Annotated in this window: 58 protein-coding genes and 2 pseudogenes (1 of these 60 cut by a window edge); 21 read left to right on the forward strand and 39 right to left on the reverse strand. The window is 70.3% G+C overall.

The genetic code is table 11. The features are described from left to right. Positions 1-114: 114 nt before the first annotated feature. Complete coding sequence (locus ADK36_RS37470) at positions 115-573, reverse strand: DUF4190 domain-containing protein (protein ID WP_234330031.1); 459 nt, start codon at positions 571-573, stop codon at positions 115-117. A 455-nt stretch (positions 574-1028) separates the two neighbouring features. Between ADK36_RS37470 and ADK36_RS37475 the strand changes: the two genes are divergently transcribed. Beyond that, a complete protein-coding gene (locus tag ADK36_RS37475) occupies positions 1029-2090 on the forward strand; it encodes an adenosine deaminase (protein ID WP_048580702.1) in 1062 nt (353 codons plus the stop codon). A 58-nt stretch (positions 2091-2148) separates the two neighbouring features. After that, the gene (locus ADK36_RS37480) at positions 2149-2844 is read left to right on the forward strand and encodes a glycerophosphodiester phosphodiesterase (RefSeq protein ID WP_048580701.1); all 696 of its coding nucleotides are present in this window, start codon (positions 2149-2151) and stop codon (positions 2842-2844) included. Here the strand turns inward: ADK36_RS37480 and ADK36_RS37485 are convergent. Next, the gene (locus ADK36_RS37485; RefSeq protein WP_053200793.1) at positions 2816-4516 is read right to left on the reverse strand and encodes a sigma-70 family RNA polymerase sigma factor; all 1701 of its coding nucleotides are present in this window, start codon (positions 4514-4516) and stop codon (positions 2816-2818) included. The two genes, ADK36_RS37480 and ADK36_RS37485, sit on opposite strands and share 29 nt — an antisense overlap. Before the next feature lie 275 nt (positions 4517-4791). Between ADK36_RS37485 and ADK36_RS37490 the strand changes: the two genes are divergently transcribed. Beyond that, positions 4792-5958: a serine hydrolase domain-containing protein gene (locus ADK36_RS37490; RefSeq protein ID WP_053200795.1), complete on the forward strand. Its 1167-nt coding sequence runs from the start codon at positions 4792-4794 to the stop codon at positions 5956-5958. Here the strand turns inward: ADK36_RS37490 and ADK36_RS37495 are convergent. Further along, positions 5948-6481 carry a hypothetical protein gene (locus ADK36_RS37495; RefSeq protein WP_048580699.1) on the reverse strand — a complete coding sequence of 178 codons (534 nt, stop codon included), beginning with the start codon at positions 6479-6481 and terminating at the stop codon, positions 5948-5950. The two genes, ADK36_RS37490 and ADK36_RS37495, sit on opposite strands and share 11 nt — an antisense overlap. 90 nt (positions 6482-6571) lie before the next feature. Between ADK36_RS37495 and ADK36_RS37500 the strand changes: the two genes are divergently transcribed. The 3 genes and pseudogenes from ADK36_RS37500 to ADK36_RS50745 all read left to right on the forward strand — a co-directional run. Next, positions 6572-7924, forward strand: coding sequence for a diacylglycerol/lipid kinase family protein (locus ADK36_RS37500; protein ID WP_048580698.1), 1353 nt, complete (start codon positions 6572-6574; stop codon positions 7922-7924). A 385-nt stretch (positions 7925-8309) separates the two neighbouring features. Further along, a pseudogene (locus ADK36_RS47195) lies at positions 8310-8516 on the forward strand (RICIN domain-containing protein); the annotation flags it as partial. Between the two features lie 69 nt (positions 8517-8585). Continuing rightward, positions 8586-8690, forward strand: a pseudogene (locus ADK36_RS50745) (PIN domain nuclease); the annotation flags it as partial. A 400-nt stretch (positions 8691-9090) separates the two neighbouring features. On the opposite strand, the gene ADK36_RS37510 reads toward ADK36_RS50745, so the two are convergent. Together ADK36_RS37510 and ADK36_RS37515 are read right to left on the reverse strand one after the other, a co-directional pair. Continuing rightward, on the reverse strand, positions 9091-10281 hold the full coding sequence (locus ADK36_RS37510; protein WP_048580696.1) for an ABC transporter substrate-binding protein: 1191 nt from the start codon (positions 10279-10281) through the stop codon (positions 9091-9093). A 163-nt stretch (positions 10282-10444) separates the two neighbouring features. Continuing rightward, positions 10445-11884: a gamma-aminobutyraldehyde dehydrogenase gene (locus ADK36_RS37515; protein WP_048580695.1), complete on the reverse strand. Its 1440-nt coding sequence runs from the start codon at positions 11882-11884 to the stop codon at positions 10445-10447. A gap of 191 nt (positions 11885-12075) precedes the next feature. Between ADK36_RS37515 and ADK36_RS37520 the strand changes: the two genes are divergently transcribed. From ADK36_RS37520 to ADK36_RS37550, 7 genes are all read left to right on the forward strand, one after another. Then, a complete protein-coding gene (locus ADK36_RS37520) occupies positions 12076-12594 on the forward strand; it encodes an Lrp/AsnC family transcriptional regulator (protein WP_048580694.1) in 519 nt (172 codons plus the stop codon). A 19-nt stretch (positions 12595-12613) separates the two neighbouring features. Next, the gene (locus tag ADK36_RS37525; protein WP_048580693.1) at positions 12614-13987 is read left to right on the forward strand and encodes an aspartate aminotransferase family protein; all 1374 of its coding nucleotides are present in this window, start codon (positions 12614-12616) and stop codon (positions 13985-13987) included. A 207-nt stretch (positions 13988-14194) separates the two neighbouring features. Then, positions 14195-14935: an ABC transporter ATP-binding protein gene (locus ADK36_RS37530; RefSeq protein ID WP_048580692.1), complete on the forward strand. Its 741-nt coding sequence runs from the start codon at positions 14195-14197 to the stop codon at positions 14933-14935. Then, the gene (locus ADK36_RS37535) at positions 14917-16290 is read left to right on the forward strand and encodes a hypothetical protein (protein ID WP_053200799.1); all 1374 of its coding nucleotides are present in this window, start codon (positions 14917-14919) and stop codon (positions 16288-16290) included. The genes ADK36_RS37530 and ADK36_RS37535 overlap by 19 nt, the downstream gene beginning before the upstream one ends. A gap of 120 nt (positions 16291-16410) precedes the next feature. Beyond that, positions 16411-16830: a VOC family protein gene (locus ADK36_RS37540; RefSeq protein WP_048580690.1), complete on the forward strand. Its 420-nt coding sequence runs from the start codon at positions 16411-16413 to the stop codon at positions 16828-16830. Between the two features lie 37 nt (positions 16831-16867). Next, the gene (locus tag ADK36_RS37545) at positions 16868-18001 is read left to right on the forward strand and encodes an LOG family protein (RefSeq protein WP_048580689.1); all 1134 of its coding nucleotides are present in this window, start codon (positions 16868-16870) and stop codon (positions 17999-18001) included. Between the two features lie 177 nt (positions 18002-18178). Next, positions 18179-18841, forward strand: coding sequence for an LAETG motif-containing sortase-dependent surface protein (locus ADK36_RS37550; RefSeq protein WP_234330032.1), 663 nt, complete (start codon positions 18179-18181; stop codon positions 18839-18841). A 115-nt stretch (positions 18842-18956) separates the two neighbouring features. On the opposite strand, the gene ADK36_RS37555 is transcribed toward ADK36_RS37550, so the two are convergent. From ADK36_RS37555 to ADK36_RS37585, 8 genes are all read right to left on the reverse strand, one after another. Further along, on the reverse strand, positions 18957-19754 hold the full coding sequence (locus ADK36_RS37555; protein ID WP_048580687.1) for a maleylpyruvate isomerase family mycothiol-dependent enzyme: 798 nt from the start codon (positions 19752-19754) through the stop codon (positions 18957-18959). 25 nt (positions 19755-19779) lie between these two features. After that, positions 19780-20799, reverse strand: coding sequence for an ABC transporter ATP-binding protein (locus ADK36_RS37560; RefSeq protein WP_048580686.1), 1020 nt, complete (start codon positions 20797-20799; stop codon positions 19780-19782). Beyond that, on the reverse strand, positions 20800-22485 hold the full coding sequence (locus ADK36_RS37565; RefSeq protein ID WP_048580685.1) for an ABC transporter permease: 1686 nt from the start codon (positions 22483-22485) through the stop codon (positions 20800-20802). Beyond that, on the reverse strand, positions 22461-23513 hold the full coding sequence (locus ADK36_RS37570; protein ID WP_425315290.1) for a thiamine ABC transporter substrate-binding protein: 1053 nt from the start codon (positions 23511-23513) through the stop codon (positions 22461-22463). Before ADK36_RS37570 ends, ADK36_RS37565 begins: the two co-directional genes overlap by 25 nt. Before the next feature lie 266 nt (positions 23514-23779). Next, positions 23780-24886 (reverse strand): 23S rRNA (adenine(2503)-C(2))-methyltransferase RlmN, encoded by a 1107-nt coding sequence (rlmN, locus tag ADK36_RS37575; RefSeq protein WP_048580684.1) that lies wholly within the window; start codon positions 24884-24886, stop codon positions 23780-23782. 125 nt (positions 24887-25011) lie between these two features. Next, positions 25012-25263, reverse strand: coding sequence for a hypothetical protein (locus tag ADK36_RS49240; RefSeq protein WP_159391249.1), 252 nt, complete (start codon positions 25261-25263; stop codon positions 25012-25014). A 372-nt stretch (positions 25264-25635) separates the two neighbouring features. After that, a complete protein-coding gene (locus ADK36_RS37580) occupies positions 25636-26055 on the reverse strand; it encodes an arsenate reductase ArsC (protein WP_048580683.1) in 420 nt (139 codons plus the stop codon). Positions 26056-26103: 48 nt separating this feature from the next. Next, positions 26104-26748, reverse strand: coding sequence for a three-helix bundle dimerization domain-containing protein (locus ADK36_RS37585; RefSeq protein WP_053200801.1), 645 nt, complete (start codon positions 26746-26748; stop codon positions 26104-26106). A gap of 103 nt (positions 26749-26851) precedes the next feature. Here ADK36_RS37585 and ADK36_RS37590 point away from each other — a divergent pair, with 103 nt between their 5' ends. Genes ADK36_RS37590 through ADK36_RS37600 form a run of 3 tightly spaced genes read left to right on the forward strand, consistent with a single transcriptional unit; the run spans position 26852 to position 28318 of the window. Then, the gene (locus ADK36_RS37590; protein ID WP_048580681.1) at positions 26852-27166 is read left to right on the forward strand and encodes an ArsR/SmtB family transcription factor; all 315 of its coding nucleotides are present in this window, start codon (positions 26852-26854) and stop codon (positions 27164-27166) included. A gap of 37 nt (positions 27167-27203) precedes the next feature. Next, positions 27204-28001 (forward strand): aquaporin, encoded by a 798-nt coding sequence (locus ADK36_RS37595; protein WP_048580680.1) that lies wholly within the window; start codon positions 27204-27206, stop codon positions 27999-28001. Between the two features lie 59 nt (positions 28002-28060). Beyond that, positions 28061-28318 carry a hypothetical protein gene (locus tag ADK36_RS37600; RefSeq protein ID WP_053200803.1) on the forward strand — a complete coding sequence of 86 codons (258 nt, stop codon included), beginning with the start codon at positions 28061-28063 and terminating at the stop codon, positions 28316-28318. A 147-nt stretch (positions 28319-28465) separates the two neighbouring features. Here the strand turns inward: ADK36_RS37600 and ADK36_RS37605 are convergent, their stop codons facing one another. Further along, positions 28466-28846: an ArsR/SmtB family transcription factor gene (locus ADK36_RS37605; protein WP_048580678.1), complete on the reverse strand. Its 381-nt coding sequence runs from the start codon at positions 28844-28846 to the stop codon at positions 28466-28468. Between the two features lie 206 nt (positions 28847-29052). Between ADK36_RS37605 and ADK36_RS37610 the strand changes: the two genes are divergently transcribed. The 3 genes from ADK36_RS37610 (at position 29053) to ADK36_RS37625 (ending at position 32096) form a co-directional block, all read left to right on the forward strand. After that, complete coding sequence (locus ADK36_RS37610) at positions 29053-30417, forward strand: NAD(P)-binding domain-containing protein (RefSeq protein ID WP_053200805.1); 1365 nt, start codon at positions 29053-29055, stop codon at positions 30415-30417. Between the two features lie 27 nt (positions 30418-30444). Further along, positions 30445-30906 carry an ArsI/CadI family heavy metal resistance metalloenzyme gene (locus ADK36_RS37615; RefSeq protein ID WP_048580676.1) on the forward strand — a complete coding sequence of 154 codons (462 nt, stop codon included), beginning with the start codon at positions 30445-30447 and terminating at the stop codon, positions 30904-30906. Between the two features lie 875 nt (positions 30907-31781). Beyond that, entirely contained in the window at positions 31782-32096 is a 315-nt protein-coding gene (locus tag ADK36_RS37625) for a hypothetical protein (protein ID WP_048580674.1), read from the forward strand. A gap of 224 nt (positions 32097-32320) precedes the next feature. Here the strand turns inward: ADK36_RS37625 and ADK36_RS37630 are convergent, their stop codons facing one another. The 7 genes from ADK36_RS37630 to rpsB form a co-directional block, all read right to left on the reverse strand. Continuing rightward, positions 32321-32548: a hypothetical protein gene (locus ADK36_RS37630; RefSeq protein WP_048580673.1), complete on the reverse strand. Its 228-nt coding sequence runs from the start codon at positions 32546-32548 to the stop codon at positions 32321-32323. A gap of 593 nt (positions 32549-33141) precedes the next feature. Next, positions 33142-33591: an SRPBCC family protein gene (locus ADK36_RS37635; protein ID WP_048580672.1), complete on the reverse strand. Its 450-nt coding sequence runs from the start codon at positions 33589-33591 to the stop codon at positions 33142-33144. 216 nt (positions 33592-33807) lie between these two features. After that, positions 33808-34965, reverse strand: coding sequence for a phosphatidate cytidylyltransferase (locus ADK36_RS37640; protein ID WP_048580671.1), 1158 nt, complete (start codon positions 34963-34965; stop codon positions 33808-33810). After that, positions 34965-35522, reverse strand: coding sequence for a ribosome recycling factor (frr, locus tag ADK36_RS37645; protein WP_030048938.1), 558 nt, complete (start codon positions 35520-35522; stop codon positions 34965-34967). The genes ADK36_RS37640 and frr overlap by 1 nt, the downstream gene beginning before the upstream one ends. A 179-nt stretch (positions 35523-35701) precedes the next feature. Then, the gene (gene pyrH, locus ADK36_RS37650; protein WP_030048937.1) at positions 35702-36460 is read right to left on the reverse strand and encodes a UMP kinase; all 759 of its coding nucleotides are present in this window, start codon (positions 36458-36460) and stop codon (positions 35702-35704) included. A gap of 195 nt (positions 36461-36655) precedes the next feature. Continuing rightward, positions 36656-37492: a translation elongation factor Ts gene (gene tsf / locus ADK36_RS37655; RefSeq protein ID WP_053200806.1), complete on the reverse strand. Its 837-nt coding sequence runs from the start codon at positions 37490-37492 to the stop codon at positions 36656-36658. A gap of 153 nt (positions 37493-37645) precedes the next feature. Beyond that, positions 37646-38554 carry a 30S ribosomal protein S2 gene (rpsB, locus tag ADK36_RS37660; protein ID WP_030048935.1) on the reverse strand — a complete coding sequence of 303 codons (909 nt, stop codon included), beginning with the start codon at positions 38552-38554 and terminating at the stop codon, positions 37646-37648. A gap of 273 nt (positions 38555-38827) precedes the next feature. Here rpsB and ADK36_RS37665 point away from each other — a divergent pair, with 273 nt between their 5' ends. Continuing rightward, the gene (locus ADK36_RS37665) at positions 38828-39460 is read left to right on the forward strand and encodes a murein hydrolase activator EnvC family protein (protein WP_199830340.1); all 633 of its coding nucleotides are present in this window, start codon (positions 38828-38830) and stop codon (positions 39458-39460) included. A gap of 335 nt (positions 39461-39795) precedes the next feature. On the opposite strand, the gene ADK36_RS37670 is transcribed toward ADK36_RS37665, so the two are convergent. The 18 genes from ADK36_RS37670 to proS all read right to left on the reverse strand — a co-directional run bounded on the left by ADK36_RS37670 (position 39796) and on the right by proS (position 54643). After that, positions 39796-40353 carry a TetR/AcrR family transcriptional regulator gene (locus ADK36_RS37670; RefSeq protein ID WP_030048933.1) on the reverse strand — a complete coding sequence of 186 codons (558 nt, stop codon included), beginning with the start codon at positions 40351-40353 and terminating at the stop codon, positions 39796-39798. Between the two features lie 95 nt (positions 40354-40448). Continuing rightward, the gene (gene whiG, locus ADK36_RS37675) at positions 40449-41291 is read right to left on the reverse strand and encodes an RNA polymerase sigma factor WhiG (protein WP_003997555.1); all 843 of its coding nucleotides are present in this window, start codon (positions 41289-41291) and stop codon (positions 40449-40451) included. A 304-nt stretch (positions 41292-41595) separates the two neighbouring features. Beyond that, positions 41596-42756, reverse strand: coding sequence for a DNA-processing protein DprA (gene dprA, locus ADK36_RS37680; RefSeq protein WP_048580669.1), 1161 nt, complete (start codon positions 42754-42756; stop codon positions 41596-41598). Continuing rightward, entirely contained in the window at positions 42753-44378 is a 1626-nt protein-coding gene (locus ADK36_RS37685; protein ID WP_053200808.1) for a YifB family Mg chelatase-like AAA ATPase, read from the reverse strand. Before ADK36_RS37685 ends, dprA begins: the two co-directional genes overlap by 4 nt. A 1-nt stretch (position 44379) precedes the next feature. Then, positions 44380-44742: a YraN family protein gene (locus tag ADK36_RS37690; RefSeq protein WP_048580667.1), complete on the reverse strand. Its 363-nt coding sequence runs from the start codon at positions 44740-44742 to the stop codon at positions 44380-44382. Between the two features lie 118 nt (positions 44743-44860). Then, a complete protein-coding gene (locus tag ADK36_RS37695) occupies positions 44861-45169 on the reverse strand; it encodes a DUF2469 domain-containing protein (protein WP_003965949.1) in 309 nt (102 codons plus the stop codon). A 56-nt stretch (positions 45170-45225) separates the two neighbouring features. Beyond that, entirely contained in the window at positions 45226-45762 is a 537-nt protein-coding gene (locus ADK36_RS37700; protein WP_053200810.1) for an NUDIX hydrolase, read from the reverse strand. Continuing rightward, positions 45752-46525: a signal peptidase I gene (lepB, locus tag ADK36_RS37705; protein WP_048580665.1), complete on the reverse strand. Its 774-nt coding sequence runs from the start codon at positions 46523-46525 to the stop codon at positions 45752-45754. Before lepB (ADK36_RS37705) ends, ADK36_RS37700 begins: the two co-directional genes overlap by 11 nt. Before the next feature lie 157 nt (positions 46526-46682). Further along, complete coding sequence (gene lepB / locus ADK36_RS37710; protein WP_048580664.1) at positions 46683-47645, reverse strand: signal peptidase I; 963 nt, start codon at positions 47643-47645, stop codon at positions 46683-46685. After that, positions 47533-48624, reverse strand: coding sequence for a signal peptidase I (gene lepB, locus ADK36_RS37715; RefSeq protein WP_048580663.1), 1092 nt, complete (start codon positions 48622-48624; stop codon positions 47533-47535). The genes lepB (ADK36_RS37710) and lepB (ADK36_RS37715) overlap by 113 nt, the downstream gene beginning before the upstream one ends. Further along, on the reverse strand, positions 48617-49339 hold the full coding sequence (gene lepB, locus ADK36_RS37720) for a signal peptidase I (RefSeq protein WP_053200812.1): 723 nt from the start codon (positions 49337-49339) through the stop codon (positions 48617-48619). Before lepB (ADK36_RS37720) ends, lepB (ADK36_RS37715) begins: the two co-directional genes overlap by 8 nt. Before the next feature lie 60 nt (positions 49340-49399). After that, positions 49400-49750 (reverse strand): 50S ribosomal protein L19, encoded by a 351-nt coding sequence (gene rplS / locus ADK36_RS37725; protein WP_030048922.1) that lies wholly within the window; start codon positions 49748-49750, stop codon positions 49400-49402. A 133-nt stretch (positions 49751-49883) separates the two neighbouring features. Next, the gene (gene trmD, locus ADK36_RS37730) at positions 49884-50717 is read right to left on the reverse strand and encodes a tRNA (guanosine(37)-N1)-methyltransferase TrmD (RefSeq protein ID WP_053200814.1); all 834 of its coding nucleotides are present in this window, start codon (positions 50715-50717) and stop codon (positions 49884-49886) included. After that, a complete protein-coding gene (rimM, locus tag ADK36_RS37735) occupies positions 50717-51268 on the reverse strand; it encodes a ribosome maturation factor RimM (RefSeq protein ID WP_048580660.1) in 552 nt (183 codons plus the stop codon). The genes trmD and rimM overlap by 1 nt, the downstream gene beginning before the upstream one ends. Before the next feature lie 84 nt (positions 51269-51352). Beyond that, complete coding sequence (locus ADK36_RS37740; RefSeq protein ID WP_003973401.1) at positions 51353-51592, reverse strand: RNA-binding protein; 240 nt, start codon at positions 51590-51592, stop codon at positions 51353-51355. 2 nt (positions 51593-51594) lie between these two features. After that, complete coding sequence (gene rpsP / locus ADK36_RS37745) at positions 51595-52014, reverse strand: 30S ribosomal protein S16 (RefSeq protein ID WP_030048919.1); 420 nt, start codon at positions 52012-52014, stop codon at positions 51595-51597. A 355-nt stretch (positions 52015-52369) separates the two neighbouring features. Next, on the reverse strand, positions 52370-52966 hold the full coding sequence (locus tag ADK36_RS37750) for a hypothetical protein (RefSeq protein WP_048580659.1): 597 nt from the start codon (positions 52964-52966) through the stop codon (positions 52370-52372). Between the two features lie 261 nt (positions 52967-53227). Further along, positions 53228-54643 (reverse strand): proline--tRNA ligase, encoded by a 1416-nt coding sequence (proS, locus tag ADK36_RS37755; RefSeq protein WP_053200816.1) that lies wholly within the window; start codon positions 54641-54643, stop codon positions 53228-53230. Between the two features lie 194 nt (positions 54644-54837). Here proS and ADK36_RS37760 point away from each other — a divergent pair, with 194 nt between their 5' ends. Next, positions 54838-55447, forward strand: the 5' portion of a protein-coding gene (locus tag ADK36_RS37760; RefSeq protein ID WP_053200818.1) for a methyltransferase type 11. 248 nt of this gene lie beyond the right edge of the window; only the first 610 of its 858 coding nucleotides appear in the window; its start codon is at positions 54838-54840; the stop codon falls past the right edge of the window.

The following is a 55447-nucleotide window of genomic DNA, read 5'->3' on the forward strand; positions in this document are numbered from 1 at the left end:
CGAACGCCGGGTGGGTAAATCCAGCCCCTCCGGCGTTTGAGGAGCGGGGTCTGGGGCGGAGCCCCAGGAGGATGGGACGGGTAGGGGCGGCGGGGGCGAGGGGAGTCGGTCGTTCTACGGCGCCACTATCAGCAACGCCGCCATCCCCAACCCCAGGACCACACCCGCCGCCCCACAGATGATCCCGGCAAGAGCCTGACCCGCGTTCGTCGCCTCGCCCCGCCGCGCCTTGCCCCGCCCGATCGCACCGAAGATCACGGCAAGCACCCCCACGACGATGGCCACCGGCCACAGACAGAAGACGACCGCGGAGATGATCCCGAGCACCAGCCCGGCGGTGCCCATCCCGTTGCTCGGCATGGCCTGCATCCCGGGCCACCCGTAGTAACCCGCGGCCCCCGGCCCCGGCGGATAGCCATAGCCACCGGGCCCGGGATAGCCGTACGGCACCTGCCCCGGCCCGTCGGGCGCGATGGGCGGCGGCGGAACGGGCTCACCGTGGGCGCCGTAGGGCATCGACGCCGCGGGCCCCGGTGGGGCGAACGGGTTGGCCGGCGGCCCCGAGGACGGCATGGAGGTGACTGTCTGCTGATCGTGCACGGACGGCGCCGGCCAGGACGGCGGAACGTTCGGGGCGAGGGTGTGCCCAGGTCCCCCTGGGGCGGAGGGGGCGGAGGGAGCCCCCCGCGCACCCGCGACCGGAGGAGCCCACGGATCCGGCTCGGGTCGGGCGTCGGAGCCACCCGGTACCACGCCGTCCCGCCGGTCCCCCTTGTCCAAGGACGTCGTCGCCCTCTTGTCCAACGAAACGCCCGGCTCCCCAGCCGGCGCCTCCCCCGTCGCTTCCGGCCCATGCGCGTCGTCGGACATACGCGGCCCCCCTCTGTCGTACGTGCCGTCATGTTATGGCCCGGGCCTCACCGGCGCGGCTCCGGCATACGATGACCCCGAGTCACCGATCAGCCGATCACCCGCGTCCCGCCGCCGCCCACAGTGCCGGCCGCAGACGCCGTTCCCGGGGAGGAACCTTGACCGACCGTCTCGTCGACGCCCGCGTCCCGCGCGACCTGCACGCCTTCATCGCCGGACTGCCCAAGGCCGAACTGCACGTCCACCACGTCGGCTCCGCCTCCCCCCGTATCGTCGCGGAACTCGCCGCCCGCCACCCCGACTCCAAGGTCCCCACGGACCCCGAGGCCCTGGTCGACTACTTCACGTTCACGGACTTCGCCCACTTCATCGACGTGTACCTGTCCGTCGTGGATCTGATCCGCACCCCGGAGGACGTACGGCTGCTGACGTACGAGGTGGCTCGCGACCTGGCCCGCCAGCAGGTGCGCTACGCCGAGCTGACCATCACCCCGTTCTCCTCCACGCGCCGCGGCATCGAGGCGGGCGCCTTCATGGCGGCGATCGAGGATGCCCGCAAGACGGCCGAGGCCGAGTTCGGGACCGTGCTGCGCTGGTGCTTCGACATCCCGGGCGAGGCCGGCCTGGAGGCCGCCGAGGAGACCACGCGGCTCGCCACGGACGATCGGCTGCGCCCGGAGGGCCTGGTCTCCTTCGGGCTCGGCGGGCCCGAGATCGGCGTACCGAGGCCGCAGTTCAAGCCGTACTTCGACCGCGCGCTCGCCGCCGGACTGCACTCCGTGCCGCACGCCGGCGAGACCACCGGACCGGAGACGGTCTGGGACGCCCTCATCCACCTGGGCGCCGAGCGCATCGGGCACGGCACCAGCTCTGCGCGGGACCCGAAGCTGCTCGCGCACCTCGCCGAGCACCGGATCCCGCTGGAGGTGTGCCCGACCTCCAACATCGCCACGCGCGCGGTCCGCACGATCGACGAGCACCCGATCAAGGAGTTCGTGAAGGCCGGCGTCGTCGTCACCATCAACTCCGACGACCCGCCGATGTTCGGCACCGACCTCAACAACGAGTACGCGGTCGCCGCCCGTCTCCTCGACCTCGACGAGCGTGGCCTGGCCGACCTCGCCAAGAACGCCGTCGACGCGTCCTTCCTCGACGAGACCGGCAAGGCCCGGATCACGGCCGAGATCGACACGTACACCGCCGACTGGCTCGCCCCCTGAGCCCACCGGCCACCGCCATCGCCCCTGTCCTCGCCCCCGTTCCCAGCAGAATGGCCTCATGCAGAACGTGACCGCCGTCGCCCACCGCGGCGACCCCTACCGCGTCCGCGAGAACACGCTCGCCTCCCTGCGCTCCGCGCTCGAACGGGGCGCGGACGCGGTCGAGATCGACGTACGCCTCACCAAGGACGGCGTGCCGGTGCTGCTGCACGACGAGACGCTGAAGCGGCTGTGGGAGCAGGATCGGCCGCTGCTCGCGCTGTCGGCGGCCGAGGTGCGGGGGCTGACGGCGGGCGGGGTGCCGACGCTGGCGGAGGCGCTCGCGGCGTGCGACGGGAGCCGGGTGATGCTCGACCTGCCGGGCACGCCCGATGTGCGGGCGGCGCGCCGGGTGGTGGACGTGGTCCGCGAGTGCGGGGCGCAGGATCGCGTGTACTACTGCGCGGGCGCCCCGGCCATGCTCGCCGTCCGCGCCGCCGACCCGGCCGCCGAGATCGCCCTGACCTGGACGACGTCGGCCCCGCCGCGTGCCGGCCTGCTGGCGGCGGTGCGCCCGCGCTGGCTGAACTACCGCTTCAGTCTGGTCGACCACGCCCTCGCCGAGCGCGTCCACCGCGACGGCTGCCTGCTGTCCGTCTGGACCCCGGACACCCGCCGCTCCCTGCGCCGCCTGCTGGACTGCGGCGTCGACTCGATCACGACGAACCGGATCGACCTCCTGCTCGCTACACGCGGGACTGCTGAGGCACGGTAGCCGCGTCCGCAGGGGTCTCGCGCGTGACGTACTGCGGTACCGGTGTGTCGTCCTTGCCGGTGTCGCGGACGAGACCGTAGCGGACCGCGCCGTCGGGCGGCCCCTGGTTGATGTCTTTGTCGGCCGCGGCCCAGTCCGACGGGAAGACAGCGAGGCCGTAGTCGGCACCGCGTTCGTTCTGGGTGAGGGTGACGCTGCCGTCGAGGTAGAAGTACTCGTTCTGCCACATCTGCTGGGTGCCGTCCGGCAGGACCGTGTAGCCGATGTCCGGGCCGCCCATGCCGGTGACGTAGCCCCGGTCGGAACCGTCGCCGTAGACGTCGTCCATGCGACGGCCGCCGCCGGAGGCGACGTGGAAGAGCTTGCCCTTCAAGCCGGTCCAGGCCGGCATGACCAGGGCGCCGGGCCGTGAGTGCGGCGAGAGCTGCCAGCGCACGAGGACATAGCCCTGGCCGCTGAGCGTCACGCTGTCGCCGCGGTGCTGCATCACGGCCCGCCGGCCGCCCGTGCTGGTGATCCCGGACTCGGGGCGACGCGGGAGGGCCGCGGGCCGGGCGTCGGGGTCGGGGGCCCGGTCGACGGCGTCGACGACCGTGCCGTACAGGTCGGCCCTCTTCGTCGCGGACGGCGATGGTGACGGGGAAGGCGTGGCTGTCGGCGTCGCGGACGGCGGGGGCGACTGCGGGCGGGCCGTGCTCGCGTCCGTGGGCGCGACCGCGTGCGGCGGGGCGTCCGGGGTCTGGGTGACGACGTACGCGCCGCCCGCGACGATCGTCGCACCGGCGGTCACCGCCACGGCGGGCTGGGTGAGCGCGGCCATCACCTTCGCCGTCCAGCCGACGGAGGTCGCCGTGGCCGTGGCCGCGGCCGCCGTCTTGCCGCCGAGGGCCAGGGAGAGGGTGAAGCCGACGGGGATGGGGACGAGCGCGATACCGACGAGGAGGCGTTCCGCCGGCACGACGGCCTCGCGGGTGTCCCCGCAGTAGCCGCAGCCCCTGATGTGCCGGGCCAGCCGCTTGCGCCAGACCGAGTCGGGGCGGCCGTTCCAGCGGGCGGCGAGTTCGCGCAGGCCGGGGCAGGCGCCGTCCAGCGCGCGTACGATGCCGCGCGCGGTTTCCAGCCGTTCCTTCACCCGCTGGACCCGCACGGCGGCGTGCTGCCGGCTGATCCCGGCCGCGGCGGCCAGTTCGCGCCGGGTCAGCTCGCCCGCGACCTCCAGCCACCACAGCGACAGCAGCTGCCGGTCCTCGTCGTCCAGCCAGCGCACCGCCTCGGCGACCTCGCGCCGCTGCCCCTCCAACTGGAGCCGCAGCACCGTGAGTTCGGCGAAGTCGGTGGCCTCGCGCGCGGCCGACTCGTCCAGTTGGGCGGTCTGCCTGCGGCGCGCCCGGTCCCGGATCTGCCGCATGGCGATCGCGACGAGCCAGGAGCGGAAGCTGTCCGGGTCCCGCAGCGAGCCGAGGTTGTCGACGGCGCGCAGCATGGTCTCCTGGACGACGTCGTCGACGTCGGCATGGCCGTTCAGGGCCCGCCCGACCACGTTGTAGACCAGCGGCAGCCACCCCTCGACCAGCTCGTCCAGCGCCTGCCGGTCACCGGCCTGCGCCGCCGCGATGGTGGAGCGCCACTGCCTGCGGGCTCCCTCGTCCACGTGCGTCCTCTCCCAGGTCATCTGCTGCCCGTACGCACCTTCCTGCCTGACCAGCACCGGTGGCTATATCGGAGATCACATTCCGCTTGCGGGGTGGAGACGCGGTGAAGGCGACGGCGATAACACTTTTTTGGACAGTCGGCGTCCCGTAAGGGCGATCCCTTACAACTCGCTTGTTCTGTACAGCACTTGCTCCGGGCTCCCCAAGGGTCGAGCCCCTCCTCGCCGACGATTCGGCCGGGGCCCTGCCACCGCGACGATGATCACAGACATCCCGTCGACCTCAGGAGCAGCAGATGCCCGTACGCCCGCTTCCCGCCCTCCTCACCTCGGCGCTCGCGCTGACCCTGACCGCACTGCCGCTGGCCGGGACGGCCTCCGCGCGGCCCGCGTCGTCATCGTCGTCGTGCTCCGCGCAGGCGATCGAGGCGGCCAGCCCGGACGGGCCGGACGTGAAGGCCCTGTGTGCCGCGCTCGCCGGACTGCCCGACCGGGACGCGACGGCCGCGCTGATCCGCGTGGGCGGCAAGGGGAGCTGGCACGGGGTGGCCGGAGTGCGGGACATACGAACCGGTGCGCCCGCGCTGGAGAACGCCCGCTTCCGGGCCGGTTCCACGACCAAGATCGTGACCTCGGCGATCGTGCTCCAGCTCGCCGCCGAGGGGCGGATCTCCCTCGACGGGACCGTGCAGCAGTACCTGCCCGGCCTGCTCACGAAGGACTTCGCGCCCATCACCGTCCGGCAGCTGCTGAACTTCACCAGCGGACTTCAGCCGGGCGCCTCCCTCGGCGAGGACGTCGACGACGGCTACGAGCACCGCTTCGAGACGCTGACCCCCGAGGAGGTGGTGGCCGCGTCGGTCGCCAAGGGCCCGGACCCCGACCACGCGCCGGGCGAGCACCAGCGGTACGGCAACATCCACTACACCGTGCTGGGCATGCTGATCGAGAAGGTCACCGGCGACTCGTACGCCCACCAGGCGGCCGTACGGATCTTCCGCCCGCTCGGCATGCGGCACACCTCGTTCCCGGCCGGCCCGGACCCGCGCGTCCATGGGGCGCACAACCGCGGATACGACTGGATCGACGGAAAGCTCGTCGACGTGACCGAGTGGAACATGTCCGACCGGTTCGCGGCCGGCGACATGATCTCGACGACGAAGGACCTGGAGCGGCTGCTGTTCGCCCTGTTCCGCGGCCGGATCGTGCCCGAGCCGCAGCTGAAGGAGATGTTCACGGTCCCGGACGTCGAGGGGGCCACCATGAGTGCCGGGCTCCAGCGCTTCGAGCTGAACGGCAAGGTCATCTGGGCCAAGACGGGCGCCCGTCCCGGCTATCACACCGTCGTCGCCGCCACCCGTGACCTGTCCCGCACGGTGGTCTACTCGGCCAACTCGACCGACGCGAAGGGCGACGGCCTGGCCATCGCCCAGCGTTTCGCCTTCCCGGCGTTCAACCGCTGACGGCGACCGCGGCCGGGGGCGCCGGTGACGATGTCAGCGCCTCCAGCCGCTTGATCCTCCTCCGTACGACGTACAGGGGGATCACTCCGAAGACGCCGAAGGACATGTCGATCACCGACCACCAGAAGGGGATGTCGCGGATCGGCCCGCAGACGAGAGCGAGCGGGACGATGCCCGCGCAGGCGATCATCCCGAACTCGACGACCCAGATGTTGCGGACCGGGTCGCGGTAGGGGCCGTAGAAGGCGACGGCGATCACGAGATGCGCGAAGGCCAGCCAGTCCGTGCCGTAGAGGAGGAAGGGGTAGTCGGCGTCGGCGGCGTCCAGACCGCGCCGGACACGCTCGATCCAGTCCATCAGGCCGGGCAGGTGCTCCGGCACGGACAGGGCGCGCAACAGATCCTCGGTCCAGCGCAGTTCATGGACGAGGGGGAAGGCCGTGGCGCCGCTGAGCACCAGGCAGACGACGAAGAAGACCAGCCAGACGCGGATGCCCTTGAGCAGGGCGGCTCTGTCGCTCATGGGGCCAGCGTACGCCTAAGATTGAACACGTTCAAAAACACCTTCCACCTCAGGCCCGGTCCTACGATGTCCGCGGTGAACGGAGGAATCATGGCCCTGGACTTGAGCGGGCGGGCCTACCGCGCCCAGCGGTGGGCGGCGCGGACGGCGTTGGCCGCCGCGGGGCTCGCGGTGCTGGTGCCGCTCGCGTACGGCGGCGTCGGCGGCGCCCTGCTGCTGGTGGCCGGGGCGGCGGGCCTGGGCCTCAGCGCGATCGCGGTGTGGTGGACGCTGACCCTGCGCGGCCCGCTGCGCTGGGCCGCGGCCGTGGTGGCCCTGGCATTGCCCGCCGCCCTCGTCGCCCTGTTCGCGGCCACCCTGTTCTGGGCGCTGCTGGCATCCGTGGCGCTGTGGGCGGTGGCCGTCTGGAGCGGCCGGTACGCGCTGCGGGGGACGGGCAGTTCCCGGGTACGGGTGATGAGGGAGCGCAAGGCATCGCCGCCGCGACGGCCGTACCTGATCATGAACCCGCGCTCGGGCGGCGGGAAGGTGGTCCGCTTCGCGCTCCAGGAGAAGGCCGAGCGCCTCGGCGCCCGCGTCATCCTGCTCGACCCCGACGAGCACCAGGACGTCACCGCCCTGGCCCGCAAGGCCGTGGACGAGGGCGCGGACCTGCTGGGCGTGGCGGGCGGTGACGGCACCCAGGCGCTGGTCGCGGCCGTCGCCGCCGCGTACGACATCCCGTTCCTGGTGATCAGCGCCGGCACCCGCAACCACTTCGCCATGGACCTCGGCCTCGACCGTGAGGATCCCTCCGCCTGCCTCGACGCGCTCACCGACGGCGTGGAACTCCGTGTCGACCTCGGCTACGCGGGCGGCCGGGCCTTCGTCAACAACGCGTCCTTCGGGGCGTACGCGGCCATCGTCCAGAGCCCCGGCTACCGCGACGACAAGATCGGCACCAGCCTGGAGCTGCTGCCCGGCCTGCTCACCCGTCAGCAGGGCCCGCGGCTCACCGCCCGCGCGGCCGACAAGACCCTCGACGCCCCGCATGCCGTGCTGGTCAGCAACAACCCTTACCGCACGGACGACCCCTTCGGCCTCGGCCGCCGCGACCGCCTCGACGCCGCGGTCCTCGGCGTACTCGGCATCAGGGTGGACAACGCGGCCGAGGCCGCCGGACTGCTCCTCGACCCCGCACCGGGCGGCCTCACCATCCTGACCGCGCCCGAGGTGGTCATCGAAGCCGACCGCGCGGAGATCGAGGCCGGCATCGACGGCGAGGCCCTCGTCCTCCCGGCCCCGGTCCACTGCCGCATCGCCCCCGGCGCCCTACGCGTCCGCGTCCCCCGCAAGCGCCCGGGCACCCCGCAGCCCGTACCCCGCCTGGACTGGCGCCGACTGCGCAAACTCGCGGCGACGGTAGGGCGGACGGCGGTGCATCACCGGAGCCGGACTGTGTGACCAGGCTTCTCCGCCGGTCGGGCCAGGATGGTCCTGGCAGACACCGCAGGCATGGCCTCCGCGGCTCCGGCACTGAAAGTGATCCAGAACCACTGTTCAGCCGCCGCCGACAGGCATCAACCGCCTGAAGCAGTCCCGGGCAGTCGCCACCCGCCAACGACAAGCGCGGGTACGCCTTCCTCGGCACCGCCACAGCAGCAGCCCTGATCATCTGGCTGCGAACTTGATCGCCCGGACAAGTCCTGCGGTGGTCGGCACGTCCGGCTCTTCGCGCGGCAAGTGCCTCACGGGCATCGCATGCCCCCAGAGCCGCGTACGCAGCACTCGCTGCTGTCGACTTCACCCTCACCCGTGGGCATCCGCGCGCGCCTCGGTCGAACGGTCCGGGTCACCCAACGGCACGCGGGTCATCATCTGGCCCTGCAACGGCCAGAACAACCAGAAATGGACCAGGCAAGCCGACGGGTCGATCCGCAACGTCCACGCCGGGCTGTGCCTCGACGCCGAACAGGCAGGAACCACCAACGGGACCCCTCTCATCCTGTGGACCTGCAACGGCCAGAACAACCAGAAGTGGTCCTCGCTGTCGTAACCCGCCTTGTCTCCCCCTACCCGCGCAAGGAGATGCCCGGTGCGGAACAGGGCAGTCCCACGACAACAGGCCAAGCTGTCGGGACCGCCCCTCCCGCACCGGGACCGCGACTTCGAACCCATCGCCGCAGTCACCGGCCAGGCGCTCCAGTGGTACGGCCCGGACTTCGGCAGACCAGACACGCTGTCTCGGCAGCTCGTCGCCTGCATGCCGCTCAAGGCGCGGTCGGAAGCTGTACCGCCGTCGCCCTCACGGCTCGTCGTGTGTGACCCACGAGGTGCCGCGGTGGGTCTGTGCCACCATGAGCACTCCACGCAGCCGACGTCGGCCGCGGCGAACGATTCCGCCTGCGCCAACGCCTCAGCCTCTACGCGACGCGACGTGCGGCAGCCTGCGACCAGAATCAGCCCCTGTGCGTCTCCGTACGCGCGATCGTCGCGGAAGAGGCCCGTACTCGCCCACGGCCCAGTTGCGCTGGCCCTGAGGAATTAGCAGCTCAGCGGGCCTAGGACGCCAACCAAGCCAAGCCCATCGCGCGTCAGGCAAAGCCGAGTCACACGGACGTAGCGACCCCTTACAACCCCGCGATCGCGTTCCACCGCTTCGCGAACCCCACCCGCTCCTCCGACGTGATGTCCCGCGCGATGGCCAGCCGTTGGCGCATCGCCGCGTCCGGGAAGATCAGCGGGTCCTCGGCCAGCGCGGCCGTCTCCGCGTCCTTGGCGGAGGCGAGTACGTCCCGAGCGGCCGGGACCGGGCAGACGTAGTTGACCCATGCGGCCAGTTCGGCGGCGACCTCGGGCTCGTAGTAGTAGTCGACCAGCCGCTCGGCGTTGGTCTTGTGCATGGCCAGGTTGGGGATCATCAGGGACTCCGACCACAGCTCGGCGCCCTCCTCGGGGACGACGAAGCGGATGTCGGGGTCGTCCGCCTGGAGCTGGATGACGTCGCCCGAGTAGGCCTGACAGGCCAGGACGTCGCCGCTCGACAGGTCCTTGATGTAGTCGTTGCCGGTGAAGCGGCGGATCTGGCCCTTGCGGACCTGCTCCTCGACCTGGTCGCAGATCCGGTGGAAGTCGTCCGCCGTCCACCGGGTGATGTCGACACCGTTGCCCTGCATGAGCAGCGCGAAGGCCTCGTCCAGACCGGAGAGGAGCGTCACCCGGCCCTTCAGGTCGCTCGCCCACAGCTCGGACACGCCGCGTATGTCACGACCCAGCCTGCGGCGGTTGTACGCGATGCCGGTGATGCCGGACTGCCACGGCACGGTGAACTTCCGCCCGGGGTCGAAGGCCGGTGAACGCAGCAGCGGGTCCAGGTACTCGGTCACGTTCGGCTGCCGGGCCCGGTCCATCTCCTGCACCCAGCCCAGCCGTACGAACCGGGCGCACATCCAGTCGCTGATGACGATGAGGTCGCGGCCGGTGCGCTGATGGTTCATCAGGGCGGGGCTGATCTTGCCGAAGAACTCGTCGTTGTCGTTGATCTCCTCGACGTACTCGACGGAGATGCCGGTGCGCTTCCGGAAGCCCTCCAGCGTCGGCCGACGCGTCGCGTCCTCGTCGTCCGTGTCGATGTACAGCGGCCAGTTCGCCCAGGTGAGCCGCTTGTCGGTGGCGGAGAGATCGGCGGCGGCCCGGTCGGCGGGCGGAACGTAAGCGGCGGGCACACCGCAACCGGCGAGCCCGCCCGACAGCACCCCCGCACCGAGGGTGCGCAGCAGGGTCCGGCGGGACAGCGGGGAGTCGCTCGGGGGGAGGGCCATTGCGGCAGCATGCCGCCGCGGCCCAGGCCCGGGCAATCGACTCCTCGTCGAGTAGGACGCGGCACGCCGGACACGTTGTCAACCGGCCGGGACCGCAACGCCCTTGGGGGCGCGGGGAACTGCGCGACCAGCCCCCACGCACCCGCAGCCGAAGGACAACCCCTTACGCGTCCAGCGACGTCATCACGTGCTTGATCCGCGTGTAGTCATCGAACCCGTAAGCCGAGAGGTCCTTGCCGTACCCCGACTTCTTGAACCCACCGTGCGGCATCTCCGCGACCAGCGGAATGTGCGTGTTGATCCACACGCACCCGAAGTCCAGCTTCTTCGACATCCGCATCGCCCGCCCGTGGTCCTTCGTCCACACGGACGAAGCCAGCGCGTACTCCACGCCGTTGGCCCACTCGACGGCCTGGTCCTCGTCCGAGAAGGACTGGACGGTGATGACCGGCCCGAAGACCTCCTTCTGGATGATCTCGTCGTCCTGCTTCAGCCCCGACACCACGGTCGGCGCGTAGAAGTACCCCTTCTCGCCGACCTGGTGGCCACCGGCCTCGACCTTGGCGTGGGCGGGCAGCCGGTCGATGAACCCGGAGACCTGCTTGAGCTGGTTGGGGTTGTTGAGCGGGCCGAACAGCACGTCCTCGTCGTCCGGCTGGCCGGTCTTCGTGTCGGCGGCCGCCTTCGCGAGCGCCTGCACGAACTCGTCGTGGATGGCCTCCTGTACGAGCACGCGCGTGGCGGCCGTACAGTCCTGCCCGGCGTTGAAGAAGCCCGCGACGGAGATGTCCTCGACGGCCTTGGCGATGTCGGTGTCGTCGAAGACGACGACCGGCGCCTTGCCGCCCAGCTCCAGGTGGACCCGCTTGAGGTCCTTGGACGCCGACTCGGCGACCGACATGCCGGCGCGCACGGAGCCGGTGATGGAGGCCATCGCCGGGGTCGGGTGCTCGACCATGAGGCGGCCGGTGTCACGGTCGCCCGTGATGACGTTGAAGACACCCTTCGGCAGGATCGACCCGATGATCTCGGCGATCAGAACCGTCGAGGCCGGAGTCGTGTCCGACGGCTTCAGCACCACGGTGTTGCCCGCCGCGATCGCCGGCGCGAACTTCCATACGGCCATCATCATCGGGTAGTTCCAGGGCGCGACCTGCGCGCACACCCCGACCGGCTCACGGCGGACGATGGAGGTCAGACCCTCCATGTACTCACCGGCCGAGCGGCCCTCCAGCATCCGCGCCGCACCCGCGAAGAAGCGGATCTGGTCCACCATCGGCGGGATCTCCTCGGACCGCGTGAGCCCGATCGGCTTGCCGGTGTTCTCCACCTCGGCCGCGATGAGTTCCTCGGCCCGCTCCTCGAACGCGTCCGCGATCTTCAGCAGGGCCTTCTGCCGCTCGGCGGGGGTCGTGTCCCGCCAGCCCGGGAAGGCCCTGGCGGCGGCCTCCATCGCGGCGTCGACGTCCGCCTGCCCGGACAGCGGCGCGGTCGCGTACGCCTCGCCCGTCGCGGGGTTGACCACGTCGGTGGTCCGTCCGTCGGCGGCGTCCCGGAACTCACCGTCGATGTAGTTGCGCAGACGACGCAGCTCGGTGCTCACTGCCGGCCTCCTGTCAGGTGTCACTGCTACTGGCTGTCAGTTCTGGTTGTCCAGTTACTGAGACACCCACCCTAGTCGGCCGAGCCACGTTTTCAACACCCCCGATCGCGCCAGGGCTGCGAAATCCGCAGGTCTCAGTCGCGTAAACAACGAATTTCATCACTTCGGCCTTGCGGAACTGTCGAGACGTCGTGCACAGTGACGTCGTGGCCAGTCGAAGCGCAGAGCACAGGGACTCCCGCGAGTCCAGGAACGGCGGCGGTCCCCAGCTGGACGCCGTCTCCCTCGCCATCATCGAACAACTTCAGGAGGACGGCCGCCGGCCGTACGCCGCCATCGGCAAGGCCGTGGGCCTGTCCGAGGCGGCCGTGCGCCAGCGCGTCCAGAAACTGCTCGACCAGGGCGTGATGCAGATCGTCGCCGTCACGGACCCGCTCACGGTGGGCTTCCGCCGGCAGGCGATGGTCGGCGTCCACGTCGAGGGCGACGTGGAGTCGGTCGCCGACGCGCTGACCGCCATGTCCGAATGCGAGTACGTGGTGATGACGGCCGGGTCGTTCGACCTGATGGTGGAGATCGTCTGCGAGGACGACGACCACCTCCTGGACGTCATCAACCGACGCATCCGGGCCGTCCCCGGCGTGCGCTCGACCGAGAGCTTCGTCTACCTCAAGCTCAAGAAGCAGACCTACATGTGGGGAACCCGATAACCGTGAGGACCCGATAACCGTGAGCAGCAACAGCCCTCAGGACCTCAGCAGGACCGCGTACGACCACTTGTGGATGCACTTCACGCGTATGTCCTCGTACGAGAAGTCCCCCGTCCCGACCATCGTCCGGGGCGAGGGCACCTACATCTACGACGACAAGGGCAAGCGCTACCTCGACGGGCTCGCCGGCCTGTTCGTGGTGCAGGCCGGGCACGGCCGGGTCGAGCTGGCCGAGACCGCGTTCAAGCAGGCGCAGGAGCTGGCGTTCTTCCCGGTGTGGTCCTACGCCCACCCGAAGGCCGTGGAGCTGGCGGAGCGGCTGGCCCACGAGGCGCCGGGCGACCTCAACAAGGTCTTCTTCACCACCGGCGGCGGCGAGGCGGTCGAGACCGCCTGGAAGCTCGCCAAGCAGTACTTCAAGCTGATCGGCAAGCCCACCAAGTACAAGGTGATCTCCCGCGCGGTGGCGTATCACGGCACCCCGCAGGGCGCCCTGTCCATCACCGGCCTGCCCGGCCTGAAGGCCCCCTTCGAGCCGCTCGTCCCGGGCGCGCACAAGGTCCCGAACACCAACATCTACCGCGCCCCGCTCTTCGGCGACGACCCGGAGGCCTTCGGCCGCTGGGCCGCCGACCAGATCGAGCAGCAGATCCTCTTCGAGGGCCCGGACACGGTCGCCGCGGTCTTCCTGGAGCCGGTGCAGAACGCGGGCGGCTGCTTCCCGCCCCCGCCCGGGTACTTCCAGCGGGTCCGCGAGATCTGCGACCAGTACGACGTTCTGCTGGTGTCGGACGAGGTCATCTGCGCCTTCGGCCGCCTGGGCACGACGTTCGCCTGCGACAAGTTCGGCTACGTCCCGGACATGATCACCTGCGCCAAGGGCATGACCTCGGGCTACTCCCCGATCGGCGCGTGCATCATCTCCGACCGCCTGGCCGAGCCGTTCTACAAGGGCGACAACACCTTCCTGCACGGCTACACCTTCGGCGGCCACCCCGTGTCGGCCGCGGTGGGCATCGCCAACCTCGACCTCTTCGAGCGCGAGGGCCTCAACCAGCACGTGCTCGACAACGAGGGCGCCTTCCGCGCGACCCTGGAGAAGCTCCACGACCTGCCGATCGTCGGCGACGTCCGCGGCAACGGCTTCTTCTACGGCATCGAACTCGTCAAGGACAAGGCGACGAAGGAGTCCTTCAACGACGAGGAGACCGAGCGGGTCCTGTACGGCTTCCTCTCCAAGGCACTGTACGACAACGGCCTGTACTGCCGTGCGGATGACAGGGGCGACCCGGTCGTCCAGCTCGCGCCGCCGCTGATCTCCAACCAGGAGACGTTCGACGAGATCGAGCAGATCCTGCGGGCGACCCTGTCGGAGGCCTGGACGAAGCTCTAGACCTCCGGCGGTTCGACGGAGGACCGGCCTTCGGCGGTACGACGGCGGGGGTGCACCCGTAGGAGTGAGAAGGGTGCACCCCCGCCGCGTGCTGTCCGGCGTTCCGGTCCCGGATCCTTAGCGTGCCTGGTAACCGATCGGCCCTGTCTTCGTTCCCCCGCACGGGGGAACGGCACGGGAACTACGGATCTGACGAGGTGTACGCCCATGGAGGCTCCGCCGGACAACGACGTGCTCTGGGCACGCGCGCTGCACTTCACGCACCGCGACGGCTCCCCCGCGCTCGGCGGGGTCTCGCTCGGCGTGCGTGAAAGCGAGATCCTCGCCGTCACGGGCCCGCGCGGCAGCGGCAAGACGGCTCTCCTGCGGTGTCTGTCCGGCCTCCTTCCGGCGCGGGGCGGCGAGGTCTGGTTCAACAGCATCCCGGTGCACACCCTGGGCGCGCCGGCCCGCGAACGGCTCCGCCGCGACCGCTTCACCTGGATCGACCCGACCCCGACACTCGTCCCCGAGCTGAACGTCTGGGAGAACGCCGCCCTCCCCCTGATGCTGCGCGGCACCAGCCGCCGCCGTGCCAAGACGGCCGCGCTGGAGTGGCTGAACCGCCTGGACGTCGGCGAGTCGGCCCGCAAGCGCCCACACCAGCTGGTCCAGGCCGAACGGCAGCGCGTGTGCATCGCCCGGGCGCTGGCCCCCTCACCCACGGTCCTGTTCGCCGACGAACCGACGGCCCCCTTGCACCGCGCCGACCGCGCGCACGTCCTGCGCGCCCTGACGACGGCGGCCCGCTCGCACGGCATCACGGTCGTCCTGGCCACGTACGACGTGGAGAACGCGGCCTTCGCCGACCGCACCATCGCCCTCCTCGACGGCCGGCGCGTCAACACGGTGCACCTGCCTCCGGTCACCGCGACGGAAGGCCGGGCCGCGTGCTCGCTCTCCGTCTGACCCGAAGCGCCCAGCCGGCCGTACAACTGCGCCGCCTGCTCGTGGCGGCGGCCTCGGCGGGCACGGGCTTCCTGCTGCTCTGCGCCCTGGGCTACGCCATGTCCCACGCCGACGCCGGGGCGTCGCTCCTGCGCCTGGCCTGGTGCGTGCCCCCACTCGCGGCGACGGTCCACCTCGCGGTGGCGGTGGCCCGCACCGACCCCGGCAGCAAGCCCCGCCCCGGCCTCGCGGCGATCGGCCTGGGCCCGACCCGCCTGATGCTGGTCTCGGCCACCACCACGGCCCTGTCCTGCACCCTGGGCTCGATGCTCGCCCTGCTGGTCTTCCTCCACCTGCGCGGCGACCTGACGGGCATGCCCTTCGACGGCGCGGCCGCGGAGTTCCTGGCAGCGCACCGCCCCCTTCCTCTGCCGGCCGCCCTGACCCTGCTGACCCTGGTACCGGCGATCGCGTCGACGACGGTGGCCTTCGTCCTCCGGCCGAAGGAACCCGGCCACGCCGCGGCACGGGGCGCCGAGGGACGGTCGTACCGCCGCTTCGGGGCGTACGGCAGGGCGGTGGCCCGGGAGACGTTCGGGGCGTACGGGCGGTTCGGGGCGCGCCGGGGAGGGGCCCAGGAGAAGGGCGACCCGCCGCCGGAGGGGTCGAGCACGTCGGCAGAAGAACCTCAGGAATCCCCGGAGCCCCAAGAACCCCTGGAACCCCTGGAACCCCTGGACCACGTGGCCCACCTTCCGGCCCCCCGCAAACCCCCCGTCGGCCTCCCCTGGGGCATCGCCATCGTCGCCGCGGGCCTGGCCGTGGAGGCTTACGCCGCCCGCGCGGCAAGCGGCGCCCTCGCCCTTCCTTCCGCACTCCCCAGCGGCCCGGCCGGAGTACTGGTCGGCTGGCTCCTGACCGCCGTCGGGCTGGCCCTGGCCGCCCCCGGCCTCACCCACCTCTGCGGCCGCCTCCTCCAAGCCGTACGCCCGGGCGCCGTCCGCCTCCTGGCGGGCCGCGTCCTCATGGCGGAGGCCACCCGCATCGGCCGCCCCCTCGGCGTCGTCTGCGCCGTGGCCTCCGCGGCGTACGCCATGGCTCCCCTCTCCGCCGCCGCGACCACCGCCACCGTCGGCCCACTCAGCACCCTCGGCGCCACCGTGGTCACCGGCTGCGCCGTGGCCACCCTCCTCACGGCCGCCGTGGAGGCCAAACAGGCCCGCGCCGACACCACGGCCGCGCTGGTCCGCCTCGGCGCCCCCACCACGCTCCTCCGCAGTGCGGCAGCCCTGCGCGCCGGTGCCCTGCTCGCCTTCTTCTGCCCGCTCACCCTGATCGTGGCGGAGCTGGCCGCACTGCCCCTGGCAGCCCGCTGAAGCCGACGTCCGAAGACGTGGGAAGACGTACGAAAAAAAGATGTCCGCCGGGCGATGAGTTCCGCTCGGACCCCCGGTCTACCCCATCGAACAGCAGACACCCCGATGGGAGAGACCACGATGACCGCCCCCGCGTACCAGCAGATGATCTTCCTGAACCTGCCCGTGAACGACCTCGACGCCTCGAAGAAGTTCTTCACGGAGCTCGGTTACTCGATCAACGAGCAGTTCAGCGACGACACGACCGCGTCGGTCGTGATCAGCGAGACCATCGTCGCGATGGTGCACACCCACGAGAAGTACGCCCAGTTCACGAAGAAGCAGATCGCCGACGCGGCGAAGACCAGCGAGGTGCTGATCGCGCTGAGTTCCGAGAGCCGCGAGAAGGTCGACGAGCTGGTCGACAAGGCGGTCGCCGCGGGCGGTTCCGTCTCCGGCGAGACCCAGGACCACGGCTTCATGTACGGCCGCGCCTTCGACGACCTCGACGGCCACACCTGGGAGGTCGTCTGGATGGACCCGTCGGCCATCGAGGGCTGACGCGAGGCGTCCCATCCACGGTGCCTAGCATGGGCGGGTGCAGACGATGCCCGCCCATGCGGCCCACCACAACGACCGTGAGATAGAGACGCTGGAGGAGTTCGACGCGACCGTGTCGGCGCGCGGCTCCCTCGCCGGATTCCGCGTCCAGGCCGTCGACCTGACGGACCGTACGCGCGAGCTGCTCACCACCGACACGGCTGGCGCCCTCTTCCTCGGCTGCCCGATGCGCGAGGAGGCGGCGGCCAAGATCCGCGCGGACGGCGCCCTGGTCTTCCCGCCGGTCCCGGGCCTGCCCTTCGACCCGTACCGTGGCCTGGTCTACTCCCCCGACGAACTCTTCGCCTCCCTGACGGACGGCCCGGACGGCTACGAGAACACGCCGGACGCCCTCGCCTACGCCTGGTTCCAGCGGACCAAGGCCGACGGCGACATCTACGCCTCGATGCTCCGCGCGGTCCACGACGACTCGGTCTCGGACGCGCTCGACGAACTGCTCTCCGGCGCACGGGTGGTGGGCGTCATGGGCGGCCACGCGATGCGGCGCGGTACGGAGGAGTACGAGGATGCCGCGCGACTCGGCCGGGAGCTGGCCCGCGCCGGTCTCACGGTCGCCACCGGCGGCGGCCCGGGCGCGATGGAGGCGGCCAACCTCGGTGCGTACGGCGCCCCGTACGACGACGAGATGCTCACCGACGCGCTCCGGCTGCTGGCGAAGGCACCGCTGTTCACTCCCTCGGTCACCGAGTGGGCGACGGCCGCCTTCGAGGTCCGTGCGCGCTGGCCGAAGGGCGGCCGCTCCGTCGGGATCCCGACGTGGTTCTACGGCCACGAGCCGCCGAACCCGTTCGCCTCCCACATCGCCAAGTACTTCGCCAACGCCACCCGCGAGGACGGCCTCCTGGCCCGCTCCAACGCGGGCGTCGTCTTCCTGCCGGGTGCCGCCGGCACCGTTCAGGAGATCTTCGACAACGCGACGCCGAACTACTACGAGTCGCGCGGCGGGCCGACCCCGATGGTGCTCGTGAACCGGGCCCACTGGACGGAGAAGTTGCCTGCCTGGCCGCTGTTGAAGGCCCTTGCCCGGGAGCGGTCGATGGAGTCCCGTATCGCCCTCGTCGACCGAATCGAGGAGGCTCCGGAGGCTCTGAAACGTCTCAGCGAGCAATAAGCGGGCAAAGCCAACGGCTGTGGGCCGCATACGCGTTGACACTGCTTATGCCACGCTTATAAACCTGTGAGACTCCTGGGGACGGTGATGTCACATCGCCGCCTCGTTCAACCCCCCTCAGTGGTGCAACTCGTAAGGACAAAAGTGTCCATAAACCGCCGTACTGTCGCGCGTTCCGTGCGCGCTCTTGGTGTTGCCTCCGCCTCGGCCGCGCTCGCGCTCGGCCTCGCGGGCAACGCGCTCGCATGCGACATCAGTGAATTCTCCGCCGAAGCCAAGTGCGACGGCGACAAGGGTGTCATCGCGGTCACCGACGTGGACCCCAGCGGTGTCCCGGCGACCGTCAGCGTGTACCTGCAGAACAACGGCGCCGACCTGAAGAAGGTCGGCGAGCAGGTGGTCAAGGGCTCGCGCGAGGGTGTCACCATCACCTTCGCCGAGGACTGGAAGCCGGACGCCGAGTACCGCGTCCACGTCAAGGCCGCCGGCTATGTCGACGAGGACATCAAGCCGAACCTGACGACGCCGTCCACGGCCTGCAAGAAGGACGAGGAGGAGCCGCCGGCTCCGTCGGACACCCCGACCCCGTCGGACTCCGCCTCCACCCCGGCCGAGGAGACCGACTCCCCGACCCCGACGCCCTCGGAGAGCGAGAGCACCGCCCCCGCGGACACGGTCAGCAGCGCCCCGTCCCCGGCGGCCGGTGACTCCAACCTCGCCGAGACCGGTGCGAACTCCAACACCGGCCTGATCGCCGGCATCGCGGTCGCCCTGGTCGCGATCGGTGGCGGCGCGGTCTTCCTCGGCCTGCGCCGTCGCGGGGCGAGCAGCGACCGCTGACACCCCGCACAGCAACACCCTCGTGGCCCGTCCCCTTCCCGGGGGCGGGCCATTCGCCTGTCGCACGGGGGGGCGTACGGCTGGCGTACGGCTGGCGTACGGCTGTCCGCTCCTGTCAGCCGAAGGTCGCCCGCTCCAGCCAGAACTCCAGCAACTCCCGCTCGCCGAGGACCTCCAACTCCGGGCTGTCCAGCGGCAGTCGACGGTAGAAGCCGAGCAGTACGGCGGTGAGGGGACCGCGCAGCGCGACCGTCGCCTTCTCATGGCCGCGCCGCCAGGCGATGACGTCCTCGGCGAGGTCGATGAACCACTCCGCGTCGACGTCAGGGGTGTTGTCGGTGGCGTGCAGATGGATGCTGCCGCCCGGTCGGCGCAGTTCCCGCGCCGGATCGTCCGGCAGCGTCCGCTGGGCCCACTCCACGATCTCCAACCACTCGTCGATCGCGTCGGCGGCGATGTCCGGGGCGACCTCGTAGGGCAGCCCCGCGGCGAGGGTCGCGTCCGCACGGTGGATCGTGATCTCGTGGGTCATACGGCGGGCCCAGAACCCTGCGTTGAACACCCCGGCCCAGCCCCACACCTTGGCGTCGGGACCGGCTTCTCGCAGCGTGGCGACGACCATCTCACCGGTCTCGGCGAGCCAGTTGTCGAGCGCCACGGGGTCGCCCTCGCCCTCGGGCCCGTCCGCCCCCGGCACCTTCTCCTCCGGGATCTCCTCCTGCGCCCGCGTCCGCACCATCAGCTCCACCCAGCGCAGGGCGCCGCCGGTGTGCCGTAGGAGCTGTTCCAGGGACCAGTCCGGGCAGGTCGGCACGGTGACCGACAGGTCGGCACCGGAGGTCACCAGGGCCCTCAACAGGCCGACCTGGTGGGCGATTTCGTCGCAGTAACGATCGTGCGGGAGTGACGTCATGCCCCGCACCCTATGTGCCGGTCGATCAGTCCAGCACGACAATTTCCGCGGCGTCGAACTCCACACCGACCTCGTCCCCGACCTCGGGCGCGTGCCGCAGCGCACAGGCCGCTTCGAGGCGCGGCGCGCCCTGTGGCTGGAGGTGCACGGCGACGTGTGTGCCCTTGAACGTGCGTGCCGTGACCGTGCAGCGCAGCCCCGCCTCGGCGGCGACGAGCCGCACGCCGGCCGGCCGTACGAGCAGCGTCCGCGCCCCCTGTGCGGCGCCCTCGCCCACCGGCAGCTTGCCCCAGGGCGTGTCCGCGGCCTCGCCTGCGACGGTGCCCTCGACCACGTTGTCGAACCCGAGGAAACGCGCCACGAACTCGTCCACGGGCCGCTGCCACACCTCCAGCGGCGTCCCGGCCTGGGCGATCCGCCCGTCCCGCATCACCACGACCCGGTCGGCGAGCGCGAAGGCCTCGCCCTGGTCGTGCGTCACGGCCAGCACCGTGGTGCCCAACCGTCCGAACAGCTCCCGGAGTTCGACCACAAGGCGCTCCCGCAGCGAGCGGTCGAGCTGCCCCAGCGGCTCGTCCAGCATCAGCAGCCGCGGCCGGGGCGCGAGCGCACGGGCCAGCGCCACGCGTTGCTGTTCCCCGCCGGAGAGGGCGGCGACGGCCCGGCGGGCGGCACCCGGCAGTCCGACCAGGTCGAGCAACTCCCGTACCCGCTCGGCCTGTTCACCCTTCGAGGCACCGTGCATGCGCGCCCCGAAGGCCACGTTGCCGCCGACGTCCCGCTGCGGGAACAGCTGATGGTCCTGGAACATCAGCCCCACGCCCCGCTTGTGCGCGGGCACCCCCGCCTGGTCCCGGCCGTCGAGCGACACCCGTCCGGCATCGAGGGGTTGCAGCCCCGCCACCGCCCGCAGCAGCGTCGACTTGCCGCTGCCGCTCGGCCCGAGCACGCACACGATCTCGTGCTCGGCGACATCGAGGTCGACGCGGTCCAGCACGGGCCGCCCGTCGAACCGTACGGTCGCACCCGCCAGCCTCAACAGCATCTAGAACTCCCCCGTCCGATCCGTGCGGAGCCGCTCCAGGACCAGCAGCGCCACCGCGCACACCACCATCAGTACCGTCGAAAGGGCCATCGCCTGGCCGTAGTTGAGTTCACCGGCCCGCCCCAGCAGCCGCGCCACGGCGACCGGCAGCGTCGGGTTGTCGGGCCGCGCGATGAACACGGTCGCCCCGAACTCCCCGAGCGACACAGCGAAGGCGAACCCGGCGGCGATCAGCAGGGCCCGCCGCACCATCGGCAGATCCACCTCACGCCAGACCCGCCAGGGCGAGGCCCCCAGCACCGAGGCCGCCTCGCGCAGCCGCTGGTCCACGGCCCGCAGCACGGGCAGCATGGTGCGTACGACGAAGGGCACCCCGACCAGCGCCTGGGCCAGCGGCACGAGGATCCACGAGCTGCGGAGATCGAGCGGCGGCTCGTCCAGGGCGATCAGGAACCCGAACCCGACCGTCACCGCCGACACCCCGAGCGGCAGCATCAACAGCGCGTCGAAGCCCCGTACGAACCGGCCCGCGTCCCGTCGGGTCAGCGCGGCCGCGGCCAGCCCGCCGATCAGCACGGCGATGAGGGTGGCGACGACGGCGTACTGGAGCGAATTGCCGATCGCCTCGATCGGGGCCACCAGGAAGACCCCACCATCAGCGCTGGTCAGCGCCCGGTAGTAGCCGAAGTCGGGCGCGTCCAGGGAGCGCTGCACCAGCACGGCCAGCGGCAGCAGCAGGAGTACGACGATGACGGCCAGGACGCCGGCCAGCAGCGCCCACTGCCCCGCCCCGCGCGGCCGACGCGCGGTCACCGACGCGTCCACCAGGCGCAGGGCGCTCTCCCGCCGCCGTACCGTCCAGGCGTGCACGGCGAGGATCGCGCCCACCGCCAGGAACTGGATGATCGTCAGGACGGCGGCCGTGGACAGGTCGAAGATCTCGGACGTCTGCCGGTAGATCTCCACTTCGAGGGTCGAGAAGGTCGGCCCGCCGAGGATCTGGACGACACCGAAGGAGGTGAAGGTGAACAGGAAGACCATGAGCGCGGCGGCGGCCACGGCGGGCCCGAGGGCCGGGAGGGTGACGGTCCGCCATGCGGTGAGCCGGGACGCCCCGAGCATCCGCGCGGCCTCCTCCTGCCGCGGGTCGAGCTGCGACCAGAGCCCGCCGACGGTCCGTACGACGACGGCGTAGTTGAAGAAGACGTGCGCGAGCAGGATGGCCCACACGGTGGTGTCGAGCCGTACGCCCCACAGCTCGTCGAGGAGCCCGCCGCGGCCGAGGAGCGCGAGGAACGCCGTACCGACGACGACCGTCGGCAGCACGAAGGGGACGGTGACGACGGCCCGCAGGATCTGCTTGCCGGGGAAGTCGAAGCGGGCGAAGACGTAGGCGCCCGGCAGCGCGATCAGCAGGGTCAGCGCGGTGGACGCGAGCGCCTGCCAGGTGGTGAACCACAGGACGTGCCGGATGTCGGACTGCCCGAGCACGTCCGTGATACGCCCGAGCTGCCAGGCCCCGTCGACGTTCAGACCGCGCGCGACGATCGCGGCGACGGGGTAGGCGAAGAAGACCGCGAAGAACGCGACGGGCACGGCGACGAGGCCGAGCCGCACCGCCGCGCTCCGCGCGCGTCCCTTACCCGCCGGGACCGCTTCGGCTACTTCAGTACGAGCGAGGTCCACGACTTGACCCAGTCGTCACGGTTGTCGGCGATCTTCTCGGGGGCCATGGTCTCGGGATCCTTGGCCTGGGGACCGTACTTCGTGAACTCCGGCGGCACCTGGGCGCCCTTCCGTACCGGGTAGACGAACATGTTGAGCGGCATGTCGTCCTGGAACGTCTTGGTGAGCAGGAAGTCGAGAAGCGCCTTGCCGCCCTCGGCGTTCCCGGCGTTGCTGAGCAGGCCCGCGTACTCGACCTGGCGGAAGCAGGTGCCGGTCGCGACACCGGTGGGCGCGGTGGTCGGCTTCGGGTCGGCGTAGATCACCTCGGCGGGCGGCGAGGAGGCGTACGACACGACGAGCGGCCGGTCGGCCTTGGCCTTCCTGCCGCCGGCGGAGCCGGAGAACTCCTCGTTGTACGCCTGCTCCCAGCCGTCGACGACCTTGACGCCGTTGGCCTTCAGCTTCTCCCAGTAGTCCGCCCAGCCGTCGTCGCCGTACCTCGCGGCGGTGCCGAGCAGGAAGCCGAGGCCGGGCGAGGACGTGGAGGCGTTCTCGGTGACGAGGAGGTTCTTGTACGCGGGCTTGACCAGATCGTCGAAGGAGCTGGGCGGGGCCAGCTTGTGCTCGGTGAAGTACGCCTTGTCGTAGTTGACGCAGATGTCGCCGGTGTCGATCGGCGTGACCCGGTGCTGGTCCTGGTCGACCCGGTACTCGGGCAGCACGAGATCCGAGCCCTTCGGCTCGTACGACTGGAACAGCCCGTTGTCGAGCGCCCGCGAGAGCAGGGTGTTGTCGACGCCGAAGAAGACGTCGCCCTGGGGGTTGTCCTTGGTGAGGATGGCCTTGTTGACGGCCTGCCCGGCGTCGCCGTCCTCCAGGACCCTGACCTTGTACCCGGACTGCTTCTCGAAGGCGGCGAGGACGTTCTTCGACACGGCCCACGAGTCGTGGGCGACGAGCGTGACGGTCTTGGAGCCGGAACCGGAACCGCCGGACTCGGAACCTTTGGAGCCGGACGACGACCCGCACGCGGACAGACCGACCATGCCGAGGCCCACGACGACAGCCGCGAACCGCTTGTGGGTGATGCTCACTGAATTCCTCCTGGGTGACCAGGAAGAGACGCGGCCCTGCCCAGGACCTCCGGGGTCCCGGGCAGGGCGCAACAGCTTGAGTAGTGACCGAACTTCCTACCCAGAATGACCTGGGCAAGGTTCAGAGGGTCTGCGGCCCGATTGCCGCACTCTCAGCGCTGTGGCGCTCCCCTGTCGGAATATGAAGATGTACTTACGGCGGTCTTACGGTGGCCAGACTACCGCTCGGTCGCGGCGAGCTGCCCGCACGCTCCGTCGATCTCCTGACCACGGGTGTCCCGGATCGTCACCGGCACACCATGGGCGGCGATGGCCTCGACGAACGCCTTCTCGTCCTCGGGCCGGGAGGCGGTCCACTTCGACCCGGGCGTCGGGTTCAGCGGAATCAGGTTCACATGCACCGGCTTGCCCTTGAGCAGCCGCCCGAGCCGGTCACCACGCCATGCCTGGTCGTTGATGTCCCGGATGAGGGCGTACTCGATCGACAGCCGCCGTCCGCTCTTCCCGACGTACTCGAACCCGGCGTCGAGCACCTCACGCACCTTCCAGCGCGTGTTCACGGGCACCAGGGTGTCGCGCAGCTCGTCGTCGGGCGCGTGCAGCGAGATCGCGAGCCGGCACTTGAAGCCCTCGTCGGCGAACCGGTGGATGGCCGGGACGAGCCCGACGGTGGAGACGGTGATGCCGCGCTGGGAAAGCCCGAGCCCGTCCGGCTCCGGATCGGTGAGCCGCCGGATGGCCCCCACGACCCGGTTGTAGTTGGCGAGCGGCTCCCCCATGCCCATGAAGACGATGTTGGAAAGCCGGGCGGGCCCGCCCGGGACCTCGCCATCCCGGAGCGCCCGCATCCCGTCCACGATCTGATGGACGATCTCGGCGGTCGACAGATTCCGGTCCAGCCCCGCCTGCCCGGTCGCACAGAACGGGCAGTTCATCCCGCACCCCGCCTGCGAGCTGATGCACATGGTCACCCGGTCCGGGTACCGCATCAGCACCGACTCGACGAGCGTCCCGTCGAACAGCCGCCACAGCGTCTTGCGCGTGTCGCCCTGGTCCGTCGACAGATGCCGTACGACGGTCATCAGCTCGGGGAAGAGCTCCTCCCGCAGCTTGGCACGGGCCCCGGCGGGGATGTCGGTCCACTGCTCCGGGTCGTGCGTGTACCGCGCGAAGTAGTGCTGCGAGAGCTGCTTGGCACGAAACGGCTTCTCGCCGATCGCGGCGACGATGTCCTTGCGCTCACCGGGGGTGAGATCGGCAAGGTGCCGCGGCGGCTTCTTGGCTCCGCGGGGGGCTGCGAATGTGAGTTCTCCGGGTGCAGGCATAACTCTCCCAGTGTCGCAGATCCACTTGGGTGACCTGCGGGTGCGGCTGGCTACGGCTGTCGTTAGTAGCCGTCACCGGTCGCCGCTGACCACCCTCGGACGGCCCAGAGACGGCCCAGGTTCGATCACGCGTCGGCTCCCTGCCACTCGTCGAGCCGGACCCTGACCTGGTGGTTGCGGTCGTCGTGCCAGTAGACCTCACCGCTGGCCAAGGCCCCGAGGGCCGGAAGCTCCACCCCCAGCGGCATGCGCGTGATCTCCGCCGGCGCGATGGCGTCCGGCACGCCGTCCATACGCATCAAGACCCCGAAAGGCCGGCGACCGACGACCTCTCCGGTGATCTTGCTCCCCGCGGACTGGGCCGTGACAGTTGCCACCCAGCGAGCCTGAAAGCGGACGGCTGCGTTTAGTGGCCAGCAACGATTTTCCAGCGTGTGGCACGTAGTCGACACGGAGCAGGGCTCAGGGCCGGCGGTGTCAGGCGATGCAGGCGCACGCGGGTCAGTACGTCGGGAGCGCTCCTCGGTGCACGCTTTCCAACTGTGCTGGTGGGCTCAGGGACCGCGTACGGAGGCGTTCACCTGCGTTCATGGGCGGCTGGCCGGTGAGCAGCAGTGGGCCTCTGGCCCCGGCTGGAGGTCCGTGAACGGCGCTGGATGAGACGGAAACCGCGACCGGCGTCGGCCGGGTCGTCCGGCGGGGCCGGAGCTGATGATGACGGCGTATGCCGTCTCCGGCCGAGTCCGGACTCACGCCTCCTGCGTGGCGTCGATCTCGGCGATCAGGGCCTCGATGCGCTTGTGGATCTCGTCGCGGATGGGGCGGACGGCCTCGACGCCCTTGCCCGCGGGGTCTTCCAGGGCCCAGTCGAGGTACTTCTTGCCGGGGAAGATCGGGCAGGCGTCGCCGCAGCCCATGGTGATGACGTAGTCGGAGGCCTGGACGGCCTCGGTGGTGAGGACCTTCGGCTGGGCCGCGGAGATGTCGATGCCGACCTCGTGCATGGCCTCGACGGCGGAAGGGTTGACCTGGTCGCCGGGGATGGAGCCGGCGGAGCGGACCTCGATCCGGTCGCCCGCGAGGTGGCTGAGGAATCCGGCGGCCATCTGGGAGCGCCCTGCGTTGTGGACGCAGACGAACAGCACGGAGGCGAGCGGGCTGGAGGACATCGGTTCTTCCTTCGTGAATGGATCAAGCGGGTTGTGCAGGGGGTGGGTTCAGGTGCTCGGCAGGGAGGCGAGGAGTTCGGTGATGTGGGCGTCGATCTCGTCGCGGATGTGGCGGATGTGGCGGACGACGGCGATCGGGGCGCCCTCGGGGTCGGTGACCGGCCAGTCCAGGTATCGACGGCCCGGCAGCACGGGGCAGGCGTCCCCGCATCCCACCGTGATGACGATGTCGGCCGCCTGCACGACCTCGTCGGTCAGCGGCTTGGGGAACGCGTCCGCAAAGTCCGCACCGGCCTCGGTGAGCGCCTGGGCGACGACCGGTTCGACCTCGGCCGCAGGGTCTGTGCCCGCGGAGGAGACGACCACGTGTCCGCCCGCGCGGTGGGCGAGGAGGGCGGCGGCCATTTGAGAGCGGCCGGCGTTGTGGCTGCACACGAACGGCACCCGGGGCAGGCCGCACCCCGGTGCGCCCTCGATGTGGGCGAGGGCGTCCAAGCGCTCGGTTGCCAGGTGCTCGGCCAGCACCACCAGGTGAGTACGGACCCGGGCGTGCTCGGCCAGCCGCTCGTAGGAGTCGATGACCAGGCGCTGGATCGTCTCGGCGGAGAAGCGTCCGCGGTAGTGCAGGGCGAGGCGGGCTATGCCGGACGCTAGGCGGTCGTCGGGCAGGACGGGGGGCGGGGATGCGGTCATGGGAACCCCCTTCGCGGCATGGGTCCCCACGGGCGTGGGGAGACGGGTCCCAAAGATCAGCCCAGGCTGGTATCAGTCCGGAGTGATGTGAGATTATCAGCCCATGCTGACGTCAGTCGACACTGATCTGTTGCGGGTTCTCGCGGACCCGCTCCGCCTCCAGATCGTCACCCTGCTCGCCAAGGAGACGCTCTGCACCACGCACCTGATCGAGGAGACGGGGGCCAGACAGACCAACCTCTCCAACCACCTGAAGGTGCTGCGCGAGGCCGGGGTCGTGGAGACCGAGCCGTGCGGCCGGTTCACCTACTACCGGCTCAAGCCCGACGTCATCGCCTCCCTCGCGGGCCAGTTCGCCGACTTGGCGGAGACCGCGCGCACCACCGCCGAGAACAACGTCAAGCGGTCCTGCCCCTGATCCCCGCCCCTGCGGCGACCTGCACCGAGGAGTCCAGTTGACCGCCACCGAGGCTGCCGAGCACGACAGAGCCGAGGAATCCCCGATAGCCCCCGACGTGGTCGCGACCGACCCGCAGCCCGCTCCGGGCGCCACCCCGCCCCAGGCACCGCCACTGCTCGCCCGGGCCGCGGCCGAACTGGTCGGCACCGCGGCACTCGTGGCGGTGGTGGTCGGCTCCGGCATCCAGGCAACCGAACTCACCGAGGATGTCGGCCTGCAACTGCTCGCGAACTCCACGGCCACCGTCTTCGGCCTGGGCGTGCTGATCCTGCTGCTCGGCCCGGTGTCCGGCGCGCACTTCAATCCCGCCGTCACCCTCGCCGAGTGGTGGAACGCTCGCCGCGGCGGCCCCGGTGTGACGTTGCGGGAGGCCGCTGTCTACGTCCCGACCCAGATCGTCGGTGCCATCGCGGGCGCGATCCTGGCCGACGCGATGTTCGGCGAACCGCTGGTGAAGTGGTCCACCCACGACCGCTCGGCCGGGCACCTGCTGCTGGGCGAGGTCGTCGCGACGGCCGGGCTGATCCTGCTGATCTTCGGCCTGGCCCGCACCGACCGCCTCCGCTTCGCCCCCGTCGCGGTCGCCTCCTACATCGGCGCCGCGTACTGGTTCACCTCGTCCACGTCCTTCGCCAACCCGGCCGTGACGATCGGCCGTGCGTTCACCGACACGTTCGCCGGCATCGCCCCGGGCTCGGTCGTGGGCTTCATCGGCATGCAACTCGTCGGCGCCGTGGTCGGCTTGGCGCTCGTGGCCCTAATCTTCCTTCCCGGCCGGACAGCCGCCGAGTGACGCGTACGTCGCAGCGGTAACTGGCGGCGCATCCTTCATGATCGCGAGGAGATGACGACATGGACTCGGGGCTGATCGCACCAGTCGTCTTCGCCGCCGCCCTGGCGATCGGCACCGCGGTCACCGAACTCCGGTCTCCGGGCTCCGCCCGCGTCACATGGGGCGTCGCCCGCGACCGGACGGCGGTCGCCGCGGGTGCCGTAGTGATGATGGTCGTCACGGTGACGGGCGGGAGTTGGTCGGGCCTGGCCTGGGGCGTGCTGGCCGGGACGCTGACCGGGCACCTCGTTCACCGGGCACGCCCCCGCGACCGGTAGCCCTGGGCGCCGGTTGCCTTCAGATGGCTGAACGCTGTGGGGCCCGCTGTCCCGAACCGCAACCACCACCGGCGGTACTGATGTACGCGCCGCGCGGCAATTGAGCCACCCCGACACTGCGAGCGTGGCAGCCCACGGCTATGGCGATCAGGCCGCGGTCGGCCCGGCCTTGATCAGCAGCTGCCCCATCGCCGCGAGGACTGTCGGCTCGACTCGGTAGTAGACCCAGGTGCCGCGCCGCTCGGACGTGAGCAGCCCGGCTTCCTTGAGCTTCTTCAGGTGGTGGGAGACGGTCGGCTGGGAGACGCCTACGTCGGAGATGTCGCACACACAAGCCTCGCCGCCCTCGTGCGAGGCCACAGCCGAGAACAGCCGAAGCCGCACCGGGTCGCCGAGCGCCTTGAACATCCGCGCGGCCGTCTCGGCCTCCTCCGCGGTGAAAGGCCGCTCGGTGACCGGTGGGCAGCACGGCGCCGCAGCCTCGCCGGGGGCGGGTTCCAGCAGCGGTAGCACCTTCGTATTCGACATACATCTATGTTGACACATGTCGAACTAACGATGCGAGGGTCCGTCGGCCCCAGGCCCTGGAGAGGTGGCGTGTCCGAGCGCCGCTACGCCTGCCCACCCCATGCCGAGCTACAGATTCGATGAATGTCTATGTTGACGCTTGTCGATACAGGTGTAATGCTTGGCAGCGCAAGAGATCGACGGATGTCGAAGCAAAGGGGAATCTCGTGAACGCGCTCACCGCCGACCAGCTGCCCGTCGTGGTCATCGGCGCCGGACCTATCGGCCTGGCTGCCGCTGCCCATCTCGTCGAGCGCGGCATTGAACCCCTGGTCCTGGAGACCGGCCCAACGGCTGGCAGCGCTGTGCGCGAGTGGTCGCACGTTCGGTTGTTCTCGACCTGGGGCGAGCTCATCGACCCGGCCGCCGAGAAACTCCTGGCCCCGACTGGCTGGGTCCGCCCCGACGCGTCCACCTACCCGACCGGCGGCGACTGGGCCGAGCGCCACCTCCAGCCGCTCGCCGACGTCCTCGGCGACAAGGTCCGCTACGGCGCCACGGTGACCGGCGTCGCCCGCGCCGGCCGCGACCGCATCGTCGACTCCGGCCGCGACGAGCAGCCCTTCACCGTGCATGTCGAGACCTCGGACGGGCGCGAGGAGCGGATCACCGCACGCGCCGTCATCGATGCCTCCGGCACCTGGTCCGTCCCGAGCCCGATGGGCGCCGACGGCCTGCCCGCCCTCGGCGAGAAGACCGCTGCCGACCGCATCGCCTACCGCGTTCCCAACCTGAGTGACCCGGCTGTTCGCGCCCGGTACGCGGGCAAGCGCACCGCCGTCGTCGGCTCGGGCGCCTCCGCCTTCACCGCCCTCGCCCTCCTCGCCGACCTCGCGAAGGAGAACGACGGCACACACGCGGTGTGGATCCTGCGCCGCGGAATCAGCGACAACACGTACGGCGGCGGCGAGGCCGACCAGCTCCCCGCCCGCGGCGCACTCGGCCTGCGCGCCAAGGCAGCCGTCGAAGCCGGCCACGCGAGCGCCGTCACCGGCTTCCGTTCACAGGCCGTGGAACGCGACGGCGACCGGCTCGTCATCGTCGCGGAGGACGGCCGCCGCCTCGACCCGGTCGACGAGGTCATCGTCCTCACCGGCTTCCGCCCCGACCTGTCCTTCCTCTCAGAGCTCCGACTCGGCCTCGACGAGCGCCTCCAGGCCCCGACTGCACTCGCGCCGCTCATCGACCCCAACCTCCACTCCTGCGGCACGGTCTACCCGCACGGCGTCAACGAACTCTCCCACCCGGAACAGGGCGTCTACCTGGTCGGCATGAAGTCCTACGGCCGCGCCCCGACGTTCCTCGCCATGACCGGCTACGAGCAGGTGCGCTCCATCACCGCCTCGCTCGCAGGCGACCAAGAGGCCGCCGAGCGCGTCGAACTCACCCTCCCGGAAACGGGCGTGTGCGGCGGCGCGGGTCTGTTCGACGAGCCGGAGAACGCCGAGGAGTCCGGCGGTGGATGCTGCGCCGCCCCCACCACTCTCCAGATCGGAGTTGGCGCCCCGGCATCCACGTCGGGCGGCTGCTGACCCCACACCTGCACAAGGAGGATCGCCATGTCCCGCGTACAGCTGGCCCTGCGAGTCCCGGATCTCGACGCGTCCATTGCCTTCTACAGCCGACTCTTCGGCACCGAGCCCGCCAAACTCCGCGACGGCTACGCCAACTTCGCCATCGCCGAGCCCCCGCTCAAGCTCGTCCTGATCGAAGGCACCCCGGACGAGGACACCCGCCTGGACCACCTCGGCGTCGAGGTGGAGTCGACGGAGGCCGTTCACGCCGCCACCGCCCGCCTGAGTGACGCCGGCCTGGCGACGACCGAGGAGAACGACACCACCTGCTGCTACGCCCTCCAGGACAAAGTCTGGGTCCACGGCCCTGGCCAGGAGCCCTGGGAGGTCTACGTCGTCAAGGCCGATGCCAACTCCCTGGCCAAGCAGCAGGGCAGCACCTGCTGCACCTCGGCCTCGGCCGACACCGGCTCGAAGGAACCGGTCACTGCGGGCGGCTGCTGCTGATCCGGCGTTGACCGACCTTCACACCAGCGAGGCCGTGACCGGCAGGCCGCGCGCGGGGAGCGGAGCGAGCCGCCTTGATGAAGTAGGGAAATTCATGAAATAGGGAAAGTTCTATCCCGCTGAGATGAGGCGCCTGCCGTCGTGGCTCCGCACATGCGGGCCGTTGCCGTCCAATGCGTCCGCAGATCAAATTTCCTGCCCTGCGGCTGAAGTCCCGAGTGGTGGTCGCTGATGGTCATCGCCTGTCGTCGCCGGCCACCCTCGGACGGCCCGCAGACGGCCCGGCTCCCCCTGGGGGACGAGCCATCCATGCAGGTAGAAACCTTCGCACGCCACGAACAGAGCACTGGCAGGCAAGCTCCAGGGCCCCTGTCCTCTCCAGTTGACGTCGGGGTACGCTCAGCGCTTTCTGGAAGAGCGGGGTGAACGGCCCACTCAACCAGGAGGAGCACACCATGGCGCAACCGGTAAGTCGGCCAGCGATCAGCGCTGAGCAGTTCAGCCGGGTGTGCGACGAGATTCGGAGCACGGCGGTGCCCGATCAGGACGCTCAGTCCATCCGGGACTGTGCTCTGCGCATCGTGCAAACCCTGGGCCTGGCGCTGTCCACGGACGACCTGAGCAGGCTCCTCACCGAACTCATGGCCCCTGGGGCGGCCCCACCCCCGGAGAGCCCTCGGTACCTGACCCGAGACGAGATCCTGGACAGGCGCGACGAACAGCCAGGAGAAGATGAAGGCCAGGTCAGGTAGCCCGGCCGTGACGCTCCGGGCGTGAACCCTCCTCCGCTGGTCGGAGCCGGGATCACCGTTCGCGGAGTACCTCGGGGCGGCCTAGGCTGAGATCAAGGGCCCTCGAGTGAAGGGAACCTTGAGATGCATTTCGTCCTGATCGCGACCCACACTCCGGAAGTCTGTCCGACCTCCAACGCGACAACGCGCGACCTGATGCTGCAGGCCGCCCCTGACATCCCGAACCTGGCCCAGAAGGCAGGCGTCGAGATCGTGGCCGGCCCCTTCGTCAACCGTGAACACACGATTGTCATGGTCGTACAGTCCGAGAAAGTCGAGAACGTCGACCGCTTGCTGATGGAGACTCGCCTCCCCCACTGGAACCGTGTCCGCGTACTGCCGTCGCTGACCATGGAGGAAGGACTCAACGACATCGAAGCGCAGACGCCGATCTTCTGACCCACCCGCTCAGGCACGCGACCGGTGCTTCGGTGGGGGCGCCGAGATGCGCCATCGCACTGACGCCATCAGCGCAGACGAACGCTGTCGGTCCCGCCTTTCGCGCTCTTCTGGCCGCGTGCCTCCGCCTTGTGGACCGCTCCTCGCGCTCGGGCGACGTCTCATCGATCACGGGGTAACCGGTCCAGGCCCTGCCCGCCGGGAGCACAGACCGGCGAGAAGCCCTAGTCGACCGTCTCGTCCTGCGATCTGGGAGTGCGCCCGAAGAGGTCCCTACCGATGACCGGGACGTCGATCGGTAGCCTGACCTGCACTTTGAGGTCGGTCATCGCGGCCAGCGGTTTCAGGTCGAGTGGTTCGTCGGCGGTGAAGCGGGAGCGCTCCACGGCGCGCAGGGTGAGTCGCAGATCACGGAGCGCGGGGAACGTCTCCCCCTCCTCCAAGGTCTCCATGTGCTGATGGCGTCCAGCGCGGCCGGGGGGAAGTGCTCGGCGCCGAGTGAAAGGCGGCGCAACGGCAGAGCAGCGAGTGCCGACAGATCCGTGACCCGGGAACAATGCGGGGCGAGCAGTACACCGGTGCCCTGGTCCTTGCCGAGCACGGCCACCACACGCTCGGCGGATGGGCGGCCGGGGCGGCTTGGGCGCCTCCTTGACATGCCGGGGCTTCGCTCCTTCCACGGAAGGGAGTTGGGGGGCCGATCGTCCTGGACAAGAACCGGTCAACCACGGTGCGGCGACGGTATGGGCGCGCCGGCTGCTCTCGTCACTGGACGAGCTGAACAAGGCCGGCCGGCAACTGGGTGGCTACTGGGGACGAGGCGACGTGGGGGACGACGAGCCCATCAGGCCTTGCCGTAGCCCGCCGCCATCCTGGCGCCGTCAGCCTGACCGCCGTCGCCCTGACCGCCGGGCTCGTCACCGGCTGCGACCTCGGCGCCAAGTCCCTCGGGGACTGCTTTCAGCAGGCCGACGTGATCGCCGGCGCGCGGAAGGGCGATCAGTTCGACGCGAGGGTACGTCTGCCCGTCGTAGGGGCGGTACGGCTAGCCGTTCGTGCGTTCCAGCCTCTCCTTGAGGAGTCGCTCGTCACGCGGGAGTTCCTTGCGGACCTGCGGTCGGACGACGAGGGGCACCAGTACCTTGCCGAAGCCGTGCCCCTCGAAGTCGATGTCGATCGTCACTCGGGAGCGGCGGCCGCCGTCGAGCGGCTCGATCTCACCGTGGGTGCGGGGCCTCACGGGGCCGTCGATCCCGTGCAGATCCCAGCTGTGCGGAGGGTCGAGCTCGTCGAACTCCACGGTCATCGGAACCTCGCGGGTGCCGACGCGCCGGGTGACCCGGACCCGGGAGCCGGTGTGGATCGGCCCTTCGTCGAGCGGTTCGGCCGAGACGGCGCTCAGCTGCCACTCCGGCAGATGGGACGGCTCGAGGACATACGCGTAGACCTCGTCCGGTGTGCGGTCGACATCGATGGTTTCTCGGATGATGGCCATGACGACCCCCTTTGCGGCGCCTTGAGGGCATACACCGGAATCGTCCCACCGGACGCCCCGGGACACCATCGCACGCCTCGCACCACGCGCCTCACGCCTCACGCCACGCACTTCGCGCGACGCATCACGCGTCTCTCGCCTCGCGCCACGACCCGCCCCACACGCGCAGGAGCCCCCACTCGGCAAGAGCGAGGGCTCCTCAGGTCGGCCAATCCGTCAGCCGGACCCCACGAACAGCACCAACAGCAACCACACCACCGGCGCCGTGGGCAACAGCGAGTCCAGCCGGTCCATGATCCCGCCGTGCCCCGGCAGCAGCGTGCCCATGTCCTTGATGCCCAGGTCCCGCTTGATCATCGACTCGCCGAGGTCACCGAGCGTGGCGCTGGCCGCGACCGCGAGGCCCAGGAGCAGGCCCTGCCACCAGGTGCCGTCGTCGATCAGGAACTGCATGCACAGCGCGCCCGCCACCATCGCGAAGCTCACCGCGCCGAGCAGGCCCTCGCGGGTCTTGCCGGGGCTGATGCGCGGAGCGAGCTTGTGCTTGCCGAAGCGCCAGCCGACGGCGTACGCCCCGGTGTCGCTGACGACCGTCAGGAGCAGGAACGTCAGGACACGCCAGGCCCCGTCGTCGGCCGTCAGCATCATCGCGACGAACGTCGCCAGGAACGGCACGTAGAACGCCGCGAAGACGCCCGCGGTGACGTCCTTGAGGTAGCCCTCCGGTGGCTCCGTCATCCGCCAGACCAGTACGGCCAGCGCGGTCAGCGCCATCGACACCCAGGCGCCCTCGGCACCCCGGGCGTACCCGGCGATCACCATGGCCGCGCCGCCGATCGCGAGCGGCACGAGGGGCGCCTTGATGCCCTTGCGCTCATCGAGCCGCTTGGTCAGCTCCCACAGACCCACGACGACGGCGACCGCGACGACACCGACGAACACGGCCTTGACGACGAACAGGGAAGCGACGATCACCACGCCGAGCGCGACACCGACTCCTATGGCCGCACCCAGGTCGCGCCCCGCGCTCTTCTTCTGCGGCGGGGGCGCCGGCTGCGAGGCGTCGGACATGGGCTCCGGATTCTGCGGCGCCACCTCGGAGGGCCGCGCCTGCGGCGTGTCGTACGGCCGCACAGGGGGCGGCTGTTCGCGGAACAAGGGGCCGCTCAGCCGAGCGGCCCCCCGGTCGTCATCCTGGTCTCCGCCATACGCGGGTCCGTCGGGCACGATGGGCATGGGGCGAGTCTGCTGCGCCTCAGGCGCATCGTACGCGGGACCCGCCGGGGCAGCCCCCTGGACAGGTCCACGTGCGGCGGCCCCCCAGTAACCGGCTTGCCCGGCTTGTGGCGGTGCCCCCCAGGAAGAGTCGTTCATCAGACCTCGAGCAGCTCCGCTTCCTTGTGCTTGAGGAGCTCGTCCACCTGCGCGACGTACTTGTGCGTGGTGTCCTCGAGCTCCTTCTCAGCACGGCGGCCCTCGTCCTCGCCGATGTCGCCGTCCTTGATCGCCTTGTCGATGGCCTCCTTGGCCTTGCGGCGGACGGAGCGGATGGACACGCGCGCGTCCTCGGCCTTGCCCTTGGCGACCTTGATGTAGTCGCGGCGGCGCTCCTCGGTGAGCTCGGGGAACACCACCCGGATGATGTTGCCGTCGTTGCTCGGGTTGACGCCGAGGTCGGAGTCACGGATGGCCTGCTCGATGTTGCGCAGGGCCGTCTTGTCGAACGGGGTCACTACCGCCATGCGCGGCTCCGGCACGGAGAACGAAGCCAGCTGGTTGATCGGCGTCGGCGCGCCGTAGTAGTCGGCCACGATCTTGTTGAACATCGCCGGGTGCGCACGGCCGGTGCGGATCGCGGCGAAGTCCTCCTTGGCGACCACGACGGCCTTCTCCATCTTCTCCTCGGCCTCGAGGAGGGTCTCTTCGATCACCACTTGCTCCTGCGTGTCTTGAGTAAAGGCCCGGCTGCGGTTCCTGGGTGGGGGCGGCGGCCGGCTGCGTCGCGTCTTCTTCCTGCACGGTTCCCGACCGGCAGGACATTGTCCATCCCCCGGTCAGGGTCCGCCCCGTCCGTCCCCCGGACGGGTTCGTTGTCGGAGTTGTCGGAGCGTCAGCCCCGACCGCCCTGCTCACCCACAAGCGTGCCGATCTTCTCACCCTTGACGGCGCGGGCGATATTGCCCTCCGCCAGAAGCTCGAAGACGAGGATCGGGAGCTTGTTGTCGCGGCACAGCGTGACCGCCGTGGCGTCGGCGACCTTGAGGTCGCGGGTGATGACCTCGCCGTAGCCGAGGGAGTCGAACTTGACGGCGTCCGGGTTGGTCTTCGGGTCGGAGTCGTAGACCCCGTCCACGCCGTTCTTGCCCATCAGCAGCGCTTCGGCGTCGATCTCCAGGGCGCGCTGGGCGGCGGTGGTGTCGGTGGAGAAGTACGGCATGCCCATACCGGCGCCGAAGATGACCACGCGGCCCTTCTCCAGGTGCCGTACGGCGCGCAGCGGGATGTACGGCTCGGCGACCTGGCCCATGGTGATGGCGGTCTGCACCCGGGAGTCGATCCCCTCCTTCTCCAGGAAGTCCTGGAGGGCGAGGCAGTTCATCACGGTGCCGAGCATGCCCATGTAGTCGGAGCGGGCACGGTCCATGCCGCGCTGCTGGAGTTCGGCGCCGCGGAAGAAGTTGCCGCCGCCGATGACGACCGCGACCTCCGCGCCGTCGCGGACGACGGCGGCGATCTCGCGGGCGATCTTGTGCACCACGTCCGGGTCGACGCCGAGGCCGCCACCACCGGAGAAGGCCTCTCCGGACAGCTTCAGCAGAAACCGGCCGCGTACTTTGCCGTCGTCGCTCTTCTGGGCCTTGGTGGTCATCGAGATCCCGCCTTTGATACGTGGTGCACATACGAAGAAGGCCATTGCCGGTTGGGGCGTGTTTCGCATCCCATGCGCGGCAATGGCCTCCTCGTCAGATCTGCTGTCGTCCGTCACGCGCGCGTACGTGGTGACGGCGTCCGCGGACGACTTCCCTCGACCTTATCGGGGTCGGGCGTCGATCGCGGTACGGACTCAGATGCCGACCTTGATGCGCGAGAAGCGCTTCAGGGTGACACCGGCCTCGTCCAGAACCTTCTGGACGGACTTCTTGTTGTCGAGCGCGTACGGCTGGCCGAGCAGCGTGGCGTCCTTGAAGAAGCCGTTGAGGCGACCCTCGACGATCTTCGGCAGGGCGGCCTCGGGCTTGCCCTCGGCGCGGGTGGTCTCCTCGGCGACGCGACGCTCGGACTCGACGACCTCGGCCGGCACGTCGTCCTTGGAGAGGTACTTCGGCGCGAAGGCGGCGATGTGCTGGGCGACGCCCTTGGCGACCTCGGCGTTCGGCTTGTCCAGCTCGACGAGGACACCGATCTGCGGGGGCAGGTCGGGCATCGTGCGGTGCATGTACGCGAGCACGAAGCCGTCGCTGTACTGCGCGAAGCGGTCCAGGACGATCTTCTCGCCCAGGTTGGCGTTGGCCTCGTCCACGAACGCCTGGACGGTCTTGCCGGCCTCGATCTCGGAGGCGAGCAGCGCCTCGATGTCGGCCGGGGAGGTCTTGGCGACGTGCTCGGCGATCGCGGTGGCGACGGCCTGGAACTTGTCACCCTTGGCGACGAAGTCCGTCTCGCACTTCAGCTCGACGAGGACACCGGAGGAGTTGTCGTCAGCGATGATCGAGACCACAGCGCCGTTCTCGGCGGAGCGGCCCTCGCGCTTGGCGACGCCCTTCTGGCCCTTGATGCGGAGCGCCTCGACGGCCTTCTCGACGTTGCCCTCGGCCTCGTCCAGCGCCTTCTTGCAGTCCATCATGCCGGCGCCGGTGAGCTCACGGAGCTTCTTGACGTCAGCGGCGGTGTAGTTCGCCATGAGTCTGTGAATCTTTCTCGAAGTCTGGAAGATCGAAGATCTACGGGGTCTACGGCCCCCATGAAGGCGGGAGCCGCTGACCTTCCGTCGACCTACGGGTGAACGGCGGGAGCGGACTTTATGTCACCGCTCCCGCCGTCAACGCTGACGGTGTCAGGCCTGCTCGCCCTCGGCGGCCGGAGCCTCAGCCGCGGGGGCCTCGGCGGCGGGAGCCTCGGCAGCGGGGGCCTCGGCGGCCGGAGCCTCAGCGGCAGGGGCCTCGGCGGCGGCCGGGGCCTCGTCGGCCTTCTTCTCACCCTCGAGCAGGTCGCGCTCCCACTCGGCGAGCGGCTCGCCCGCGGCCTTCTCACCCTTGTCGCCGGTGGCGACGCCGGAGCGGGCGATGAGGCCCTCGGCGACGGCGTCGGCGATCACGCGGGTGAGCAGGGTGACGGAGCGGATCGCGTCGTCGTTGCCCGGGATCTTGTAGTCGACCTCGTCGGGGTCGCAGTTGGTGTCGAGGATCGCGACGACCGGAATGTTGAGCTTCCGGGCCTCACCAACCGCGATGTGCTCCTTCTTGGTGTCCACGATCCAGACGGCGCTGGGCACCTTCTGCATCTCGCGGATACCGCCGAGGGTCTTCTCCAGCTTGGCCTTCTCGCGCGAGAGCACGAGAAGCTCCTTCTTGGTCAGACCGGACGCGGCGACGTCCTCGAAGTCGATCTGCTCGAGCTCCTTGAGGCGCTGCAGACGCTTGTAGACGGTCGAGAAGTTGGTGAGCATGCCGCCCAGCCAGCGCTGGTTGACGTAGGGCATGCCGACGCGGGTGGCCTGCTCGGCGATGGCCTCCTGCGCCTGCTTCTTCGTACCGACGAACATGACCGTGCCGCCGTGGGCGACGGTCTCCTTGACGAACTCGTAGGCGCGGTCGATGTACGACAGCGACTGGAGCAGGTCGATGATGTAGATGCCGTTGCGCTCCGTGAAGATGAAGCGCTTCATCTTCGGGTTCCAACGACGGGTCTGGTGACCGAAGTGGACGCCGCTTTCCAGCAGCTCCCGCATCGTGACGACGGCCATGGCCGTATCTCCTTGAATGTTCTCGGTTGTGCCGCGGATGCCGGACGGCTTCCGCGCCTGACGCCCACATGCGCCGTGCCACGAAGGACCGAGGGGCGCTGACACGGGCCGTTTCCGGTTGCCGTGTCGGGGCGTGCGAAGTCGACCCGGTGACCCGGATCGCCAGAAGAAGTGTACGGGACCCGCGAGGTGCCGGGTGACGCCGCTGTCCACAACCCGTGAGTTGTCCACAGATCCCGGTCATGATCGGCCGGGGTGCGGGACGGTACGGCCATGCGAGAGATGCGATGCGCGAGGACTACGGCGAGGACGGCGAGGGCCTTCGGGCGGCTGCTGTTGCTGCTGCTCCTGACGGCGGCCGTCCTGCTGGCCCCGGCCCCACGACTGGCCCCGACCGCCCTGAGCACGCCCACCGCACCGGCCCCGGATCTCCCGGATCCCCCGGTGCCGGCGGTCGGACGAGCCTGGCCCGTGGGAGTACGTCCCCCGATCCTCCGCGGCTGGGACCCCCCGGCGACCCCGTACGGCCGCGGCCACCGTGGCGTGGACCTCGCCGCCCCGGCCGGGACGCCGGTACGGGCTGTGGCGGCGGGGCGGGTGTCCTACGCGGGCCGGGTGGCGGGCAAGGGGGTTGTGTCGGTGGAGCTGACGGGGACGGGAGATCCACCGTTGCGGGTGACGTACGAGCCGGTGCGGGTGTCGGTGAAGAAGGGCGACGAGGTGGAGGCGGGGGAGGTCGTGGGGACGGTCGAGGAGAGTGGCTCGCACTGCGCGGGGACGTGCGTGCACTGGGGCTTGCGGAGAGGCGCGACGTACCTGGATCCGCTGTCCCTCCTGCCCCCATGGCTGCTGCGCAGGGGGCCGTCGAGGCTGCTTCCGGTACTGGGGGTGCCCTTGCCGCCGTGAGCGGCGTTGCCCGCGATACCCGCCTTGCCGTTGCCGTCTGGGCGACGTTGCCACCGTGATCGGCGTTCCCGCCGACGCCCGCCCTGCCGTGACCGCTGTGAGCGGCGACGTCGGCGACTCTCGCCCTGTCGCAGGCGAACCGGTCGGCCGAGCCGCGGGCAGTCGTGCCGCTGGGGCGGCTCCCGACCCAAAGAGGCGGCAGAGGCGGCGCCCGCGTCGGCGCCGGGCTGCGCGACCCGCTCCGGTCGGGCCTCCGACCCACCCTGGTCGGCCCAGCGCCGCGGACCTACCGCCACCGGACGGCGCAACCCACCCGCGTCGGCGCCCGCCGAACCTCAGCCCCGAACGCCCCGCAACGCCATCGAGACAGCCGCATCCGTGATCGCCGCAGGCTCCTCCGCCGCCCCCAGCTCGATCCGCCGCACCGCCGCGTCCACGACGCCCTGCAACAGCATCGCCGCCAGCCGCGGCTCCGCGTGCCCCATCTCCGCCAGCGCCTCGACGATCATCGCGACCAGCCCGCCGTGCGCCGCCCGGATCTTCTCCCGGGCTCCGGCGTCCAGCTCACTCGCCGAGATCGCCACCACTGCCCGATGCCGCCGGTCCCCGACCAGCGCGAGCTGCTGCCGCACATACGCCTCGATCTTGCCCTCGGCCGTGGCCTCCCGCTCCATCGCCGCCGAGACATCCGCGGCCCATACCGGAAAGTCGACCTCGCACAGCTCCTCGACCACGGCGGCCCGGGAGCGGAAGTACTCGTACACGGACGATCGCGCGAGGCCCGTCCGCTCGGCGAGAGCCGGGAAGGTCAGCGCCTCCGTCCCGCCCTCGGACAACAGGGAACGAGCCGCGTCCAGCAGGGCGGCTCGCTGCATCGACCGGTGCTCGGCCACGGAGGCCGCTCGAATCCTTGGCACATCGACCACTCTACGGACGCACCACCGCCGACGGGAGTCTCTACGCCCAACCCCGCACGCGTCCCGCCAGGTCAACGGCCGAAGCCGGCCAGCTTCGCGCGCAGCTGGAGCACGGACTTGGTGTGGATCTGGCTCACCCGGCTCTCGGTCACGCCCAGCACGTTCCCGATCTCGGCCAGCGTGAGTCCCTCGTAGTAGTACAGCGTCACCACGGTCTTCTCCCGCTCGGGCAAGGTGTTGATCGCCCGCGCCAGAAACCGCCGCAGCTCCCGGTCCTCGGCCACCTCCACGGGGTTGTCCGCGGCGGTGTCCTCCAGCGTGTCCATGACGCTCAGCCCGTCGCCGCCCTCGCCGCCGACGTGCAGCAACTCCTCCAGGGCCACCACGTTGGCCAGCGACAACTGGCTGAAGACCGCGTGGAGTTCGTCCACCGCGATCCCCATCTCGACGGCCACCTCCGCCTCCGTCGGCGTGCGCCGCAGCCGCGCCTCCAGCGTCGCGTACGCCCGCTCCACGTTGCGCGCCTTCTGCCGCACCGACCGCGGGATCCAGTCCAGGGCCCTGAGCTCGTCGATCATCGCGCCGCGGATCCGCGTGATCGCGTACGTCTCGAACTTGATCTCCCGGTCGATGTCGAACTTCTCGATCGCGTCGATGAGCCCGAAGACCCCGGAGGACACGAAGTCGGCCTGCTCCACGTTGGGCGGCAGGCCGACGCTCACCCGGCCCGCCACGTACTTGACGAGCGGCGAGTAGTGCAGGATCAGCTGCTCGCGCAACCGCTCGTCCCCCGTCGCCTTGTACGACCGCCACAGCTCGTCGAGCGTCGAGGGAGCGGGCGGCCGCACGCTGCCACCGTCACGGGCGGCTGGGGGGATCGCCGCCCGGTCGGACCCGGAGGTGTGCTGGGGCATTCGTCGCCTTGTGCCGTTCTGCCGTGAAGTGGGGGTGCCTGGTGGAGCTGTCGGTCTGATGTCGCGCTGGTGCCGTTCTGGGGACCTTCCGATGTCGAGGTGCCGGTCTGAGCCGGAATCCACGTGAGCGTAGCGTGACTGAAGTGTCGCGGTGCGCGAAGGGCGGAGCAGAAGCCGTGCGCAGATACGTTCCGCTGGACGTCCCGCCGGGTCATTACGGTCGCTCTACGTGATCACATGAACACCCCAACTGGGGGAATTCTCAAGGGCGTCCGTGTTCCCCCGTACGGCCGAACACGCTCGGTCAACAACGGCTCCGACCGGCGCGAACGGAGATCATCGCCTGGCGTGTCAACTTCCAGCTGTCGCCGTGTCGTTCGACGTAACCAAGTGAGCGGAGTTCGTACAGTCTCGCGATCGCGTCGTCCTCGGTGGTCTGCGCGCCGCGTGCCACCTCGTCCGCCCGCGCCGCGTGACGACCGGGCAGCGCGGCCAGGACTCTGCGCGCCGCCGGCTCCAGCAGGTCACGCGGGAGGACGGGCCCGCGCCGCTCCGGCGCCAGCTCTCCCATGTCGCCCACGAGTTCGATGACCTCGGCGGCGTCGGTGACAAGCACGGCGTCACCGCGCAGGAGTTCGTGCACGCCCGCGGAGAGGCTACTGGTGGCCGGGCCCGGGACTCCCATCGTGTGACGTCCGAGCCGCTGTGCGGCCCGCACGGTGACCAGCGAGCCGCTGCGGTGGGCGGCCTCCACGACCACCGTGCCTCGTGTCAGCGCCGCGATCACCCGGTTCCGCACGATGAATCTGCTGGGCGTCGGATGGTCCCCCGGCGGCAGTTCCCCGATCACGAGTCCCTGTTCCGCGATCCTGTTGATCAACTGGGTGTGCCCGCGCGGATAGGGCCGGTCGACGCCGCAGGCCAGCACGGCGACGGTGGCTCCGCCGGCGCCGAGGGCACCCCGATGAGCGGCACCGTCGACCCCGTAGGCGCCCCCGGACACGACCACCCAGCCCCGCTCGGCGAGCCCGCCGGCCAGCGTGGCCGCCATGTGCGCGCCGTACTCGGTACAGGCCCGGGCCCCGACGACGGCCACGGACCGCAAGGCCCAGATCCGCAGGCTGGCCGGTCCTCGCACCCACAAGCCGATCGGCCGGGCGTCCCCCAGATCGTCGAGCTGCCCCGGCCACTCGACGTCCCCCGGGCAGACAAACCGCACTCCCGTCTCCCGGGCGACGGCGAGGTCCCGGCCGGGCTCGGCCCGCAGCCCCCGAGCCCGCAGCCCGTCCCAGCGCTTGTAGCTCACCCCCGGCAACGCCTCCGTCCCCTCCCGCAGCCGCCGCACGACTTCCCCCACGCCGTACTCCCGCACCCACCGGCCGGCGACCTCGTCACCGGGCTCGACGACCCGGCTGAGGAAGGCCCGGCCGAGCAGTTCGTCGTCCGGGGCCGCACTCCCGTTCATGTCAGCGCCCCGATGGCCATGGGCACACCGCGCGGCACACCGGTGCGGAGCTGGAGTGCCAGGGCGACGTCCGTCGCGTCGGGCCGGTCATGGCCGACGAGGTCGGCGACGGTCCAGGCGACGCGCAGAACGCGATCGAGTCCGCGGGCGGTCAGGACGCCGCGTTCCAGGTTCCGTTCCGCCTCGTCCATGGCGCCGATCGCCGCGTACCAGCGGCTGCGCAGCTCACGTCCGGGGATCTCGCTGTTGGTCCGCCACGGGGTTCCGACAAGCCGGGCCGACGCCCGCTCACGGGCCACGCGCACCCGGTCGGCGACCGTGGCGGTGGACTCACCGCGGGCCCCGCGCTCGGTCAGCTGGGCGCGCGTGACACGGTCCACCTCGACCCGGAGGTCGACTCGGTCGAGCAGCGGCCCGGACAGCCGCGCCTGATAGCGACGGATCGCCGAGGGCGGACACTCGCACAGGTCGTCCGTCCGGGAGAAGCGACCGCACGGGCATGGGTTGGCCGCCAGCACCATCAGGAACTTCGCCGGGAAGCGCACGACGCCCGCACTGCGCGCGATGACGACATGCCCTGCTTCCAGCGGCTGCCGCAGGGCGTCGAGGGCCTGGCTGCCGAACTCCGGCGTCTCGTCCAGGAAGAGGACACCCCGGTGGGACAGGGACACCGCGCCGGGCCGCGCGATGCCCTGGCCGCCGCCGACGAGCGCCTGCATCGTCGCCGAATGATGCGGGGCGCAATAGGGGGCAACGTCGATCAGGGGCTTGCCCGGCGGCAGCAGCCCCGCCACCGAGTGCACCGCTGTGACCTCCAGCGACTCCTCCCTGGCGAGCCGGGGCAGGATGGCCGGCAGCCGCTCCGCCAGCATCGTCTTGCCGGCGCCCGGCGGCCCCTCCAGGAACAGGTGATGCCCACCCGCGGCTGCGACCTCCGCGGCCGTACGCGCCGACATCTGGCCCACCACGTCGGCCAGATCGTGTCCATGGTCGGGCTGGGCGGCTCCCATGCTGTGGATGCCTGTTGCCGCGCCCGTCCCCGGCACGCGCAGACCCGCGAGCAGCGGATCCGGCCGGCCCAGGTCGTCGGGTTCCTCGTCGGGCACGGGTTCGTCCGAGAGCACGGCGATCAGCTGGCGCAGGCTGCGCACCCCCAGGACGGACACGCCCGGCACCAGCGACGCCTCGGCCGCGGCGCACTCCGGCACGACCACCTGCTCATAGCCGGCGTCCGCGGCGGCCAGCACCGCGGGCAGGATGCCCCGCACGGGACGCACCCGTCCGTCCAGACCCAGCTCACCGATCATCACGATGTCGGCGAGCACCCGCGGGTCGATCCGCTCGGAGGCGCCGAGGACGGCGCACGCGACGGCCAGGTCGAACCCGCTGCCCGCCTTGGGCACCGATGCCGGGCTGAGCCCGACGGTGAGCTTCTTCTGCGGCCACTGCCCGCCCGAGTTGACGACGGCCGCCCGCACCCGGTCCCGGCTCTCCGTCAGGCTCTTGTCCGGCAGTCCCACCAACGTGAACGCCGCGACGCCCGGCTCCAGGTCCGCCTGGACCTCGACCACCACCCCCTCGACGCCCACGAGAGCCACCGAGCACGTACGCGCGAACCCCATGTCAGGCCACCCCCCGCACGTGCTCGACCACGGGCGCGCCGCGGTCGGGCAGGACGATGCCGACCAGGTCGATGCGGACGCCTCCGGGTGGCGCCCCGCCATGAGCGTGGACCCAGTGTTCAGCGAGGCCCCTCAGGCGCTGCGCCTTCTCGGGGGTGACCGCTGCCATCGGATGCTCGTAGCCGCCGGCCCTGCGGGTCTTCACCTCGCACAAGACCACCGCATCGCCGTCCCGGGCGACGATGTCGATCTCTCCGGTCCTGCCACAGCGCCAGTTGCGCTCCAGAACCGTCATGCCGGCCTCGGCCAGCCGCCGCGCGGCCAGATCCTCGCCGTACCTGCCGAGTGCACTGCGTGCGTTCATGTCGGCACCACCTCCGGCGCCAACGATGAGGGCAGCTCAGCAAGCTATTGGATCTTGGTGGACAAGTCCGCCGCTGTGGATAACTTCCTCACCCCCGCGGGTGAAATGTCACCGGGCGTCATCCACCGGGAAGCTCGAGGTCGCTCTTGTTCAACTCCTCGATGTTCACGTCCTTGAATGTGAGCACGCGGACCTGCTTCACGAAACGCGCCGGCCGGTACATGTCCCACACCCAGGCATCCGCCATGGACACCTCGAAGAACACCTCACCCTGGACCGAGTGCACCTGCATCTCGTAGTCGTTGGTCAGGTAGAAACGCCGCTCGGTCTCGATCACGTACTTGAACAGACCGACGACATCGCGGTACTCCCGATAGAGCTTGAGCTCCATCTCGGTCTCGTACTTTTCGAGGTCCTCGGCGCTCATGGCATGTTCCCCTTCAGCCGTGCGATCCCACCATTGTGCGCCAGTCCCGTCAGTACCTAGACAATTTCGGAGTCAAGGGTCACGGGCTCGGCGGGGGGACCTTCGTCGAGCAGTGTGCGCAGCAGCTCGGCGAGTCTGGTCAGATACACCGTCTCATGTGCCTGGGCAAGTTCCTCACACGTCCACCAGCGCGCTCCGACGACGCTACGCCGCTCCAGCTCGGTGAGGGCCACGGCCCGTGTCTCCGTCTGTGTCGTGCGGGCCAGGTAGTACCACTCGTCCTGGTCCCAGCGACGCCCCGCGAACGGGAAGGAGCACATGCGCCGCCACAGCACGCGGCCGAGTTCGACCTCCGTGATGCCGGTTTCCTCGGCGAGTTCCCGCAGCGCGGCTTCCTCGCGGGTCTCGTCGCCCTCGAGGCCGCCGCCCGGGGTGAACCACCAGTCGTCGGCGGGATCCTCCGGCTCATGGCCGTGCAGCAGCAGAACGCGGTCCTGCGGGTCCAGGAGGACGACTCGGGCGACCTTGCGCAGCCCACCGTCGTACGAGTCGCCGTACGGGTCCTCGCTCACGTGCGTCGCCTCAGCGGGCATCCGCGGGCCCCGTGCCGGTCCGGGGACGCTTGCTCAGCCGGTTCGCGATCGGACCGTACGCGCCACCGCCGAGGACGAGCACCCCGCCGCCGACGATCAGCGCGACCATCGTCCGCAGCGGCCCCGGCGACGACAGCGCGCCGAGCTGTTCGAAGCTCGTGGGGCGCACCAGCATGCCGTTCATGGGCCACACGACGGCGTCCACCCGGGCCGACACGGCGCTGCGCGCCACGGTGCCCTTGGCGGCGTCCGTGAGGTGGGCCGTGGAGTCCAGGGAGCCGCTGCGCTCGTCACCGAGCAGGAAGAGCCTGCCCTTCGGCACCGTGACCGTCGGGAAGTTCTGGAGATCGGCCAAGCCGTCATCGGCCAGATACGGTTCGTCGATCTGCTTGCCGTTGACGGTCAGCTTGCCGCCCGTGCTGGCCACCGTGTCGCCGCCGACGGCGACCACACGCTTGACGACGGGGGCGTTGGTCACCCAGGTCTTGTCAGTGAAGACCACGACGTCGCCCCGGCGTACGTCACCGCCGTCGACGCGCTGGGCCAGCACCCGGTCGCCCGCGCCGATCGTCGGCGCCATCGAACTGGTGGGCACGGTGTACGGCCGGTAGACCACCGCTCCCCAGGCGAAGCCGCCCAGGAACAGCACCAGGCCCAGCGCCACGGCCAGCCCGGACAACCGCTGTCCGGTCCGGCTGCCCGCCGGGCCCCTGCTCGCGCCACCGCTACGCGGCGCCGTACGTGTCGTGCTCTCGCCACCCATGGGTCCGCACCTTACCCGGCGGTACCGACACCGGGCAGCCCCTCCCGAGCGCCCCCGGCCACCGGCTCGGCAAAGCTTTTCCAAGCTCCGCGTGCCAGACCCCCGGTGCCAAGCTCCCGCCACCAGGCTCCGGCACCGGGAAGGCGCGTCAGGCGTCTCAGCGGGTCTCGGCCGCCTTGATCCGGCTCCGGCGCCACAGCACCAGCGGCACCGCACCGGCCAGGGCGAGCCCCTGCGGCGCGACCGTGAGAGCGGCGGACCGGGCGCCGAGGTTCTGCTCGAAGGTGTCCGGAACGGGCAGGTTGTCCCAGCGGTTGATCGGCCAGGCGATCACGATGGCGCGGCCGACGACCTCGTCGACGGGGACCATGCCGTGGTTCTCGTCGGACTGGTTGTAGCGCGAGTCGCGGGAGTTCTGCCGGTGGTCGCCCATGACCCAGATGAAGCCCTCGGGCACCTTCACCTTGAACTGGCCGCCCTGGTCGTCCTGGCTGCACGGCGTGTTGCCGGGGTAGACGTAGGACGCCTCGCTCAGCGCCTTGCCGTTGACCTTGAGCGGGCCGGTGCCCTCGCACTCGACCGTGTCGCCGCCGACGCCGACGACGCGCTTGATGAGGTCCTTCTCCTCCGCCGACGGCATGAGGCCGATCCAGCTGAGGAAGGTCTGCAGGGCGTTCGGGTCCGGAGTGGGCTCACCGGCCAGCCAGTTGTCGGGATCGTGGAAGACGACGACCTCGCCGCGCTCGGGCTCGGAGCCGAACCAGGGGGTGAGCTTGTCGACCAGGACCCGGTCACCCTGCTGGAGGGTGTTCTGCATCGAGTCCGAGGGGATCGAGAACGCCTGCACCAGGAACGTCTTGATCAGCAGCGCGAGGACGAGCGCGATGCCGATGAGGATGGGCAACTCTTTCCAGAACGAACGCTGCTTCTTCGGCGTGCGGGCCGCTCCCGACCCGTCACCACCGGTCGGGGGCTGCCCGCCCGGCCCTTCTCCGTCGCCTCCGGAGTCATTCCCGGAGGTCACGGCGCCGTCCGCGGCCGGGTCGGCTGCGTCCACGGGGTGTCCGCGGTGCTCCTCGCCGTCGTGCCCGGACCGTGCGCCAACCGCCACATCCCCCACGCCAACTCCTTACTCTGTGCCGCTGCCTGCCCCATACGCGGCGCAGGCCCACCACTCCCATAACGAGCGGGAGTTCCGCAGGGGTCGGGAGTTGGATCGTTCCGGTCGAATCGTCGGAAGCAACCCTATGCGACAGCGAGTCGGACGCGGTCGACCCGGTCGCCGAGTCGGACACGGAAGCGTAGGTTCTCGGCTCGTCCAAGGTGCTCCAGTGACCGAAGGGCCAGGCGATCCACATGGCCCGTCCGACGACCTCGTCCTCGGAGACCGTACCGCCGTACTCCTGGTCCTGATGCACCCGGGAGTCCGCGGAGTTGGCGCGGTGGTCGCCCATCACCCAGAGCCGGCCCTGCGGGACGGTGATGTCGAACTCCTGGGTGGAGGGGGCGTTGCCGGGGTACAGATAGTCCTCGGTCAGGGGAACGCCGTTGACGGTGACCCGTCCTTGCGTGTCACAGCACTTCACGCGGTCCCCGCCGACGCCGACAACGCGCTTGATGAGGTCCTTCTCGTCGTCGGACGGCAGCAGGCCGATGAAGGTGAGTGCCTCCTTGACCTGCTTGATGACGACGGGGTCCTCCTTCTTCACCGTCGTCTGCTCGTCCTGGAGCCAGCCGCCGGGGTCCTTGAAGACGACGACGTCCCCGCGCTGCGGCTTCGAGCCGAACCAGGGGGTGAGTTTGTCGACCAGGACGCGGTCGCCGATCTGGATCGTCTGCTCCATGGAGCCGGACGGGATCACGAAGGCCTGGACGAGGAAGGTCTTCAGGACGAGCGCTATGAGCACGGCTACGCCGACGAGGAGGGGTATCTCCTTCATCGCGGAGCGCCTGCGGCGCCGCTTGACCTTGCGCTGGAGCTTGCGTCGCTCCGCGCGCGTACGACCGCCGGCCGGGCTGGCGGCACGCCGGGCACCGGTGGGCAGCAGATTGTCGGCGGCATTGCCTGATACGCCACGCGGCCTGCCCCGGTTACCCATGCGTGCCCTCCGCTGCGGCTGCGGGCACGCGCGCGTAGGCGTCGGGACGGTGCAGGCGGGTCAAGTGGGCGGTCGGCCATACGATCCAGTCGGCGCGACCGATGACGTCGTCGACCGGGACCATGCCGCCGCCGGGCGAGCCCAGATGGTCGCGGGAGTCGCTGGACGCGCTGCGGTGGTCGCCGAGGACGAACAGGGTGCCGTCGGGCACGACGACGTCGAACCGCACCGTCGACGGGCTGTCGCCGGGGTACAGGACCGTCGACTCGTCGACCGACCGGCCGTTCACCTGGATCCTCCCCTCGTTGTCACAGCAGACCACGTGGTCTCCCCCCACACCCACAACGCGTTTGATGTAGTCGGCATCCCCGAAATACCCAGTTCCATCGAACACGACAACATCACCGCGCCGTGGTTCGGCACCGAAACGGTACGCCAACTTATTTACGAGAACGCGGTCGCCGATCCTCAATCCGGACTCCATGGATCCGCTGGGGATCTCGAACGGCCGCAGCACGAACGTGTTGAGCAGCAGCAGAAAGACCAGGAAGACCAGCAGGGTCAGGCTGATCCGCCCGCCCGGGAGCCACTCGGTGATCCGCGACACCAACGCGAAACGCGACCGTCCCTCCTGCCCCTCTGGGTCCGAGGCATCCTCGGAGTCGGAAGGGCGGGAGGAGCGGTCGCGCTCCGTCGGCTGTGCTTCGGTGTCCATCGGGGCCAGATGTTATCCGGCCCCGCTTTGGACCCCGCGGGGGCGAGCCCCCGGAAGCGCTCAGTTCTCGCGCTTCTCCTTGATCTTCGCCGCCTTGCCGCGCAGGTCACGCAGGTAGTACAGCTTGGCGCGACGCACGTCACCGCGGGTGACGAGCTCGATCTTCTCGACGATCGGGGTGTGCACCGGGAAGGTGCGCTCGACGCCGACGGAGAACGAGACCTTGCGGACCGTGAAGGTCTCGCGGACGCCGGCGCCCTGGCGGCGGATCACAACGCCCTTGAACTGCTGCACACGGGAGCGGTTGCCCTCGATGACGCGGACGTGGACGTTGACCGTGTCGCCCGGGCGGAAGGCCGGGACGTCGCTGCGCAGCGACGCGGCGTCGACGGAGTCGAGCAGGTGAGACATTTCGTCTGCTTTCTTCGCCCATGCCACAGGTCATAGGCGGGAGCTAGTTTTTCGTGAGGATGCTGTCCGTGCCGGGGCGGGCGTCGTGTCCCCCTGTGGCAGGGGCGCACGCCGGACGACGCACAACAGCGACCTATTCTTCCACGCCCTCTGTCCTGCGCCAAAATCGGCCGAACCGCTCCCCCTCCGGGTCAGGCATCCAGCCCAGGATGGAGAGCATCTCGCGGTCCTTCTTGTCGAAGACCTTGGGGTCGCAGCGTTCGATCAGGTCGGGCCGGTTGGCGGTGGTACGCCGCAGCGCCTCGTCCCGGCGCCAGCGGGCGATCTTGCCGTGATGGCCGCTGAGCAGCACGTCCGGGATGTCCCGGCCGCGCCACTCGGGCGGCTTGGTGTAGACGGGGCCTTCCAGGAGGTTGGCCATCGCGCCGGGCGCGAAGGAGTCGTCCCGGTGCGATTCGGCGTTCCCCAGGACGCCGGGCAGCAGGCGCGCCACGGCCTCCGTGATGACCAGTACGGCCGCCTCGCCGCCGGCGAGGACGTAGTCGCCGATGGACACCTCGTGGACGGGCATCCGGGTGGCGTACTCGTCGATGACCCGGCGGTCGATGCCCTCGTAGCGGGCCGGCGTGAAGATCAGCCAGGGCCGCTCGGAGAGCTCGACGGCGAGTTCCTGGGTGAAGGGGCGGCCACTGGGGGTGGGGACGATCAGGGCGGGCCCGCCGGAGCCCGTCTCGTAGCCGTCCGCCAGCACGGAGTCCAGCGCGTCTCCCCACGGGTCGGTCTTCATGACCATGCCGGGGCCGCCGCCGTAGGGCGTGTCGTCGACCGTGTTGTGGCGGTCGTACGTCCAGCCGCGCAGGTCGTGCACATGGACGTTCAGCTGTCCACGCGCGCGTGCCTTGCCGACCAGGGAGACGTTCAGGGGCTCCAGGTACTCGGGGAAGATCGTGACGACGTCGAGCCGCATCAGTCCTCGGCCTCCGCGTCGCGCGAGGAGGCGACCTCCGCGCGGTCGTCGATCAGGCCCGGCGGCGGGGTGATTACGGCGCGCTGCTCCTCAAGGTCGATCTCGGTGACGATCTCCGAGACGAAGGGGATCATCACCTCGCTCCCGTCGGGCCGCTCGACGATGAAGAGGTCCTGGGAGGGCAGGTGCGAGATCTCGGTGATACGACCGATCTCGACGCCGTCCACGGTCACCACGTCGAGGTCCATGAGCTGGTGGTCGTAGTACTCGTCCTCTTCCTCGGGCAGCTCGTCCGGGTCGATCTCGGCGATGAGGAGGGTGTTGCGCAGCGCCTCGGCGCCAGTGCGGTCCTTGACCCCCTCGAAGCGCAGGAGGAGGCGACCGCTGTGGACCCGGCCGGTCTCGATGGTGAGCGGCCCGGTGGCGGCCGGGTCGGTGGCCAGGACGGCGCCGGGGGCGAGCCGCAGTTCCGGCTCGTCGGTACGCACCTCGACGGTGACCTCGCCCTTGATGCCGTGGGCGCGGCCGATCCGTGCGACTACCAGCTGCACGAGTTCAAATCTCCTGTCGATACGACTACGGGCCGGGGACGGCCCAGTGGCCCTCCCCGGCCCGAGCCGGTGCTGCGTTCGGCGTCAGCGGACGTGGTCCACGTCGACGAGGTCGACGCGGACACCGCGGCCGCCGATGGCGCCCACGACGGTGCGCAGAGCGCGTGCGGTACGGCCGTTACGGCCGATCACCTTGCCGAGGTCGTCGGGGTGAACCCGGACCTCGAGCACGCGTCCGCGGCGCAGGTTGCGGGATGCGACCTGCACATCGTCAGGGTTGTCGACGATGCCCTTCACGAGGTGCTCGAGAGCCTCCTCGAGCATGCTCAGGCCTCGGCCGACTCGGACTCGGCGGCAGCCTCGTCCTTCTTCTCCGCCTTCTTCTTCTGGGTGATCGCCTCACCCTTGCCCTCGTCGTCGCCACCGAGGGCCTCGAACGACGGGCGCGCCTTCTTCGGCTCGGCGACGAGCAGCGGAGCCGGGGCGGGCTCGCCCTTGAACTTCTGCCAGTCGCCGGTCTTCTTCAGGATGGCGAGCACGGGCTCGGTCGGCTGTGCGCCGACACCCAGCCAGTACGCGACACGGTCCGCGTCGACCTCGATGACCGACGGGTTGTACGTCGGGTGGTACTTGCCGATCTCCTCGATCGCACGGCCGTCACGACGGGTGCGGGAGTCGGCGACGACGATGCGGTAGTGAGGCGAACGGATCTTGCCCAGACGCTTCAGCTTGATCTTGACTGCCACGGGAGTGGGTTCTCCTGGATTTGACGTGGTTGGGCACGGCGAGAATGCCGCGTGGGGTTGCGGTACCCGAGTGCCCGATGGACGCGTCAGCCGGAGGCGAGAGGGTTCCTGTGCGGCTGTCGAGTACAGCTAGCCATTGTGCCACACCCTGCGGGTCGTCTCGGGCCGAGGGGGCGGCGAAGGTGCTGGGCATGCCTGAGCGGCGCCGGGCGCTTCAGGTGTCGTCACAGCGTTGCGCGGCCCGGCGCTGCGGGGTGCCGCCCGCAGCGGCACCCCGACGCGTCAGCGTCCCGCGCGCCTCGCGCCCCGACCGGCAGCCACGAGATGCCGGTGCTGGACGTCCGCGGTCGTGCGGTTACGCCGCGCCCATGACCTCCGGGATCCGGAACGGCTTCCCGCAGCCGCCGCACACGATCGGCGCCTGCGCCAGCACCGACGGAACGACCCGGACGTTACGTCCGCAGTCGCAGACCGCCTTGACGCGGACGCCACCGCCGGAGGAGCCGTGGCGGGCGGCCGGACCCCGGAAGGTCCTGCTCGTGTCGGCGGAGGTCGCCGCCGTGTGGGCCTTCAGGGCGCGCTGGAGGCGTTCGATGGTCGGACGGTAGCGGCGCTTGGCCTCGGGGTTGAGCGTGACCAGGGAGAAACCGCTGCTCGGGTGCGGTTCCTCGGGGTGGTCCAGGCCCAGCTCCTCGGCGATGGCGAGGAATCTGCGGTTGTGGTAGCGGCCGGCCCGGGAGGTGTCGCGGACGCCGCGCGCGGCGGCGATGCCATGGACTGCCTCGTGAAGCAGTCGCTCGAAGGAGAGCTCGTGACCGCAGGCGGACGACGACTCCCCGATCAGGGACTCTGGCGCGGCGAGATCCGGCAGCTCGGGGTGGTACCGCTGAATGTCGGCCCACGCCTGCGCCAGTTCTGCGGCGAGAACAGGTGGTGTCTGTGTCGTGCTCACGTAATGACAACGAGCCGGAGTGCCGCTGTGTTCCGATTCCGGGCCATCCCAAATAATTTGCACGTACCCGTCAGTTGCGAATGATGCGCCACGACGAGGGCGGGTGCGCCGATCTGCGGAGAAGCCTCACAGCTCATACCAAGGTGGTGCGTAGTCTGACGTACGCCCCGGCGCGTACGCCCCGTCCACGCGCCGGTGCGGTTGTGGTTTGCGGATGCGCAAGAGGCGTTTCGGCCGCTCTCGTTCCCCACCGGCGTCATCTCAGTAAGCGCGTGCGACGACCGCGACGTTACCGGGCGCGTCATCGGCGTCCGGCACCGACCCGTCCTCGGCGACCAGACACCGTACGGTCACCGCGTGCTCGGCCAGCCTGGCCTCGCCTTCTTCGCCGAGCGTCGCCCACGGGACGCGTGCCCAGCCGCCGGCGACCGCGGCCTCCACCGCCTCGTCGATCGTCGTCACGTCGGTGGTGCGGGACTCGCGGCGGGCGCGGGACTGGGTCAGCAGGAGCGCCTGGTCCTCTTCGAGGACCGTGGGGAGCAGCTGCACGAGGGACTCGACGGCCACCGGCTCCTTGCCGCCCGGGATGCGGCGGGCCAGCATCGCGGTGCCGCTCTCCAGGTCACGGGGCCCGACCTCGATGCGGACGGGCACGCCCTTGAGCTCCCAGTCGACCACGCGGCGGCCGAAGGGGGTGTCGGTGCGGTCGTCGACGTGGACGCGGATGCCGGCAGCCTTCAGCTGGTCGCCGATCTCGCGGACCTTGGCCAGAACCGCTTCGTCGCCCTTGATGGCGAGGACGACGGCCTGGATCTGCGCGAGGCGCGGCGGGACGCGCAGGCCGTCGTCGTCGCCGTGCATCATCACGAGGGCGCCGATCATGCGGGTGGTCGAGCCCCAGGAGGTCTGCCAGACCAGCTCCTGGGTGCCGTCCTTCGACAGGTACGAGGTGTTGAAGGCCTTGGCGAAGTTCTGGCCCAGCTCATGGCTGGTGGCCATCTGGAGGGCCTTGCCGTCGCCCATCATCCCTTCGAGCGTGAGGGTGTTGACGGCTCCGGCGAAGCGCTCCTTGACGGTCTTGCGGCCGGGAACGACGTCCATCGCGAGGACGTTCACCATGAAGTCCTCGTAGACCTCGCGGTGGATGTGGGCGGCGAACTCGCGGGCGTCCTCGTACGTGGCGTGCGCGGTGTGGCCCTCCTGCCAGAGGAACTCGGTCGTGCGCAGGAAGAGGCGGGGCCTGAGTTCCCAACGGACCACGTTCGCCCACTGGTTGATCAGCAGGGGCAGGTCCCGGTAGCTCTGCACCCACTTCGAGAAGTAGTCGTTGATGATCATCTCGGAGGTGGGGCGGACGACCGCCGGCTCCTCCAACTGCTTGCCGCCGCCGTGCGTGACGACCGCGAGCTCCGGCGCGAAGCCCTCGACGTGATCCGCCTCGCGCGTGAGATACGACTGCGGGATCAGAAGCGGGAAGTACGCGTTCTGCGTGCCCGTCTCCTTGATCCTGGCGTCCATCTCGGCCTGCATCCGCTCCCACAGCCCGTACCCGTACGGCCGGATGACCATCGTGCCGCGCACCGGGCCGTTGTCGGCCAGCTCCGCCTTGGTGATCAGATCCTGGTACCAGCGCGGGAAGTCGTCCGCCCGCGGCGTCAGAACGGGTGCCTTCGCCATGGCGCGATGGTACGGGCCCACGTTGCCGGAATGTGAATTTTGGCCACGTACACAGGGAAGCCTCAAGCGGGGCTCCGCGACCCCTGGACGCGACGTCGGGTGCGGAGTTTCCTGGCATAGGGGATGTGAGCGCATGCCACGGGGGCCATGGAATCGGACACAGAGGCAACTCTCGGCGGATTGGGGCGCTTTAGATGACACCTACGCTCGTGCGGCAGCACCTGCCTCACGCGGGCTCGGCAGCCCGTGTGGACCTGTGTGCACGCGCGCGTGACTGGTCCGAGATCCAGGAGCGGATGCTGGTTCCGCTCTACGAGGCCGTCTACGAGCGAGTGGAAGTGGGCCCGGGCACCCGGCTCTTGGGCCTCGGCTGCGGCAGCGGGCTCGCCCTGCTGATGGCGGCGTCCAGAGGCGCGGCCGTCACCGGCGTCGAGTCCGCGTCCCCCGACCGGCTGACCCTGGCACGGCAGCGGCTGACGCCCGAGGCGTGGGACACGCGCGCGCGTGCCGGCGCCCGGCTCGTCGAAGGCTCGCCCGGCGACGCGGCCGACCCGGAGGCGCCCGCCTACACCCTGGTGACCGCGTTCGAGCCCATCGGGTGCCTCGCGGGTGACTCGGAGGGGCTCGGGGGGACGCTCGCGGCCGCGACACCGCTCGCCGAGCGGGGGGCACCTGTCGTACTGGCCGGCTGGGGACCGCCGGAGCGCTGCGCCACGACGTCCGTGCTGCGGGTCGCCACGAAGTTGGCCGATCCCTTGCGCAGTACGGGCAGTTGGCGCCCCGCGCTGCGCGACGACCTGGAGG

Origin of the sequence: Streptomyces viridochromogenes (genome assembly GCF_001270495.1) — a bacterium.
GTDB lineage: Bacteria > Actinomycetota > Actinomycetes > Streptomycetales > Streptomycetaceae > Streptomyces > Streptomyces viridochromogenes_A.

Coding starts and splice junctions, on each gene's coding strand:
- ADK36_RS37470 (WP_234330031.1), bottom strand. CDS start 573: ATGCCGTCCTCGGGGCCGCCGGCCAACCCGTTCGCCCCACCGGGGCCC.
- ADK36_RS37480 (WP_048580701.1), top strand. CDS start 2,149: ATGCAGAACGTGACCGCCGTCGCCCACCGCGGCGACCCCTACCGCGTC.
- ADK36_RS37485 (WP_053200793.1), bottom strand. CDS start 4,516: ATGACCTGGGAGAGGACGCACGTGGACGAGGGAGCCCGCAGGCAGTGG.
- ADK36_RS37490 (WP_053200795.1), top strand. CDS start 4,792: ATGCCCGTACGCCCGCTTCCCGCCCTCCTCACCTCGGCGCTCGCGCTG.
- ADK36_RS37495 (WP_048580699.1), bottom strand. CDS start 6,481: ATGAGCGACAGAGCCGCCCTGCTCAAGGGCATCCGCGTCTGGCTGGTC.
- ADK36_RS37500 (WP_048580698.1), top strand. CDS start 6,572: ATGGCCCTGGACTTGAGCGGGCGGGCCTACCGCGCCCAGCGGTGGGCG.
- ADK36_RS37510 (WP_048580696.1), bottom strand. CDS start 10,281: ATGGCCCTCCCCCCGAGCGACTCCCCGCTGTCCCGCCGGACCCTGCTG.
- ADK36_RS37530 (WP_048580692.1), top strand. CDS start 14,195: ATGGAGGCTCCGCCGGACAACGACGTGCTCTGGGCACGCGCGCTGCAC.
- ADK36_RS37540 (WP_048580690.1), top strand. CDS start 16,411: ATGACCGCCCCCGCGTACCAGCAGATGATCTTCCTGAACCTGCCCGTG.
- ADK36_RS37555 (WP_048580687.1), bottom strand. CDS start 19,754: ATGACGTCACTCCCGCACGATCGTTACTGCGACGAAATCGCCCACCAG.
- ADK36_RS37560 (WP_048580686.1), bottom strand. CDS start 20,799: ATGCTGTTGAGGCTGGCGGGTGCGACCGTACGGTTCGACGGGCGGCCC.
- ADK36_RS37570 (WP_425315290.1), bottom strand. CDS start 23,513: ATGGTCGGTCTGTCCGCGTGCGGGTCGTCGTCCGGCTCCAAAGGTTCC.
- rlmN (WP_048580684.1), bottom strand. CDS start 24,886: ATGCCTGCACCCGGAGAACTCACATTCGCAGCCCCCCGCGGAGCCAAG.
- ADK36_RS37580 (WP_048580683.1), bottom strand. CDS start 26,055: ATGTCCTCCAGCCCGCTCGCCTCCGTGCTGTTCGTCTGCGTCCACAAC.
- ADK36_RS37585 (WP_053200801.1), bottom strand. CDS start 26,748: ATGACCGCATCCCCGCCCCCCGTCCTGCCCGACGACCGCCTAGCGTCC.
- ADK36_RS37590 (WP_048580681.1), top strand. CDS start 26,852: ATGCTGACGTCAGTCGACACTGATCTGTTGCGGGTTCTCGCGGACCCG.
- ADK36_RS37600 (WP_053200803.1), top strand. CDS start 28,061: ATGGACTCGGGGCTGATCGCACCAGTCGTCTTCGCCGCCGCCCTGGCG.
- ADK36_RS37605 (WP_048580678.1), bottom strand. CDS start 28,846: ATGTCGAATACGAAGGTGCTACCGCTGCTGGAACCCGCCCCCGGCGAG.
- ADK36_RS37615 (WP_048580676.1), top strand. CDS start 30,445: ATGTCCCGCGTACAGCTGGCCCTGCGAGTCCCGGATCTCGACGCGTCC.
- ADK36_RS37625 (WP_048580674.1), top strand. CDS start 31,782: ATGCATTTCGTCCTGATCGCGACCCACACTCCGGAAGTCTGTCCGACC.
- ADK36_RS37630 (WP_048580673.1), bottom strand. CDS start 32,548: ATGGAGACCTTGGAGGAGGGGGAGACGTTCCCCGCGCTCCGTGATCTG.
- ADK36_RS37635 (WP_048580672.1), bottom strand. CDS start 33,591: ATGGCCATCATCCGAGAAACCATCGATGTCGACCGCACACCGGACGAG.
- ADK36_RS37640 (WP_048580671.1), bottom strand. CDS start 34,965: ATGAACGACTCTTCCTGGGGGGCACCGCCACAAGCCGGGCAAGCCGGT.
- pyrH (WP_030048937.1), bottom strand. CDS start 36,460: ATGACCACCAAGGCCCAGAAGAGCGACGACGGCAAAGTACGCGGCCGG.
- tsf (WP_053200806.1), bottom strand. CDS start 37,492: ATGGCGAACTACACCGCCGCTGACGTCAAGAAGCTCCGTGAGCTCACC.
- rpsB (WP_030048935.1), bottom strand. CDS start 38,554: ATGGCCGTCGTCACGATGCGGGAGCTGCTGGAAAGCGGCGTCCACTTC.
- ADK36_RS37665 (WP_199830340.1), top strand. CDS start 38,828: ATGCGAGAGATGCGATGCGCGAGGACTACGGCGAGGACGGCGAGGGCC.
- whiG (WP_003997555.1), bottom strand. CDS start 41,291: ATGCCCCAGCACACCTCCGGGTCCGACCGGGCGGCGATCCCCCCAGCC.
- dprA (WP_048580669.1), bottom strand. CDS start 42,756: ATGAACGGGAGTGCGGCCCCGGACGACGAACTGCTCGGCCGGGCCTTC.
- ADK36_RS37685 (WP_053200808.1), bottom strand. CDS start 44,378: ATGGGGTTCGCGCGTACGTGCTCGGTGGCTCTCGTGGGCGTCGAGGGG.
- ADK36_RS37690 (WP_048580667.1), bottom strand. CDS start 44,742: ATGAACGCACGCAGTGCACTCGGCAGGTACGGCGAGGATCTGGCCGCG.
- ADK36_RS37695 (WP_003965949.1), bottom strand. CDS start 45,169: ATGAGCGCCGAGGACCTCGAAAAGTACGAGACCGAGATGGAGCTCAAG.
- ADK36_RS37700 (WP_053200810.1), bottom strand. CDS start 45,762: ATGCCCGCTGAGGCGACGCACGTGAGCGAGGACCCGTACGGCGACTCG.
- lepB (WP_048580665.1), bottom strand. CDS start 46,525: ATGGGTGGCGAGAGCACGACACGTACGGCGCCGCGTAGCGGTGGCGCG.
- lepB (WP_048580663.1), bottom strand. CDS start 48,624: ATGGGTAACCGGGGCAGGCCGCGTGGCGTATCAGGCAATGCCGCCGAC.
- lepB (WP_053200812.1), bottom strand. CDS start 49,339: ATGGACACCGAAGCACAGCCGACGGAGCGCGACCGCTCCTCCCGCCCT.
- rplS (WP_030048922.1), bottom strand. CDS start 49,750: ATGTCTCACCTGCTCGACTCCGTCGACGCCGCGTCGCTGCGCAGCGAC.
- trmD (WP_053200814.1), bottom strand. CDS start 50,717: ATGCGGCTCGACGTCGTCACGATCTTCCCCGAGTACCTGGAGCCCCTG.
- ADK36_RS37740 (WP_003973401.1), bottom strand. CDS start 51,592: ATGCTCGAGGAGGCTCTCGAGCACCTCGTGAAGGGCATCGTCGACAAC.
- proS (WP_053200816.1), bottom strand. CDS start 54,643: ATGGCGAAGGCACCCGTTCTGACGCCGCGGGCGGACGACTTCCCGCGC.